Below are 57671 nucleotides of genomic sequence, written 5' to 3' on the forward strand. Positions count from 1 at the left end.
TGAGCTTAGTGACTTTCCATACTTATGCTAATTCGTGATTTGCTAATACTTGGTTCTCCGAAACTCATTTATGTCCAAAAGTGTGTTCTCTGAGTGTATTAGGTTGGTCATCCCACAGTGTAATTAGTTTCTATATTCCCTAAGAAATTTGAATTTTTTTGGTTCGATAAACAATGTTTCCCTAGCGGTGAGCTAGGTGATCTATTGAAACTCTGTCTCGCATTAAAATTCGAAGGCTAGACAGCTTCGTCAAGCCGCTTAAACGAATGAAGGTAGTCGTCTAAGCCAACCCCTTCTTTTCAAAAACGTAATTTGAGCTGAATCTAGAGCGCAGAAGACAGATTCTGTTATCTGCGAGGTTCACAGTAGGATTTGTTTACATTTTAGCGGACAGTTTTATCGTTTTGATTGAGTTCAATCTTGCTATGATGCGGCCAGTTTAAATTTATGCGGATTATATTTGTTGCGTAAGCGTGTCTATCAATTATTTGTGATGTTTGCTTTATCGCTATGTTCAAGCATAGTGACGGCGGGCGTTCACGCGCAGTTTGATAGTTTTGATGCAATAAGCCACTTGAGCCAAACTCAGGTAATTTCGCACCATGATGATAACTCTGGCGACAAAATCGACGATAACACAGTCGTTGACGTTGAAGGACTTGATGAGGACGGCAACACACTCTTTAATGGTGACGCTCCCCCTGCTTTCTCGTCCATACGTCGTATTGCCAGCGAGGGTAAGTTCGAGGGACGCAATTTTGAGCCCAACTACTTTCTCCTTGTCGCTTTCTTAGCCCCACCTCTCCTTGAGAGGGCCATGACAAGCACCGAGATTCCCAATGCTTCTATCCACTGGACAAGTCATATCGCGTCCAGCACACGCCTATCGGGCTGGAAAGAAAGCAATCTTATCTATTCTCAGCTCCATTCTCGCCATTCATAAACTCGATTCTCATTTCTAGGCGAAGGCACACATTTCAATAATGTTGTGTTACCTGCCTCTTCGAATGCTTGAGTTGTGTCTTTTCCGGTCTACGAGTATCTAAGTCTGCTCTCTAGACGGCCTGTACACCTCAAAAGCGTTATCAATGAATCTATTGATAGATAGAGTTGTTTATGAAAAAACCAAAGAATTCCCAGATCATTAATCGCTATTCTGGTTGGAAATACATCGTCCTGATTACCAGCATAATTATTATGACTCTCAGTGCCTTACCGTCTTGGTATGGCGAAAATGCCGCACTGCATGTGAGCAGCCGTAACCATCAAGGTTTTGATGCCACAGCCATTACAGATAACCTGAATCAGGTGGGTATCGATGTCCTGAGTGTCGACCAGCAAGGTGATCGCACTGTTGTTGTGTTGAAAGATCAAGAACAACAAAGCCAAGCAAGAGATCAGCTTAATCGCTTGGTTGGCGATGAGGCGACGGTCGCTTTAGCCATGGAGCCAGCGGCACCACTTTGGATGACCGATTTAGGCTTCGCTCCGATTCAATTAGGGCTCGACCTACGTGGCGGTGTCCAGTTCCTTTTAGAAGTGGATATGGAGCCTGTTTACCAAGCGCATCGACAAACATTGATTGATGATGTTCGCAGTGAAGTGCGTTCTAGCCGAGGCCGTCAGCTTAACGATCAAGTGGTGCTGATACTCCGAAACGACCAAGACGTACAAACGGTTAGGCAGTTGATTAACCGCAACTATCCGTCGTGGAGCATCAACCGTTCAGATCGCGTTTTAACCGTGACTCAGTCGAACGACGAAAGATCGACGCTACGTAATCTCACTGTTCAGCAAAACCTCCAAATAATGCGCAGTCGTATAGAGCAGCTCGGCATTACTGAAGCGCTTGTTCAGCGCCAAGGGGAAAACCGAATTCGAATCGAGCTACCCGGCGTGCAAGATCCCGCAGCGGCAAAAGATGTGATTGGTGCTACTGCGTCGTTGGCTTTTCATTCCGTTCCTAATTCCGCCAGTGTGAATTCACTTCGTTTATTAGACAACGAGGGTAATCAAGTCGTTGTCGGGCGACGTGCCATTTTAGGTGGTGAACACATTATTGATGCGCGCGCGAGTGTGGGTGAGATGGGTGCGGCTGAAGTAAATATCTCGCTGGATTCTGCAGGCGGAAGGAAAATGTCCCAGTTCTCGCGTGCCAATATTGGTAATCCAATGGCGACCGTGTATAGCGAATACAGCCGAGATGCGAGCGGACAAAGCCAACAAATGAGCAATGTGATCAGTGTTGCGACCATTCAATCTCAGCTTGGAAACCGATTTAGAATTACTGGGGCAGGGAGTATGCAAGATGCGCAAGAGCTGGCTCTATTGCTACGCGCAGGCTCATTGACAGCGCCAGTAACTATCATTGAGGAGCGCACCATTGGACCAACTCTGGGGGCAGAGAATGTTAAAAATGGCTTCTCGGCGTTGGCATTGGGGCTAGGTCTTACCCTGACCTTTATAGCGTTTTGGTATCGAAGACTGGGGTGGGTCGCCAATAGTGCGTTGGTGACGAACCTAGTGATACTCGTCGGTTTGATTGCGTTATTGCCTGGCGCAGTGCTGACCCTTCCTGGGATCGCTGGGCTTGTGTTAACGGTTGGTATGGCGGTCGATACCAATGTTCTTATCTTTGAACGTATTAAAGACAAAATGAAAGAAGGACGCACATTCGCTCAATCCATTGACCGAGGGTTTGACTCTGCCTTTGCTTCAATCCTAGACGCCAACTTAACCACCGTGATTGTCGCTATCGCGCTTTATTCCATTGGTAATGGGCCAATTCAAGGGTTTGCACTTACGTTAGGGCTAGGGCTACTGACCAGTATGTTTACGGGAATCTTTGCCTCTCGAGCCATCATTAATCTAATTTGGGGACGCGATAAGCGTCGTGATGTGAGGGTATAACCATGATCAAATCTCATACATTGTTTACACGTATTCGCACCTATATGTCTTGGATATCGGTATTGCTCTTTAGCTTCTCAGTATTGATGATCGGAATAAAAGGATTCAATTGGGGACTCGACTTCACTGGTGGCGTTGTTGCTGAGGTGGTTGTCGACAGTGGTCTATCGGCCCCAACAATAAATCAGCATCTTAATGAAGCACTGCAGCAAGAGGTTCAGTTAGTCAGCTCAGGTGAGGAGGGGCGCTGGACGGTTCGTTATACCCAAATCGATAACGTTACCGCGCCAATTCAAAACGTTTTAGGCGCCATCAGTGATTCAGTGCAAGTGCTTAACAGCAGCGTTGTTGGCCCTCAGGTTGGCCAAGATATGGTTGAACAAGGTGGGCTTGCCATCATTGCTTGCTTTGTTTTAACCATGCTGTATCTGAGTTACCGATTTGAATGGCGATTGGCCCTTGGTGCGCTTGCTGCTTTAGTTTACGACGTAGTCGTCGTGCTGGGTCTGTTTGCGCTGCTTCAATTGGAGTTCAACCTCACTGTCTTAGCCGCGGTACTTGCCGTGCTGGGCTATTCACTCAATGACTCGATCATTATTGCAGACAGAGCGAGAGAATTATTAAGAGGTAACCCAAATGGCAAGACGAGCCATCTAATTAATGACGCGGTGAAAGCGACATTGTCACGCACATTAGTGACATCAGGGACAACGTTCGTCACTGTCTCTTGCTTGTGGCTCTTAGGCGGCGCTTCGCTGGAAGGGTTTGCTATTGCGCTTTGTGTGGGGATCGTCAGTGGTACGTGGTCTTCCATTTCCATTGGTGTCACCTTACCGCAAATGCTCAAACTTAGCCCGTTACACTACCAACCCAAAGAGATCACCGAGGAGGACGCACGGCCATGATCTCGTTTATAAAAAATGAAGCCGTCCTATTTTTAGGCATGATCACGGTGGTCGTTTTCAAACTAGGCGCAAACGATGTGCTGGCGTCTGACATTGGCTCGCTGCTTGGCATCATGGCCAGTATCGCGATCTTTGTTGTGGTGATGGCGGCGATCTTTGCGGTTGTCAGACACTCCGATGCCCTGGCCATAAAACTAGGCGACCCCTATGGCACGCTGATCTTAACCCTTGCGGTTATCTCATTAGAGGTTGTGATGATCTCTTCGGTGATGATCACGGGCGAATCGAATCCGGTGTTAGCCAGAGACACCATGTTTGCTGTAGTGATGACGGTAATGAATGGCTTAGTGGGCATCACACTGTTAATTGGTGGGGTGAAATACCACACGCAGAAATACAATGTGGATGGCTTGCAGTCTTACTTGGTTGCGATCATTCCGCTCTCCTTGCTCTGCTTAGTTTTGCCAAGCTTCACTAGTTCGAATGATGTTGGTGCGATGTCTGCGTCACTGACTTGGACACTGGTGCTCGCATCGATTGGACTGTATTCGGTATTTCTGTTTATACAAACCAAAAGTCATACCAAGTACTTTATGGATGAAGATCATCAAGACGAGCATGAATTCCACGGACCATTAGGCAGCAATCTTTATCACTCGTTGCTGCTTGTTGGTTATTTACTAGTGGTGATATTGCTGGCGAAAAGTTTGGCGATTCCAATCAATGGAACGGTCGACATGTGGGGTGCTCCGCCTGCGTTGGGTGGTTTAATCGTCGCCTTTCTGATTCTTGCCCCTGAAGCGGTCGGTGCGGCAAAAGCGGCGCTGAATAATCAGTTGCAACGTGCAATGAATCTCTTCTTTGGTTCAGTTCTTGCGACAATAGCGCTGACTGTGCCAGCGGTGCTGATGATCTCGCATGTGATCAACGACCCCGTGCACCTTGGTTTAGAGCCACCTGAGATGATACTTCTTTGCATGACGCTATTAATGGCGGGAGTGAGTTTCAATCGGGGTCGAACCAACTCGTTAAATGGGGCCACGCATCTCATCTTATTTATAGCGTATGTGATCTTGATGTTCGATTAAACGCACACCTTACATGCTGCGCAGGAGCCTCTCTGCGCAGCGAGTCAACTTATATGGAATCAATTCTAATGCAAGAAATGTTAGCGGCTGTTTGGCACCAAGACTTCGACTCTCTTCAACAGATAAGTTCATTGAAGTGGTTTCTACTCGTATTGGCTTTAATCCTGTTCCTTGAATCAGGGTTTGTCTTTTTACCGTTTCCAGGAGACAGCTTAGTGCTGTTTGTGGGCGGAATGATCGGCTTAAGCGTGTTTGGGTTTTATCCTGCCCTGTTGCTGCTGAGCCTTGCAGCCTCATTGGGAAGTCTATGCGCTTATTTCCAAGGGCGATTTTTACATAAAACCAGGTTCGTTGATTTCCTAGAACGAATATTACCGGATGACTCTTTGCCAAAGGCGAAAGCGCTACTCGATGAATATGGGTTTCTATCGCTGTTTATTTCTCGATTCATTCCGTTTGTACGCGTACTCACCCCAATGCTGATGGGGGTATCAAAGTTGAGTGTGTGGCGAACCATGATCATCAGTATTTCCAGCTCGGTTATTTGGTGTTTAGTGCTGTTGTTGATCGGCAAAATGGTGATGACGAACCCATTGATGGCGGAATATCAGGAGCTGCTGACAAGAAGTACGTTGATGGTCAGCTTCACACTGATGGTGTTTGCCGTGATTGGTATTGTTTATCGGGTCATAAAATCACGCCAAGAGGTGATAAGTGACTGAACAAGCTTAAAACCGTTTACAGGGCATGCTGGGTTCTCTTTGGGATTACGCGCTCGAAAACGGTAGTGATCAAGCAGAAAGGCGCGTCTTATTTTATAAAAAGGTCTGTGAGTCATGCTAGGCTGATACTCTATTGCCAGAAGCTAAGAAGATTCAAATTATCATTGGGATAGCTAAAGCAAAATGACCAAAGAGAATGTTTGTATTGTTTTGCCTTCGCTTCTTCATCACGTCCAGTTTAAATTCAACGCAAAAAGCCTCTGATGGAATGTCAGAGGCTTGATGGTGTTCATTGTGTAGGGAAGGCTAGGGAGCCTTATTACTTACCCTATTAGAAACGGAATTCAGCGCTTAGTGCGTAGCTGTTGTCTACGATTTTTGCTTCGTACATTGTGTATTCCAGTGCAACACGAACTGGACCTAGAGTAACACCCGTACCCACACCGTAGTAAATGTCGTCTGTATCACCTAGGTTACTTTGGAAGTGACCGATACCTAGACGACCGTATACGTCAAAAATCGTAATAGGTAGTGTTAGTTTTGTACTTGCTAACCATGCATCTGAATAAATGTGTTCGAAGTCTTTGTGTGTATCAACAAAATCCGCGTATCCAGCTTCAACCGATAGTAAGTCATTAATCTGGTAGCCTAAGTAAAGGCTGTAGCCGCTATTCTCATCACTGAAATCTGTATTGTCGCTTTCAGCTTGGTACTCAGAATATAGGTAGCTAGCACCAATATATGGGTCAGCGCTTGCTTGAGTTACGAAGAAGATAGCAGCGATAGGAAGAATAAATTTGTTCAGTTTCATGGTTTAAAGCTCTTAATATAAAGGTTAACTAATGTTCCCTAATCCTTCAGCGGGTGATGTGTCTACATCAATTCTTATGTCCTTATTGCAAGTGACTACAGGGAACGTTATGCCTTTCTCTCGTTTGCATGTCGCCCCTCACTTGCGGTGTGGAGCTATCATGCAGATTTTGTGATTCGCTGACATAACGTAAAGCTCACCAGTTCATAAAGTTTCATAACTTCAATATCAAGAAAATATAAAGTTAATTATTACAGTTAGTTAGGATCTATTTTTGTTGAGAGAATTTTAGGGTCGCTCGTACTAATTTTTGCTTGCTCTGAGTTTTGACAATAACCGCCGTGAATTTTATGGAAATGCCTGTGAATGATCTCGGCTGAAACGAAAATTGTGAAAAATCACACACAACAGGTCGAAATTATCAGCAAAATCATTGGATTGGAGCTATGTTTAGACGATAAGGAGAGTCATAAAGAGTGAGTGAACGTGAATGCTTGAGAAAAACATCAGTTTTATCGTAGATGAGTGGCAGTTTATGCCTAACGAAGGGCAGATTCAGTTTGCAGATTCGTGTATTACGATTGATAACCGCCTCACTAAGTTGCTTGAGTTCTTATGTTTGAACCCGGGTTTGACTCATACGCGTGATGAGTTAATTGAAGAGGTTTGGAGTGGTAGTGTATTAACCGATCAAGTGGTCACCCAAGCGGTATTTGAACTACGAAAAGTTCTGAAAACACACAGTAAAAGGACAAGCAGTTATATTGTTACGGTTCCAAAGCGTGGTTACCGATTTGATGGTGAAGTGAGAGTTGAGAAAGTAGAGCTCCAAAAACCTGATCTCCAGAAAACAGCTCCCCAAAAACCCGCTCTCAAAAAAACAGAGCAACTTGATGTTAATGAACGCCAATCAACACCTGAAAGCCAAGAGCTTGTCGAAAGAGAAGGCCGGGAAGAGGGCTATGCAAAGCCATCAGAAAATTCTCCAAGAAGTAGAAAGCTGCATTACATACTTGCATTTTTGGCGGTTGTCATTGTTTTACAATCATCATATATGTGGTTCTCTCAGAACAAACAAAGCCCTTCGCAAGCAAGCTCGGCTCACTCATTAAGTCATTTTGAATTTCGTTATGTTGTATTGAATGTAACGGAAGAGGTCAAGGCGCAACCAGAGCTCTATGGAATCGTAATTAAGCTGATTGAACATATTGGTTTTTATAGCAATATCAGAGTGGTTAAGTCTGATGAGCATAAGAAGTTGGCCGCGATTGAGTTTAATATCTCAACGGCAAAAAGCAGTGACGGCAAGAAAACACGTTTATTGGTGAAGTATGTTAACCGAGCGTCGGGAGGTGTGCATTTAAACCGCCGTTATTCCACCAACTTTGCTCGTTTCCATGAGACGTTTCCAGCGATGATCGATGATCTATTGCGTGCTATGTATATCGATGTGCCTGAAGAAGAGTTACAGCGCAATATTTCTGTGTTCCCACAGGATAAAGAATCGGTCAAGGCGTTGATGTCTGCGACCGGGGTTTCTTACAGCACCGTGGATTTTGATATGGCGCTTAAGCATTTCCGAGAGGCCAGAGCGCTGGCTCCAGATAACGCTTATGCTATTTCGGTGAGTTACATAAGTGAAGTACTGGCGGTTTTCTCTAAAGATGAGGAAAATATTCAACCTAGAATTAAGTCGTTGAACGAGCAATATTCCTCATCTTTGTCTGCCATTCTTAAGCGAGGAAACAATCCTCGTGTTTGTGAAGCGAACGCAATATTAGCGCTGTCTCAAAGTGATCCTGATAAGGCGTTACAGATTTTGTTGTCGATTCCTTATAATCAACATACGCCACTGACTTACCTGTTAATGGCTAAAGCAGAAGAGGCGCGTGGCCACATCACGGGCGCCAAAGAGTTGTATCTGCAAGCGACACAAAATACTTCTTCACCGATTGCATTGACGCTAGCCGGTCCGTTGTTCTTTGACAGTAATCTAGACAAACTGATTGAACAACTTAAGGGCGTCAAACTCGATGTCGACGGTAAATAGTGAAAATTAAAAGCAGATAAAAGCGCTAGCAGTAGAATTAGCAGCCGCAATAGAAATAGCAATCGCACTAGAAACAGCAAGCGAAACTTAACTAACGCGTTTTATTTCTCTATTACATGACAAGGCCTCGGTTACCGAGGCCTTTCTGTACGTGGAGAGTTCTTCTTTAACACCTTAGTTACGCTTTTCTGCAACAGCAGAGAATTTGGGTAAGTAATTAAGTTGCCGCTTGGGTGTTTGATTAGGGTATGAAACATCTTAATCTCAAGGATCTTTCCTTCGATATCATCGCCATCTGCAACAATTATTGAATCGCCAATTCGGTAAGGGAATACGAAAAAGATCAAAAAGCTCGCGGTGATATTACTCAGAATTGACCATTGGGCGATGAAGGCGACACCAAAAACCGTCACCAAGGACGAGATGAAAATGGTGAAGTTTCCATAGCCAATCCCACTGACGATGATATAGGTCGCAAACAGCAGTATGAACGAGAAAATGTTGAAGCAGCGAATGATGAACATTGTGCGTGTCGTCGCGACAGACTTTACTTGTGCAAGGTTGATAACGGTCGTCGAAATAAAGCGCTTGAGAAGCCAATAGGCAAGAATAAATACAAGGGCAAGCAGCAAATCATATTGCTTTAGTGTATTAAAAATGTGGACTAGAAAGTTCGGCATAACGACCTCAATTGTGATGAGCCGTTATTGTGCATAGTTGCTTGAATGTGCGCATCATCAAACGATTATCGTTTTATAATACGAGAAATGAATAGAAGCCATTTTTGATTTCAATAAACCTTGTCGATATGGATTTTAGTAACAAGTTATTGATAAGTAGTGCTTTATTTTTTGTTTATATTTTTATAACTGATATGTAAGCCTTCTGTGATGTCTGATGTAATTCAATTTGTAGAATAAGCGCTCCTTTGTTCATCATCGAGTTAGTCATGACAATCATAGTTATAAAGTTAGTGTTTATTTATATCCATAAAAGGCGAAAAACCAAGCAGTCAAAGCCGTTAGAAATGAGGTTCTTTTAAGATGCTGACCTTACTCATTACTCAATTCATAATTTTCTGGACAGTAGTTGGTCGTATTCGCGCAACGTCTGTTTCTACACGCTTGAAATCGAGAATCGGCACTGCTTCTAAAGGCTTTAAAGGAAATAGATAAGAATTGCTTTATAACAGGCGAACTTGATTGAAGAACGATCTTAACTCACCAATCAAGCTCTGTTGTGACAATACGGCTCAGCACGGAACTGAGCTTCGTATTCATGTTCTTAACGCTTAACTGGTGAGTGTCGGTAGTAGAGTTCTTGTTACTGTTATTGTTACTATTATTGCTATTCAGCGAAGTTAGATGGGAATAACGCTCTAAGCGCCTCTTCATCACGTTCGGTTTTAAACTCAATGCCTTTGCCGATTTCGCGAGCACGCAGTGCAGCAGGGCGGGCGTTGATTGCATCGAACCAACGCTTCAAGTTCGGGTAAGGTTCTAGGCCTTCTTCACCAAGCACGAAAGGTGCTTTATCAATCCAACCCCATGCCGCGACATCGACGATGGTGTACTCATTTCCGACGAAAAACTCACGACCTTCCATGTGCTTTTCTAACACTTCGTAGTGACGTTGTGCTTCGCGTAGATAACGATTTACTGCGTAATCTAAGCCTGCTGGCGCAGCATGACGGAAGTGGACCGATTGGCCAGAGTATGGACCAAGTCCGCTGGCGATAAACATCATCCAAGATAATAGTTCAGCTCTGTCTTCTGGCTGACCAGCTAGCTTGCCTGTTTTCTCAGATAGGTAGAGCAAGATAGCGTTAGAGTCGAATACACGTTGTCCTTCATCTTCAATCGCAGGCGTTTTGCCATTTGGATTGATTAAACGATATTCCGGTGAATGCTGCTCACCCTTTAAGGTATCGACAGGAACAAGTTCAAAATCTAGGCCTGTCTCTTCCAAAAACAGAGCGATCTTCATTGGGTTTGGTGTTTGGTGAAAATAGAACTTAAGCATGGGGGTAACTCCTTGTATTGGTCATTCATTAAAGCACCACTTGAACGATCGTTCAATGGTTGATTTTTGAATTTTCTGTGAATTGACTATTTGATATCACACTCTGTGCTTTTTGAACTTGGTTGAGCAAACGTGAATGAGCGTGGGCTGATAGGGAGATAGTGTTTTAAGCTGCTGAAATAATGAACATAAAATGCACATTTAGGTTTGATGTTGAGCTTCGAAACTTACGGGTTTAGATGGAATAGGGGTGTGGGATTCGAAGTTAAATATTCCAAAGTCATTAAGGGATCTACTCATAACTCGAAGCAATCTGGATATTTGAGCTTACTCTGGCGCATAAAATCGTGATCTGCAGCCACATCTTATGCAACAAATGAATATCAACCTTGGAGAGTAAGGTTTGGTTCACGGTTTTTTAATCTTAGGGACTTACATTGGTGAGCAAATCTGATGTGAACACTTAACGACACAGGATCTTTCTATGAAAAAGAACATTATCGCCCTCGCTCTTGGTGGCATGCTCGCTTTTGGCGCAACACCTTATTCTTTTGCTGCTAACGATGGCGCTGTACAGGCTTCTGCGGACTACGCGCAGTTGGTGACTAAGCGACAAGTTGTCGACCAACTACTTCTTGATGCGTTGCAGGCGTTTAAGTCTCCGGCAAGAATTTCTCACGCGGGCTTCACGGCTAAAATGCCAAGCAACATGGAAATTGTGACTAACCGATTGTTAGAAGCGTACCAGCTAGAACCTTACCGTACTGACTTGTTGATCTCGGCAGCGAACGCTCAGATTTACAACAAGAACGCAGAGCGTGCGATTGAGTTGTTTGAACAAGCATTGACGGTTGCGCCAGACGATGTCGACTTACATGCTTATCTTGCTGTTTGGCAGAGATTTGAAGGTAATGAAAATGAATCCAACAAGCATATGGAGAAACTGGAAAGCCTGAACAAAGGTAAAGCAGAAGACATCAAACGTATTTTTGCTACGGTTGATCGCGTGCTAGAAACACCACTGAAAGAGTCGGCGGACAAAGGTTTATTGGATGAACATGGTGCCATTGTTACTTTGGGCTACGCGCTTAACCCTGATGGTTCTATGCATCAAATCTTGATTGAACGCCTTGAAACCACATTAGCAATGTCGAAAGCGAACCCAGATGCGATGATCGTGTTAACGGGTGGCGTGCCGAAGAACCACAAGACAGAAGGTAAGTTGATGGCAGATTGGCTTATCGAAAAAGGGGTAAGCAAAGATCGCATCATTGAAGAGAACTACGCGACCAGCACGGTAGGTAATGCCTTGTTCAGTAGCTACGCGCTTGCTCGTCATGATATTAAACACGCGACCATTATTAGTTCGGCGAGCCATGTTCGTCGTGGTCAAACTCTGTTTGAAATTGCGAGCTGGCAAACTGGCCCTCAGGGCATTACCTTCGATACGGTTTCTTACCCAGACAAGCCGTTAGAAGATCTTAAGAAAGCGAGCAGTGGTGAGCTATTAGGTATCTACCGTGATGCTTTAAGAACTTATGGCATGTGGAGCTACCGTTCTTACCCACTGGAATCTCGTTAAGCCCAAGCATTCTTTGCGTTTGGGAAAAGTGCGGTTCGCGTTAAACCAAAGCGTCACTTGTTAGTACAATCGAGCACAGCTAGATGATATGCTGTGCTCCTATTTAATTTAGTGTTTCAAAGGCAAAAAAATGAACCCGATTTTAGCAATGTTGAAAGAGAACAATATTAGCGACGAGCAGATCAGTGAGCTATTTAAAACGCTGACAGAGAACCCTCTTGCAGCAATGGCGACGATCAGCCAACTTGGTTTACCTCAAGACAAACTTCAAATGCTGATGGGTCAGGTAATGCAAAACCCTGCACTAATCAAAGAAGCAGTTGAAGAGCTTGGCCTAGATTTTTCTAAGGTTGAAGCGGCCAAAGAGCAACTTCAAAAATAAGTGAATTTGAATGAACTAATATCGAATTAGCTTTATCCACATTCAATAAAAAGGTCGTTTAAGTTCAGCAATAGGCTGTCTTAACGGCCTTTTTTGATCTTGGGGGCGATTTTTGACTTTGATTTGATTGCATCCAATCATCCTCTCCGACCCTATACATACCGACCATTCCAACACAATTGACAGCAACCTTGCCAAATATGTGCGACTACTGACAATTTACTTACTAGACTTAATTAACCTATGTGCGACCTGAGATGTGCACCTTGATGAACAGAGTTTTTGGATGAAGACAGCCCTAAATAATAGGGCTAGCCGATTTGGGCCATAAGCGCGGTTTGTCTATGAGTCACATTAAGGAAAAGAATAAGAGGGCAACAAATTAAGCCCTTTATTGAGCAGTGATTTATAGGAAATGAGTTATGAAGTATTTAAAGGAAACCGCTTTAGCGAGCCTTGTGCTGGCTGGGCTTGTTGGTTGTGGCGGTGATTCAGGTTCATCAAGCAGCACGACACCAATTACTTTGAGCGTGAGTGATGCGCCCATTGATGATGTTAAAGACGTAACTGTGACATTCAGTAAGGTCGCTTTACTTCCTCAAGGGGGAGGTTCGCCACTGATTTATGATGTGTATAAAACGGACGAAAACGGCGATTACGTTGATGAAAATGGCGATCCATTGCCAGATGGTGAGGATCCGATTCCATTAAGTGTGAATTTGCTGGATTACCAAGGCAGCGATGCGCTTCCTTTGATTGAAAATGAGGTCATTCCGGTAGGCAGCTATAAGTTGTGTGTGTTTGCCAATGATGGCGATCATCCAACAGATCCATCATATGTCGTAGATGATAATAATGTGGAACAAAAGTTAACGGTGAAAGGTAATGGCGCGTGCCCGCAAGGTGTGGGTAAAGAAGATAACGCTGGCGTGCTTTACTTTAATGATTCATTTAATGTGAACCAACAGAGTAACGATTTTGTTGTCGAGTTCGATCTTCGACGCGGCCTAAAGAACAGTTCAAGTCTCCCTGATTACACCATTCAAAGAACGTCTGTGAGCCTAATAAATACGGCCAAAACAGGTAATATAGAAGGAAGCGTTGCACTTCAAACTTATAAAAACTGTCTGACAGATAATGGTGGGACAGTACAAGCTATCTATCTATATGAAGGTGATGTTGATAAAGCTGACATGGCTCCGATTGGTGGTAGTGAGGAAGTAAAACCCGTTACTTCAGCTTCCGTTGCGCTTGGTGAAGACCAAACTAATTTTGAATTCTCATTGGGCTTCATTGATCCAGGTACTTACTCATTGGGGTATACCTGTACTGCGCAGTTCGACAGTGATGAAGACAATGCTGATCCAGTTGCTGATGGTTTTGAAATCTATGATGTTCAAAATAGTGTTCAGGTAGTGGTTGGTCAGGATAGCCAAGTATCATTCTAAACTTTATGTGAATGACACTTTTTAATCAAAACGGCCTCTTATTTGGAGGCCGTTTTTGATCATGTCACCTAGTTAGCATGAATTTGATGCGCATTGAGTGTGACTCTAGGGAAGTGATGATGTAACTTTGTATCTCTTACTTTAACCTAGCGAAATGTACTCCGGCGTTGATTATGAAATCTAGCTTAAGCATTCGATCTTACACCAAGCAATTTAATACCCATGCTCATGATGACCATCACCAATTGGTATTGCCAATCCAAGGTAGTATCAATATCGAGATGGTGGGGTATGTCGGTAAGGTGGCCGTGGGCGAATGTGTGGTGATTCCAGTAACCACAGCGCATGCGTTTAAGGCGGATGAAGCAGCGCGGTTTATTGTCGCAGATATGGCGGAGTTGCCGCAGCATTTGTTGGAGCATGAGCTCTCGGTTTTCACGATAACGCCACCTTTAATGAGCTTCTTGCTGTTTGTTGAGAAGCAGCTGGAGTATCAGGTCGATAGTGGTATTGAGTCATCAATCTTGGATGTGTTTTCACTGCTGTTAGAGCAACAACAAGTGAGTAAGAGCATCGACCCAAGAATCCGTGCCGTACAAAGGCTGATCGCGGATAACTATACCCAGCCGTTATCCATTTCACAACTTGCTGAAACTGCCTGCTTGAGTCCCACTCAATTCAAAAAACGCTTCAAAGAGTGCCTGGGCATCAGTGCGCTTAAATACATCACTCGATATCGTATGGAGAAAGCCCAAGCCTTGTTAACCCACACCGATTTACCGGTTCAGTTGATTGCCGAAAATGTGGGGTATAGTGATGTTTCTGCTTTCAGTCGTCGCTTCTCTCAGCACTTTGGGATGTCTCCAAGGGCGTTTCTAGGCTCAATGAAAGAGAGTCTTTAGAAACAACAATAGCGTCCTTTTGGCAAACTAAATTTTATCAATCTTCACTATTATCCATTTCAGAACTGAAAATTGGGTAATAGAAATGAATCTGGCCATCAATCGCGTTAATGAATTCCAAACGGGCACTTTAGCCATCTTGTTTGCTTCTATTTTATGGGGCACGACAGGCACCGCCGCAAGTTTTGCTCCCGATCTAAGTCCATTGGCGATTGGCGCTTTCTCTATGGGCGTTGGCGGCCTAATGCAAGCGGGCTTAGCGTATCGAAAAATCCTATTCGCTTTCGACAAACTTTGGCAGAACAAGAGGCTGTTGGCAGTGAGCGCTTTGGCTTTGGCGGTCTATCCTTTAGCTTTCTATTCTTCAATGAAATTATCTGGCGTGGCGATTGGTACCGTGGTTTCGATTGCTACAGCACCTTTCTTTTCTGCATTGTTAGAGTGTCTGATTAGCAAAAAGAATAATATCAACCGACGTTGGCTCACTAGCTTTGCAATTGGTGTGGTGGGTATTGGGATGTTGGTGTTTTCAGAATCTTCATCGGTGAGCGAATCCGGTGATGATCTCAAGCTATTGGGTATTGCTTTAGGTCTGCTCGCGGGGTTGTGTTACGCCATTTATTCTTGGGCGACAAAAGCACTGATCGATAAAGGGATTAAGTCACAAGCGGCGATGGGCAGTATTTTTGGCCTCGGCGCGATACTGTTGCTGCCAACACTCTGGTTTACGGGTGATAACCTGTTTTCCTCGCAGACCAACGTATTAGTGATCAGTTATCTGACCTTAATCCCACAATGCTTGGGCTATGTCGCCTTCAGTTTTGGTTTACGCCATGTCACCGCGAGCAGTGCCAATCTGCTGACTCTGTTTGAACCAGTAGTTGCAGCGGTGCTTGCCGTCTGCGTTGTCGGTGAGCTGATTCCTTTTACAGGCTGGCTAGGTATGTCTCTGATTGTGCTGTGCTTGTTTATACAGTCGAAGCCAGCTAAAGGAACGTTATAAGTGTTTGTTTTGTAGTGCCTAATTGAAATTTATTCATGCGTAATTCTTATATTTGAATAAAATCAGTATCTCAGTTGTGAGAGTGCTGTTACTATCGCTATCAATAGTCGGGGGGCATATACCTTATTTGGTGTTTGCTGAGATCGTTAGTCGAGACCCGTTGAACCTGATTCAGTTAACACTGGCGTAGGGAACTATAAGCACTCGATCTACGTCTGCACTCATGAAGACTGTTCATGAATCCAATGCGACTTCTCCTTCGATCGGTGTTCGTTCTCCTACGTCTTGTAAGATAGTAGGAGCGACAATGACACACAGTTCTATTTCAAAAGATCTAACGCCAAAAGCCTCAGCTTCACAGCACTCTGCTGATGATTCGATTCGAACGAACACTCCGATTGTATTGACGATCGCTGGCTCAGACAGTGGCGGCGGTGCCGGTATTCAAGCTGATATTAAAGCCATGTCTGCGACAGGTAGTTTCGCTTGTTCGGTAATTACCGCGATCACTTCTCAGAACACGCAAGGCGTTTCCGCCATTTGTCCTATTCCACTCGACCATGTTGCTAGCCAGTTAGATGCGGTTTTCACTGATCTCAATATCGTGGCTGTGAAAGTCGGCATGTTGGCCGATTCGCAAATCATCAAAGTCGTTGCTGACAAAATTAAGCAGTACCAACCTAAGCACTTAGTGATTGACCCTGTGATGGTCGCGACAAGTGGTGACCTTCTTCTAGAAAACTCAGCTATCACGACGCTAAAACAAGAGTTGATTCCGCTGGCAGATATCATTACTCCTAATTTACCTGAAGGCGCAGCATTAACAGGCAAGCCAGTACCTGAAAGCGAAGCTGAAATGCAGGGCATGATTGAAGACCTGCGCGCACTAGGTGCTAAAGCCGTTCTCTTGAAAGGTGGCCACCTAGAGAAGGATGAGAACAGTAACGATCTACTGATTCTGCCGACTACCTCTGCCTTGATTAGCGCGAAGCGTTTCCCTACTAAAAACACGCACGGTACGGGTTGTACGCTTTCTTCAGCTATTGCTTCTTTCTTAGCGCAAGGCAACACGCTGTCAGACGCTGTCGACCTAGGTAAACAATACATTTCTCGCGCGATTGCTCACGCTGATGAGTTACAAGTCGGCCAAGGTCATGGGCCTGTAAATCACTTCTTCGTTGGACACGGTAATGTCCGTTAATACCGTTGGTGTTCAACTCAGCAATGCCTCCTTACGTTATAACGACAGTGAGCACGCGACCTTGTCTGGGTTGTCGCTTAGCTTAAACGCAGGTAAGTGGACGGTATTGCTGGGTCGAAGTGGCTGCGGGAAAACCACGGTATTGCGTTATCTGGCAGGCTTGCTGGACGACAAGGTGGAGTGGCAGGGCACATTGGCAACGTCCGATGAATTGCCTTTAACGGATCGAATCGCTTACATGGCGCAGCAGGATTTGTTATTGCCGTGGCTATCGGTCATCGACAATGTTTGCCTGAGTCATCGTTTTCAAAATCCAGCTTCTGATAAAGCAGTGCAAACTAATCAAGCACTCGAGTTGTTAGCTGCGGTTGGTTTGGCTGATTATGCGAATGCGATGCCGGATCAGTTGTCTGGAGGTATGCGTCAACGTGTCGCTTTGGCTCGAACTTTAATGCAAGACAAGCCAGTTGTGCTGATGGATGAACCCTTCTCTGCGCTGGATGCGGTAACAAGACACAAGCTGCAAAGTTTAGCGTGTGAATTGTTAAGAGATAAAACCGTTGTGTTGATTACTCATGATCCACAAGAAGCGGTGCGTTTGGCGGACAATTTGTATGTGTTGCAAGGCACACCTGCGAATGCTCAATCTTTATCCGTGCCTCTCACGTCAACACCACGAGTGTTGGATGGAAAATGCGCTGAGTTACAACAAGCGATCTTAGATCAGTTGGAGCGTGATTATGAATGATCTAACGCGAAGCGAAGCTGTGGCTCGTTCAACTAACGCACAGGCTACCACTACACGCCCTCGTCAGATGAATCCAGTTGTTCGTTTGCTTATCAGCAGTGCTGTGATTCTCGGTTTATGGCAGTTAGTTGTGGTTGTCTTCGAGATGCCGAGCTTCATTCTGCCAGCGCCAGCAGAAGTCTTTTTAAAGCTGATTGAACGTTACGATGTGTTACTCAAACACACTTGGGTGACTGCGCAAGAGATCCTACTTGGCTTGCTGCTTGGTTTATCGATGGGGTTGTTTTTCGCCCTGCAGATGTTGATGTTTGATCCGTTGAAACGTTGGCTATTGCCTATCTTAATTGCCAGCCAAGCGATACCTGTATTTGCTATCGCGCCAGTATTGATGTTGTGGCTTGGTTATGGCATCGCGTCAAAAGTGGTGATGGCGGCGATCATTATCTTCTTCCCTGTGACCACTTGTTGTTATGACGGCTTGCGAAATACACCGACAGGCTATCTTGATCTTGCCAAGACGATGGGTGCATCGAAATGGCAATTGCTTCGCCATATCCAACTTCCTGCTGCACTGCCAACCTTAGCGTCTGGCATTCGTGTGGCAGTGGTGATTGCGCCAATTGGAGCGGTCGTCGGCGAGTGGGTGGGTTCGAGTGAGGGGCTGGGTTACCTAATGCTACAGGCTAACGCACGCATGATCATTGATGAGATGTTTGCGGCCTTGTTCATCTTGGCGGTGCTGTCTATCTCGCTCTACTTCGTTACAGATAAATTACTCAAAAAAGCTATCCCTTGGGAAAACCAATGATGGCTTCGCTCAACATAAGAATAATATTCAAAAGGAAAGGTTAACCGTGAAAAATACAAAATTGATAGGTGCAGTGGCACTGCTTGCTTCGCTAGTTTCAGGTCATGCTCTAGCGGACTCTGAACAAAAGAAACTGACGCTGATGTTGGATTGGTTTGTGAACCCGAACCATGGTCCAATTGTGATCGCTCAAGAGCGTGGCTACTTTGCTGACCAAGGCTTAGACATTGAAATTCAAGAGCCAGCAGACCCAAGCACGCCAGCAAAATTGGTCGCGGCAGGTAAGATCGATTTAGCGGTAACTTACCAACCAAGTTTAACCATGGATGTAGCGGCAGGTTTACCTCTCGTTCGTGCATCTACTCTTATCGCAACGCCACTGAATACGTTGATGGTTTTGGATAATGGCAAGAACGATTCGTTAGCGGATCTGAAAGGCAAAAAGATCGGTATTGCGATCGCAGGAAACGAAGAAGCGACTATCGGCACCATGCTAGCGCAAGAAAATGTTGCGTTTACCGATGTGCAAACCATCAATGTTGGTTGGGCACTTTCATCTTCATTGGCATCAGGCAAGGTAGATGCAATCTGGGGTGGTCTACGTAACTTCGAAACCAACCAGTTAGCCCTTGAAGGCTTTAAAGCAAAAGCGTTCTTCCCAGAAGAGCACGGTGTGCCAGCTTACGATGAGCTTATCTTTGTTGCGAACGCAAAGCAGCACGATGATGAAGCGATCAAAGCGTTCAACAAAGCATTAGAGCAAGCAACAACTTACATCGTGAACCACCCACAAGAATCATGGAGCGAGTTTGTTGCGTACTCTCCAGATACGTTGAACAACGAACTTAACCAACGCGCATGGAACGACACATTGACTCGTTTTGCACTTCGCCCTTCAGCGGTTGATCTAAAACGTTACGACGATTACGCACAGTTCATGTTCGACAAAGGCATTATCAAATCACTACCAAAAGCCGCTGACTACGTACCGACTTTTGACTAAGGAATCTCATGAAATACCAAGACTTAATCCAAGCCTGTCAACAAGATTGGCAAGACTACACCGAGCATGATTTTGTTAAAACGCTGGCAAACGGCACGCTCGCTCAGCCGTGTTTTCTGCATTATCTGAAGCAAGACTTTCTGTTCCTGAAGCAATATGCCCGCGCTTATGCGTTGGCGATTTACAAGGCAAAAACACTGGCTGATATGCGCCGTGCATTGCCAAGTGTTCATGCTCTGCTAGATTCTGAAATTTCTCACCACGTGACTTACTGTGGTCAGTGGGGTTTAACCGAATCTGACTTGGAAAATGAACCGGAAGATTTTGGTACAGTTGCTTACACACGTTATGTTCTGGATGCCGGCATGACGGGTGATCTTGTCGATCTTTATGCGGCACTGGCTCCGTGTTCCATTGGTTACGCTGTGATCGGTAAAGCGTTGTTAGAAAGCAGCGATACTGTTTTAGAAGGCAACCCATACGCGAGCTGGCTTCAGCTTTACGGCGGAGAAGAGTTCCAATCTGGTGTGGCAACGGGCGCAGAATACTTCAATCAGCTGCTTGCTGAAATTGATATCAACAGCGAGCGCGGTCAGAACATCGTTCATATCTTCAAAACCGCAACGCGTATGGAAGTGGCTTTTTGGCAGCAAGGACTGAACGCTCTTAATGATTCAACAGCGGCCTAAAAGCGACTTTAACGAATAAGGATTTACCCATGCTTACTGAACAAATTATTCAATCGTTACGCGCAGTACGAGAGCAAAAACCACTGGTTGTGAACATCACCAACTACGTCGTGATGAACAACACGGCCAATGCATTATTGGCGATTGGCGCTTCGCCTATTATGGCGCACTCACAACAAGAACTGGCTGAGATGATGTCTTTCTCTGGCGCGCTTGTGATCAACATTGGCACGCTCGACAGTGTTTGGACGCCAAGAATGTGTTTTGCTGTTGAGCAAGCGAACGCGAACAACAAGGTGGTGGTTCTTGACCCTGTGGGTTGTGGCGCAAGTACGCTGCGTACCGAGACTTCTCGTGAAATCGCACGCTTAGCGGATAAGCTAATCATTCGTGGTAATGCGTCTGAGATTATCGCGCTAGCGGGTGAGCAAGCACAGAGCAAAGGCGTTGATGCGTTGGATAGCAGTGATGCTGCATTAGGCGCTGCGCAATGCTTAGTGGCTGAATACGATGCGAATGTGGTTATTTCTGGTGAGACGGATTACGTTGTCACGAAAGACAGTGTTGTGACGTTAAACAATGGTCATCCAATGATGCCGTATGTGACAGGCATGGGCTGTACTTTAACAGCATTGACCGGAGCATTTGCGGCTGTCGGTGATGACAGTGGTTTGGCTGCTGCGGCGGTATTGGGTGTGGTTGGCGAAATCGCGGCTGAGAACTCTCGTGGCCCAGGTAGCTTGCAAATGAACTTGCTTGATGAGCTGTATCAACTCGATGAAGAGACACTGATTCAGCGTCTGAAGATTCAGTAGGCTTAATCTAGTTCTAAGCTCAAAACTGATCGTTCGAAGTTAATAGCTCTTAATTTAAAGCTTTTAACTAAAAGAAAGCCCCCGACACTTATGTGTTGGGGGCTTTTTATATTATTGGTTCGGAACCGTGTCAGCCGCGTTAAAGGCTAGTTGCGTTAGGTTCTAAATCGATTTACTTGGCTCTCTAGATGATGAGCAACCTCAGTTAAGTCGCTTGCCGCGCCAGAAATGCTGCTGACTGAGTCTTGGTTACTTTGAGCAATCGTGTTTGCACCTTGCGCGTTCTCACCCAGTGATTTAGTTAAGCAATCCTGCTCATCGACGGATATCGCGATTTGGCTGTTGGCCTGATTCAAATCTTGGATGTGTTGGTTAATCACGTGCAAGTTCTGAGAAGCTTGTTGCGCTTGAGTTGAAGCATCGGAAACCGTGCTGTGACTCTCTTTGATTGACTCTAGTGCGTCTTTGGCACCACGTTGTAGCGAGGTGATGAGCTCATCAATCTGGCTTGCAGAATCTTGGGTACGCTTAGCGAGAGTCCTTACTTCATCGGCTACGACGGCAAATCCTCGGCCTTGTTCACCTGCGCGCGCTGCCTCAATAGCGGCATTCAATGCCAACAGGTTGGTTTGCTCAGAAACGCCTTTGATTACTTCAAGAATGGCACCAATGTTCATCGACTCTTTATGTAGGTCAGTCACTTTTTGGCTGCTGACCTGCATGCTTTCATCGGCGCTGCCAATTTCGTGCAGTGTCTTGTCTACTTCTTTCAGCCCCATTGCCACATTCTCGGTTGCTTGGTTCGCCACTTGAGAAGCGTGGTTAGCACTTGAAGCAATTTCTGATGTGCTTGAAGCTAGTTGGTCAACCGCGGATGAGATGTTCATCATTTCACTGTTTAGCTGTGTTGCGTTAGTCGAGCTGTTATTGGTCACTTGATTGAGTGATTTGGACATCTCGCCAATACGCACACTAGAGCGGTTAACTTGACCAACAATATCGCGTAGAGATTCAATGGTGATCTCCATGTTGGTCAGCAGTTCGCCAATCTCGTTCTTGCTCTCGATGTTCACTTCAACATTCAGGTTGCCCTGAGAAAGTTCGTTGGTGATCTGTTTAACCTGCTCGATGCCTTTGGTAATAGAGCGAGTCACTAGCACGGCGCTCGTCATACCAATAACTAAGGCAACACCCGTCAGCAATATGATGATTTGAATTGATCGCTTCTCACTGGCTTGTAGCACTGGCGTGAGCGCTTGCTTCTGCTGCTCGAGAATACTTTGAGCATCCGCGACCGCAATCGCTAAGCTGTCACCAATAGAGGCAAGGGTAGCGGTTCTTTGCGTGTTCTCAATCATCTGTTGATGAACTTGCTCAAAGCCTTTTGCATACGCTTCACGTTGGTTCGAGAAGTCTTCAATCAGCTCACTTTGATAAGGTGATGATTTGAGAGATTCAATATCGCCTTCAATACCTGGTAGCGCGTATTCAAAGATGTCTTTACCCGCTTCATAGGTTTTAAGATCGTTGTTGTTTGAGTAACTGAGTACGGTGATCTTGGCTGCGAGGAAATTCTCCATCAACATGCCCGCGTATAAGCTCGCGTTTGGATCGTTGTTATTGTAAGACTCATACAACAAGCTCTGAGCTGCTTTCAGTGCGTTGGTTTCTCGTTGTACCATCTCAACGTTTACCAGTTGGTCAATAAGGAGCTCACTCTGTTTCATTGATCCATAAGCCACATCAAACGCCGCAACGCTGTCTTGCACGAGTTGCAGGCTAGCTAGGCTATCGGTTTTGGTGGTGGATTGGATTAAGTTGTTGAGAAGATCGTCAATCGCGAGTTTGCTTGCTTGATAATTAGTTTCGTACTGCTCATCCAATGACTCTAAGTAACGTTCAGAGGCTAAACGCATCTGAAGAAAGTGCACTTGAATGTTGCCTGAGAGTGTCGCTTTATGGCTGAGTTCACTGTATTGGCTGAAGCCGTTCGACAAGGTTTGGATACCTTTGTAACTCACAAAGCCTGAAATGACGAAAAAGAGCAAGCAGATGGCATAACCCAGCTTGATCTTAAGCGCTATAGAAAGGTGGCGCATAACTATCCCTATATTTACCTGATTCCTTCACAGCGGAGTATTTCATAAAACAGCATTCTGGGCATGCTTGAAGTGAATACTTTGTGTAATAAGTAACGCTTTAGTTAAAAAGTTCAGGTTTTTCGATATGCTTTCAACGAGTTGCGTATTTGATGACACATGTGTAAGTGAGCTAATTTAGTATTAACTTCCATGCACATGATGCGATTTGTCGGTAAAATGGTGCAACGCCAATTTTAGACATCGACTCCGAAGGTACGAAATGAACCCTTATAAGCTCTACTTAGTAACGGATGACCAACAAGATTTAGAAACACTTAAGTTCGTGGTTGAACAAGCGGTTGTGGGTGGCGTCACCATGGTCCAAGTGAGAGAGAAACATGGGGATGTAAGAGCCTTCATTGAACGAGCACAAGCTGTTAAGTCCATTTTGGCTGGTTCAGGTGTACCGTTGATCATCAATGACCGAGTGGACGTTGCATTGGCTGTCGACGCCGATGGCTTGCATCTGGGGCAATCGGATATGCCTGCAGAGTTAGCACGTCAGTTGATTGGCCCGGATAAGATTCTTGGGTTATCAATTGAAACTGAACAGCAGCTACAACAAGCCGATAGTTTGCCGATCGATTATATTGGACTCAGTGCGCTTTTTGCCACTCCGACCAAGACGAATCTAAAGAAACATTGGGGTTATGAAGGTATTCAAATGGCTTTGGAAACAACGAAGTTGCCGATTGTGGGTATCGGTGGAATTAACGAGTCGAACATTCCGCAGTTGGTTAAGACAGGCATTCATGGATTGGCCTTGGTATCAGCGATATGTCACGCTGAAAGCCCAAAACAAGCGACACAGGATTTGCTATTTTTAATGGAAGAGTGAAGGGGTTCTAGACTAGAAAACAAATGAGGTTAGTCATCTGTTTTCTAGTGAAAACACAGAGCTGTGCTAGATGTGCTTATCGATTGAGCATTTAAGGTGCTCTATCTAACATAGGGTTTGGTTTACTGAATGCACAGAGCAACGGTGCCGATGATCATAAGAACGATCGCAGCGTACCAACCGTATTGTGCGGTTTTATCAGCAACAAACACCTTAATGTAGTTGATCTCTTCATGCGCCATTGCGATGAAGTCCGTGTAGTTAATCGACAACTCACGGCTAGCTTCTTTCAGGTCTTGCTGAAGCTTGTTGAAAGACTCATCGATGAAGCCCTTTGTTTCCGAAGCTGACGGAGTAGCAGTTAACGCTAGGCTATTCCAAACAGCCATACGCGATTCATATTCGCTTTCACTGACACAATTAAGTACGCGTAAATCATACTCTCGTTTGTTACGCTCTTTACCCATTTTCTCAGGGCAAATATTTCTTAAAACGTTCACGACAAATTTTCCAAAAGGTTCATTTAGATATAGAAAAGCACTCGAAGAGCGCTCATAAACTGGGTGCGAATTAATATTCAAAAAGTGATCTATTTGAAACCGGCATAAGCGACTGCAAGGCAGAACGTTTATCTGGGAGATTTGAAGTTGGGTCAGTGGTGTTAAAGAGCGATTTGGGTCTGTCTAAATTCGTTTGAAAAGACAAACCCGTTGGGATCGCAGTGTAGTTAGGTCACTTTGGGACATCAACTAGGGTGTTTTATCCACACGACAAAGATATTTGTCGGCAAGATAAGTAGAAATGAGGTAGCGCTGGTGAGTTGCACGCCGATATTGAATCTCTGAATTGACGATGTTTTGAAAATAGAGGAGTTTTGAAAAATACAAGAGGCTAGTTGGCTTGCCATTGATTGTATTGCAGTGAGTGTCCCTTAAGCTTTTCAATAAGGCTAGTGAGAACTGGGCCATTGATGTGGCTACGAGACACCAAACAACCCACAGGAGTAATCCAACCACCATGCTCGTGCGAGACAGGTAACGCCACAAGATCACCTTTTTGAATGCTTTCCATCACCATCATTTCAGGTACATTTGCCCACCCAATATTTTGTTCAACGAGATCAATAATGGTTTTGTGATTGTTGGCATACCAAAGCATGGAGCTAATTCCGTAGGTGAACCACAGTTCGCGTTGCTTTGAACTGCGATGCACGCACTGGCGGTAACGTTTTAGATCGGAATCTTGCACAACGGGCATTTGGCTTAGTTCGTGCGTGGCAGAACTGACAGTGAGAAAGCGTGCTTGGCCAAGTAAGAAAAAGTCCATATCTACCTTAAGTTCACCATCCGCATAGATGATGCCAATCTGCGCTTTTCCACGCCTCACCATGTCCTCAACATCGAAGGTAGAAGCGGTAATGATATCGAAGTGAGTAATTGGAAATTGATCAGCTAGTGAGCTGATTATCTTTATGAAGTTCTTATCAATGATGCTCTCATCAACCGCAATGATCAGTTCATGCTCATCTTCTTGTGTTAGCGACTCTACTTTTTGATCGAAATACTTTTGCTGGTCAAGAATCGACTTAGCCACAGGCAATAATGCTTTGCCTGTGTTGGTTAAAACGGGGATGTTTTTCTCTCTATTAAACAGCTCTTGATCGATGGCGATTTCTAGGTTGGCGATCGACTGGCTGACTCCAGACTGAGCACGTTTCAGCTTGCGTGCCGCGGCAGAGAAAGAGCCACTTTCACATACAGTGACGAATACTTTTAATTGCTCAAAACTATACATGTTATCTCTTGCTCAATACAAAATTGGATATTTCACTCAGGCTATCACTAATCGTGATGGCTGTTAACTTTCTCTTATTATTTCCGATGACATAATCCTAGCTAATCCAACACATACTAGATTATTTAGAGGAATGTATGAGTACGTTAGAAAGAGTGTTCCACTCAGTGTTATTCGAAGTTTTGGCCGTAACGCTTTCAATTATAGGTTTAGCGATATTTACTGAGCACGATGTAAATGCCTTATCAGGAACCATGATAGTTGTTGCGACCATCGCGATGATTTGGAACTACTGTTTTAACCGTATTTTCGATCGTTATTTCACGGGTGAAAAATCCAAGCGTTCACTCAAGTTACGTGTTTTTCATGTCGTGCTATTTGAGGCTGGCTTGTTGATAGCGACGATCCCTGTGATGGCATACTTGCTTAATGTGGGGTTATGGCAGGCATTTTTGATGGATATCGGCGTGACCATTTTTATTACCATTTACGCGTTTGTGTTTAATCTGATTTACGATCATGTCCGAGCATTCTGGGTACGCCGAGCGGATCTAGCCGTTCAGTAATCTACCAAGTCAGTAAACACGTGTTTGACTACTAACCGTTTGTTTATTCGTTATTTTGACAGAGACATTCGGTTAGTAGGCCTAGGTAACTCGTCGTTTGTTCTGCTATCTTAAAGAAGGTGATAATTAGAGTTCTTGAAAGAACAGATTAAGAGGAAAGGATGCCAAATACCTCTCAGATAATGACAGTGGTTGATAAGAAGGAAGTAGAGCTGTTTGCGGAACTGTTCAAACATATCGATGGTGAAATCTACACCTTGTTACGCAGTGCCAAAATCCCCAATGACATTCTCACCAGCAATGACCATTACGATTACCTCCCGGAGACCACCATAAAAAATGTGGTCAAGATTATGGGGGAGTCGGCGTCGAGAGAGGAGTTCTCGTTGTTTATGTGGAGCTTTTGCAAGCAAACTTATGTACCAAGGTTTGTGGTTAAGCTAAGCCAGCAGGATTCATTGAAAAGTGCGTTAGACCAATTTGGTGAACAGTTAAAGTTGGTATCCAATGGGGCTCATGTCTATACCAAATACGCAGGTGGTAAGTGGTGGTTTGTTCGCGAGAAGCCATTTACGAACGCGCCTTGGTTTAAGTTCGCTGAATTGTTCTCTGTCATTTTCATAAACGAGCTACTTTCAGTATTAACGCAAGGACGTTGGAAGCCGTCTGAGGTTGGCATTCAAAGTGGCGATCTCGAATGTTTTCAATCTCTTCCACAAATGGGCACTGCTCAGTTTTATACGCATAGACCGGTCACTGCCTTTGAGATCCCTGAAGACATCATGCTTTCGCCGATTGTTTTACCCAAAATTGCTCAAGTACCAGATCCCACTAAGCCTTTACCTAGCTCATTTCTGAGCGCTTTTAAGCTTGTTATTAAACCTTATCTCACGATGGGGAAACTGCCAATTAGCTTGGCATCTGAGATTCTGAATATCCATGTCCGAACGATCCAGCGTCGGTTGGAAAGTGAAGGGGTGGTCTACAAAACCTTGATTGAAGAGATGGTTCTTGAGCAGGTCTTGGAGTTGCTAGAGCAGTCCGATCTATCGATCACGCAAGTGGGCGCGAAGATGGGGTATTCCGATTCTTCCCACTTTACCCGTGCCTTCAAACGACAGATGAACATGACGCCAAGACAGTACCGAAAAGAGCACAGCTAACGCCGGTAAGCAGCAGTACCAAGCTACCAGTAAGAGCTTCGGCAATAACCGCTCCGCAGCGAAACTCTAGCCAGTAAGTAAAAATTCCAGCCAGTAAGCAGAAACCGTAGCCTGAACGCATAATTATTTATTGTCACCAAATGGCCATTTATCAACCTTGAACACTGGCAGTATCACTACTAAGTTATTGAATGTTGATGAGTTGTTTTTGCCTCGATTTTTTCCCGGAATTTTGATTAGATTTTTGTGATTATCGCGGCCAATAAAAACACCTTTGAAACCTCATAACACTCATTAGTAGTTACGGAATCGTTATGGGAAGTGGACGCCACTAACAAACGGAATCAAGGTGTAAAAATGAAAAATGCAGGTTTAAAGCTCTCTGTTGTTGCTCTTTCGTGTTCATTTGCTCTTTCTGCAAATGCAGCATCAACGCTATTTACTAACGTCGATATTTTCAATGGTACAGAAAACAAACTCTACGAAGATCATCACGTACTGGTTGAAGACAACCTAATCAAACAAATCTCGGCAAACCCTATTGAAGCCGGTGAAGCTACCGTCATTGAAGGTGAGGGCAAAACGTTAATGCCTGGCTTAATCGATGGCCATGCCCACGTTATGATTAACTATAATTTTGGTGATATCGAAACCAATAAAGATCTCACCGACATCTCTATTCATGCAACGCAAGTGGCTAAGCGCTACTTAGATGATGGTTTTACAACCGTTCGTGATATGGGCGGACCTGCTTTCGGTTTGGCTCGCGAAATTGAGAGTGGCAATGTCGTTGGTCCTCGAATTTATCCGTCTGGCGCATTTATCTCTCAAACATCAGGTCACGGTGATTTCCGAGATAGAAGTGATCCCGGTTTCACGCCTAATTCGGTTGGAGATATTTCTAACTTTGAAAGAATGGGCATTGGCGCTGTAGCCGATGGTGTGCCTGAAGTACTCAAAGCGACAAGACTGAACTTACGTAATGGTGCGACTCAGATAAAGATCATGGCCGGTGGTGGTGGTTCATCTCGATTTGACCCGATTGATACAACTCAATACTCGGTAGACGAAACCTGTGCCATCGTTGAAGCAGCAAAAGATTGGAACACTTATGTTGCTGCGCATACATTCAATGATCGCTCGGTAAATCGTCTGCTTGATTGTGGCGTAAAAACCTTTGAGCACGGATTCTTTATTAACGACGATACGATGAAAAGAATTGCAAAAGAGGGCGGATACGTTGTTCCACAGATGTGGGGCCTATCGCCAGATCTAGCAAAGAACCCGCTTATGCCTGCAGAAAAACTGCCGATGGTTGCTCAGCTTCAAGAGCAGTATGGTGACTACGGTAAACGCCTACTTGAAAATAACGTGAAAGTTGTTTTTGCATCAGACTATGTAGGTGCAGATTCGGATGCCGAGAGAGCTCGTCGTTACGAAATTTACTGGAGAACACAAGCGTTTGGTAGCAACTTCGAAGTGCTGAAACAAATGACTTCTACAGCTGGTGAAATGTTAGCGATGTCAGGTCCTAGAGGCACAACCCAAGGTAAGTTAGGTGTCATCGAAAAGGATGCCGTTGCAGATATTCTACTGGTAGATGGTAATCCACTGGAAGACATGACGGTATTAGGTGCGACCACCGAGTGGTTCGACGCTGACCCTGAATACAAGACTATCGATACGATTAAATTGGTAATGAAAGATGGCGTTGTATACCGCAACGAAATGTAATCTTTGGTTTGATGTTTAATAGTTAGGTAGGGGGAATTTCTCCTCTACCTAACGTAGTTTTACGATGTTTGTGTGAGGTAAAGTGTCATGGTTATTTTGAAGCCAATTTGTTCTCTGTTTGTATTGTGTTGTTTGTCGTTTTCATTATTGGCTAGCGAAGTGAAAGTTACATACTGGGACGAGTTAGTTCCAAGCATGGAGTTGATAGAAGACCCATTTCAAAAGCTTGATCGAAATCAGATGTTTGATATGGCGACCATTGCTCGCTTTAAAGACGCGCAAACTGAAGACAGTTTTGTCGCAAGTGACGAAGCAACGCAAGAAATAATTGAAGTGACAGAGAGATTGAGAAAGCAGGACGTCGATGTTGAAGCGCTGTTTATTGCTCGTGAGCAAATTATGAAGCAACGAGAAGCGTTAGGTTCTAAACCAAATAATGAGGTTGTCGGTAGTAAGCATCGAATCCCTGGCTATATCACTCCGATTGAAATGGACGGAACTAAAGTTACTAAGTTCTTCTTAGTGCCTTCTGCAGGAGCTTGTATCCACACACCACCACCTCCAGCGAATCAATTAGTGCTGATAGATTACCCTCAAGGTATTGAATTGGTGAGCTTAATGACGCCAGTTTGGGTTGAAGGTGAGTTAACAGGGCATCAATCGAAAGAAAATGTGAATTACTCTGACGGCACAGCCAACGTGCAGTCGGTCTATGCTATGAAAGCGGACGGTATAGAACAGTATCAACCTTAGCTAATGCATCTAGTTGAATCCGATCTCTTGTTGGAAGTATCTAAATCACCCAGTGTCATCAAATGACAATTTTCAATGTGAGTAATAACTAAAATAAAACTAACTTAAAAAGCACTGGTGACATGATGAACTCAAGATTTTCTAAAATAAGTATGGCTATTGTGATGGCGGCAAGCCCAATGAGCGGCGTTGTTTACGGCGCTAACTTTGAAGGCCCAGATTCTGTTGAAAATACAATTGCAGAGCAGAAAGTACAAAAGAAATCTTGGAGGGAGTCATTAGCTGAAGATGGTTTTACTTTTGGTGCGGATTACTTTGCTTTGGGGCTGACCTCAGTGGATGGGGTCAACGGCGATAGCGTTGATGCATCGTCGGGTGTGGCACGATTATACGGCTCATGGCATCTATTCGGAAAGGACACACAGAACTCAGGTAGCTTAGTTTGGAAGGTGGAACATAGGCATGCCTATGGTGATACTGCGGCAAAAGACTATTCATTCGGCCCACTTGGCTATGTCGGTTCCATTGGCCCTGCATACAGTGACCAAGGGTTTCGTGTTACGGACTTAAATTGGAAGCAAAAAATCAACGATGGCAAAGGCACTATTGTTGTCGGTTGGCAGGATGTAACGAACTACGCCGATGTTTACGCTCTAGCAAGCCCATGGTCTGGTTTTACTAACTTGGCATTCTCGACAGGCTCTGGTGCGATGGGCTTACCTGATGATGGTGTACTTGCGCTTTCTGCTGGTCATATGTTGGGCGAGAATTTTTATATCGTCGGTGGTATCGCCGATGCAAATGGTCAGTCAGATGATATTTTTGATGGCTTTGATACCGTTTTTGGCAGCGATGCCTCTTACTTCACCACACTGGAGTTAGGCTGGACGGCTTCGCAAGAGCAGATCTACACCGATAACTTCCATGTGACGTTATGGGATTTTGGTGACGATACGCGCCACAGTAATAGCCTTGCTGCGGAAGGTGGCTCGGGCGTTAACTTCTCATGGAGCCAGTTCATGACTGATCAGGTGATGCCGTTTGTTCGTGGTGGTTTCTCTGAAGGGGATGTTGCCCTTTACGATAAGTCGATTTCTGTTGGTATGGGGTACTTTGGATTAGGAAAACCGACCAACAACCTTGGTGTAGCGCTAAACTGGGCGGAAGTGAATGGTGATTCTTTTGCAGCTGATGCGAAAGCAATAAGCGGTAGCACAGAGCAATGGACAGCGGAGATCTACTACAACATGCAGTTTGGTGACCATTTCCAAGTAACGCCTGACATCCAGTACATAAAGGATCCTGCATTCTCCAATGAAAGCAGCGCTTGGGTGTTTGGTATTAGAGCGAGAGTATTTATCTAACAGCTCTGCTTGTTAATCGCTGAAACGTAAAGAACAGATGTAAAAAGTGAGCCTTGATAGGCTCACTTTTTTGTCTTAGGTCTGAATCAAAAGCGGCTATGCTTTCTCGGCTTTGGGCGTATCATCAAGTGCGAAGTAGATCTTTGAAACAATAATCTCTGCGACCAAAATAGTGAATACCACAGCGAAGAACGCCACCACACCATTCCAAGGGCCTGTGAAGTCTACCTTGTCTCCAAATAAGATATTGATGGCTTCCAACATCACAAACTTAGAGCCCACCAAAATCACGTAACTGGATAATCCGCGATAAATCTTAGGCGCAGTCCCCGGTTTAGATTTGAAGTAATCCGCCAGCTTATGTTCTAAGCCAATAGACAGTTTGAGCAGGAGTTGTAGCAGAATCGCAGCTGCAAATGAGATGGTGAAAGACTCGATATTGACGAAGTCCCAGTATTCATCAAAAAAATTAAGAACGGTTAAATCGACGAGTACCGCAAGCGTGTATCCGACAAAGAGTCGTTGGGGCGTATTAAATCCATATACTTTTTCTATATTGCTCATCTACTTCTTCCTGAGTAAAGGGTTATAAAAAACTTAGGAGTTAATCCTATAATTTTCAACCGCTTATTGTTTTATATGCGAAACAGGTCTTAAAGTCAGTTTGGCGCATTATGGTAAGTAAGGGTTTTAAGAATGATCCAAGATAAGACTCCAATTTAGACAGAGGCGCATATGATTATTCATTTTAGAATCCAAGACGTAGAAGAACTTTGGGGAGCCATCGATTTAGCAACGCTCTTGCAGTTGGAACTGAGAGCAGTATCAACCACACCGTTAACTCTCTGATTGAATTAGTTAAGTTACCAATTACACTTAAAGCATAAGTTTGAATGGAGTCAACTTAATGCTTTCACCCCTATCGCACTATCCCCGTTATATTATTCTGCTCTTAATGGGCCTCAGTTCTTCCTCGGCCTATGCATCCAATGAATTGATTCAGAACCGCTTAGAGAAGATATTTTCTGTGTCAATTGCGCTGACTGACAGCGATGCCATTTCAATTGGCTTTGTGGATTTTGATCCTAATTCGTTTATCAACTTAAACGACAGTGGTTTTGGATCCGATAAAACCATCGATACTCGAAGCCAAGTGAGTGTGGGCTCCATCCCTTACTCTTCCGTGATTAAAACGGATGACCCTGACTTTGAGCTTATTTGGTCTGTGCGAGGGTCTTATGCGCTTTCTGAACAGGATATTGAGATCTCATCAGATGTGACTCCTGACCGTCGTGTTAACCCAAATGAAGACTCGGTATTGGGCCTGTATGGCTTTTTTGGAGGGCAAAACCATTTAAACCAACATTGGTCTATCGCCTATGGCTTAGGCACTCACTTGCTCTATTACCGCAATAAATACGAATACAACAACAGCTACTCTCAAGCATTTCAATCTCAGCTAGACGGCTACGCGTTGAATACATCAGCATGGGCGCTTGTTGCAGAACCTTCAGTCAAACTTCAATACTTGCAACCAAAGGAGTGGGGCAGTTGGAATGTGTCTTCAAGAGTTCGTTACTTTTATGGAACAGGCTGGGGAGAAGCGAACGATGGCGATATCGGTAACCCAGAAGGGATGCGATTCATTAATGAACTAGAGTTTAGGCAAAATGTAGCGCTCGATGCTTGGTCGCTGAATAACCCTCAAATCCACTATAACTTAACAAGAATCGATGTCGCGGGTGATTTGACGGCTCCTTTAGATACGCACTATTACTATGAATTTGGGGCAGGATTAGTATTTGATGTGCCTTATGACTCTTACTTTTTTGACAACTTCGGGATTGGAATTAACTTCAATTATGGCAGCTCACTCAGTGGCGGTAGCTTGCTATTCTTACTCAACAATTAGCATAAGTTGTTGATCTTCAAAGTACTCATATAATTTGAATTTGTATGTGTCGTAAAATGGTAAATATCTTAATCAAAACTTAGCCATCATAGTCATTCGCCCATCACCAGAGCAAACTATGAACAAGTTAAGTTATGACCGAAAAATGCCGCTATACGTGGTGTCTGCACTTGTCCTCAATATGGCATTTAGCTTGTGGTTGCTGAGTATTGCTTCTACGCCAGCCATGGTTTTTTCGGTGTGCGCCTTGTTTTTACTTAGCACTCTGATTACCGCACGCCTTTATCGACATGAAATGGCTCAAAGTAAGAATAACTTGTCGGAAGCGATTATTGATGGTGTCGCAGGTTTTATTGTCCTCGATAGTCAATTGAGGGTTATACAAGTCAATCAACAGTTCTCTCGGGTTTCAGGTTATGCCTTTGACCAAGTTGAATCTCGTCCGATTTCTGATCTCTGTTTTATGAATAACAGCAGTCTCATTGCGACCATTACTCGCTCACTGAAGGAAAACCAGAGATGGAAAGGTGAGTTGAGTGGCGTCAGTCGACTTGGTGAGCAGTTTACCGTAAACGTTGTGGTGGAAAAGCTAACTGAAATTCTGCCGCACAATAACAAGTACGTGGTGACCTTTACGGATATTAGCCGACGCAAGATATTGGAGCGTCGATTAAGAATGCTGGTGGAAACGGATTCACTGACAGGGTGCTGGAATCGACGCCGTTTTGATAACGACTTAAAACATTATTCAAACCTGGCAGAGCGTTATGGTTACACGCATTCCTGTTTGGCGTTGATCGATTTAGATCACTTCAAGGCTATCAATGATAATCATGGTCATGACCAAGGTGATTCAGCGCTGAAAGAGGTCGCTGAACTGTTGAGAGATAACAGTCGAGACACCGACATCGTCGCGCGAGTCGGCGGCGAGGAGTTCGCTATCTTAATGCCCGAAACCAATTTGGCAGAAGCGTTTGAGGCGATGTATCGATTGAAAGAAGTGATTACCAAAGGAACAACATTGAACCTGACTGTGAGCAGTGGTGTGTCTGAAATACAGGCGCAAGCCGAAGCGACCTATCGCAGTGCAGATAAGGCACTTTACCGCGCTAAAGGTAACGGGCGAAATAGAGTGTGTAGCTCTAGCCCAGACTGTGCTACTCCAATTGCCCTTGGTTAGATGCAGGCCGTGCTTGGTTGATCAATCGAGCGGAGCCTATGCCGAGATTGAGCGTTGGTAAATCTTCGGCGTAAGGCCAGACACACGTTTAAACGCACGAGAAAAATGCGAGATGTTGGTGTAACCGAGTTGGCTAGAAATGTAAGTCAGCGTGTGGCCTTCTTCCATCAGTTCGCAAGCTACAGAAAACATCAGGTTCTCTTTGATCTTTCGATAAGTGGTGTTTTCGTTCTTGAGTTTGCGTTGGAACGTTCGCACTGAAAAGTTGAGGAGCTCTGCCGCCTCTTCAAGAGAGAGGTCTTGTTCTTTCATGTACGGCTTTAGAAGCTCATAAATACTATCGGTAAAGCTGGTATGCCACTCAATAAGTGTCGGTTTTGTACTGAGGTCTTTAGACGTAAGACGGATTGGGAGTTGTAAGATCTCATCAGGAATCTGCACAGCAGTCGACGAATGATCAACAAACAGTTGGCAGTTACTTGATACCAGTGTTTTGACGACATCGATGTCATGCCCTTGCAAGCGAACCTTAGTCGGTAACCATGGTGATTGCGACAAAATGGTTATTAACTCGATGATATAAATAACAGCGAAAGCTTCGCCCCATTGAAACATAGGCGAGTTGTCTTCCGGTGCTGTGCGGCAAAACCAGCTCTGACCGTGTTCTTGGATAAACTCGACTTTGCTGCCTGGTGAATCATAGGCAAAGATTGAATTGATCTGTTTTAGTGCATCACCAATGGTTTCGAATTCGGTAAATTGATGCAAGACATTTGGGATTATTCGACGTCGAAATGCGAGTCCTAGAATATCGGTGAACCGAGAAACACCAAGTTGTGCGGATGTCAGATAAATCAAACGTTTAATCGATTCTGATGGCACGAAATCGCTTTCTGATTCGATGAGATCGGGCGGCAAACCAGAATCTTTGAGCAAAAGGTGAAGGTCGAGACCATAGTCAGAAAAAACCTGAACCAGAATTTTGGCGTAGTTCGTTTGAATTACCGGGACTTGGTAGTGACTAGAGCTCATTAGAATACAATCCTGTATATATTGTCGCATTATTAGACGTGCATATCATTTGCAACGTTTTGTTTACTAAATCTAACCCTATTTACTTGAGTTTTCCATTACCGGGTTTATTTTTAAAGTATTAATTTTGTTGATGTTAGTTATCTAGAAGGGAGTCCCATGTCAGAAGTCAACGGGAATACGCAAGAAGCCAAGGAAGAAGTTGGCCAGCAAGAAAATGGAAAAGACAAAGTAAGAAAGGTCACCAACTACTTACTGTTGTTCGTGGCGTTCATGTTGATCTTCAGTATTATTTCAGACCGCATCATTCCTATTACTGATAATGCTCGTGTAAAAGGTTATATCGTTCCAATCAAGCCTGAGGTGTCGGGTAAAGTACTCGATATTCTTGTTCAACCTAACCAACTCGTTAATCAGGGCGACAAGTTAGCCATTTTAGACGAGTCTGATTACCAAATAGCCGTACAACAAGCTGAGCAAAATTTAGAGATTGCAGGCCAAAATGTCGGCGCGCAAACCGCGAGCATTGCTTCAGCACAAGCGAAACTCACCTCAGCCATTGTTGAAAGACAAAACACCAAACTGCAAGCTAAGCGTGTTTTAGAGATGGCCGATAAAGGTGTCGTTTCTAAATCAGATGCAGATAAAGCGCGAGCAGCATTAGCAACGTCTCGTGCAGCGGTTGTGAATGCAGAAGCTGACCTTGACCGTGCTAAGAAACAAATGGGTAAAGAAGGCGAAGAAAATAGCCAAGTGAAAGCGGCGTTGCTGGCACTTGAACAAGCTCAATTGAACCTAGAGCGCACCGTGATTACCGCGCCGACACAAGGTGGTGTTTCTAACTTTAGCCTGTCTGAAGGGTTTTATGCATCGGCAGGGCAAGCAATCATGACCTTTGTTTCAACCGAAGATATTTGGATTGAAGCTTATTATCGAGAGAACAGCCTAGGTAATGTAACGGTCGGTGATGAAGTTGAAGTGGCGTTAGATTTCGCACCGGGCAAAGTGGTAAAAGGGCGCGTAAGTAGTATCGATTGGGGTGTTGATTGGGGGCAAAATGACCAAGCAGGTAAGCTTGCTCAAGCTAGCCAACAAACGGGTTGGTTGCGCCAAACACAGATGCTTCCTATCACCATTGAATTTGATAATGAAGAAGTGACAGGCATGCTCCGAGTGGGTGGCCAAGCGGATGTGATTGTTTATAGCGGTGATAACTTTGTGTTCAACGCGATAGGCAAGGTATGGATTCGTTTGATTAGCGTATTGTCTTATGTCCGATAAGCCGATTCCTGACCAACAAACACAGCAACGGATCCTGCGATTTACGGTCGGGGTCACGTTAGCTGTTTTCTTGGCGGCGTGGATAAACTGGCCACTTGCGTTTGTGGCGCCGGTGTTCACAGCTAAGTTCTTAATTGATAAACCAAATCTCCATAAGGAAACGGTCTACGAATTGCTCTTGGCCGTTGTGGTGACAATGGGGTTAGGTTTATTGCTGTCGCGAGGAATTACCCATTACCCAATCCCATTGCTGATTTTAGTGGGGCTAATGATGCTTTGGGGCTACTACTTGTTTGTCGACCCAAAATGGAACCTGTTCGCCACCATACTGTTGATTGCGGTCTTGATGTTGCCATTCATGGCGATTGATAACCCTGGCGTTTCAGTCATGCTGGCCTCTGGCTTAGCGACCTCTGGTGTGGTTTCAGTCATGCTTTTTGCGTTAGTGCATGTGTTTTTCCCTGAGCCTAAATCGGCGTTCTCTGGCTTCGCTGCTGCGCCACTCGAAAAGAAACAGCGTTGGTATGCGGCCTTTAGGGCGATGATTATCTCCTATCCAGTGGTGTGTTTTTTCTTTATTTTTCAAATATCTGAAGCTTTACTGACAATGATGTTCATTGCGTTGTTATCGTTGATGATTACGTCAGAGAAGTCGATAAAGTTGAGCGCTTTTCTGGTGATAAGTAACGGTATCGGAGGATTGCTGGCGATTGCTGCTTTTTCAATTCTTTCCATAGTACCCAACATTGTCTTCTATTCTTTGTTTATAGGACTTATTGCCATTCTTATGGCTACCAAGATCTACACGGTTCCCGAAAAAGCACCTATTTTCGCCACTGCATTTAGTACGTTGCTCGTACTTGTTGGTAGCACATTGATGAGCTCCGGTGACATCGATAGCAACACCCTTATACGCATATTCCAATTAGTGTTAATTGGCATATATATGATTTTGGCTTCTCTATTCCTAGAAACACGGAATTGGAAGTTCCTACAAAATCAGCCTTAATTTTGTTTAACAAGGACGTCTCATGAAGTTAACCGATGATTTTTCAAAACAGGCGATAGACGCTGCCATCAAGATCGCAGCGATTGCCATGCTCGTGTATTGGTGTTTTTCGATTTTGCGCCCATTCATTCTTTTGGTGATATGGGGGGCGATCATTGCGACTGCGTTGTATCCAGTGGCGGTCGCAATTTCAAATAAAACCGGGATGTCGAAAGGTAAAGCCAGTGCATTGCTGAGCTTTATTGGTGTGATTCTTCTATTTATTCCTTTGGCGGCGCTTTCTTCTGGTATCTACACCAGCGCGACTGACCTGATGACAGGGCTTCAAGATGGCACATTGTCATTGCCTAAACCGAAGGAGTCTTTACAAGATATTCCATTAATAGGGGAAAAGGTTTATTCAACCTTGGTTGCCGCCTCAAACAATATTGAAGGCACTTTCATAAAGTATGCAGATGAAGTTAAACAGTTCGCGACGAAAGCCGCTTCTGTTCTTGGCTCTCTAGGTGGCGGCTTTATTCAGTTCATTATCTCCACCATCATTGCTGGTGCATTCATGAGTAATGCCGATAAATGCAAAACCGGCGTGACTCACTTAGTGGCGCGTTTGACGGGCGGTAAAGGTGAAGAATTGGTAGAGCTCTCTAAATCGACCGTGCGAAGTGTTGTGCAAGGTGTGATTGGTGTGGCTGTGATTCAATCCATGATGTCGGCAATCGGTTTGGTGATTGCAGGCGTTCCAGCAGCTGCGTTTTGGGCGCTAGCTGTGCTGCTCATTGCGATAATCCAACTTCCACCGATTCTCGCTCTATTACCGGCGATCATCTACATGTTCAGCGTTGAATCGACATTGGCGGCGAGCTTGTTCTTAGTGTGGTGTATTTTGGTGAGCGGCAGTGACGCTATCTTAAAGCCAGTATTGCTGAGCCGTGGCTCTCACATTCCAATGTTGGTTATTCTATTGGGCGCGCTGGGCGGCATGGCGATGTCAGGCATCGTCGGTCTGTTTGTCGGTGCTGTGATACTGAGTTTAAGCTATGAGCTTATGATGGCGTGGCTTGGACTTGAAGAGAAAAACCAAGAAGAAACTGAGGAAAAACCTGCAGAGGTCGAGGAAAAATAGATGAAGCCAGTCTCTAAAGACGACAACTTCTACTTCTTATTCTATGCACTGTTGGTGTTGTTTTTTGGTTGCGCGGTGATGCAGCAGTTTTATCCGCAAGGCCAAAAAACAATCCTATTTCTTATCATTATTACGTTGGCGAGTTCAATTGCAGGTATTCATAAAGAGCGAGCCTTGTATCGCTCTTGGTACGGACTGTTATTGATTACGGCGCTCGTGTCTGGTGTGTTTTCGTTTTTGGAAGGTTATAACCTGTCGATAGTGACGCTATCGGCGCTGGCTGTGTTTTTGTTTTCACACATTTACTCAGCGTTGAAGCAGGTGATGAAAGCAAAAACGGTGACGCCTAATCACATCATCGGCTCAATCTGTATCTACTTGTTGTTAGGGTTTGCTTGGTCGACCATCTACTTGTTAATTTTAGAGATCTTTCCGAATGCCTTTAACGGGTTAGAAGAGCAAGTCTGGCTGACAAACTTGTTCAATGCGATGTACTTTAGCTTTATCACCTTGACCACGGTTGGTTACGGCGACATTTCACCAGCACTGCCTATTGCTCAGTTTTTCGTGTTTATGGAATCCATTATCGGCAGCTTTTACTTAGCTATCATGGTGGCGAGTTTGGTGAGCATTCGCCTCGCACAATCTCAGTCCCAATAGAGCATTTACAAATAATAGAGCACATACAAACAAGCCCGGCAATCACCGGGCTTGTTCTATTTTATGTGCTTCAAAGTCTGTTTAATTTTGAACTCTGTGTGGCGATGAACCTTAAGCTTCAGTGCCTTGAATCTTCTCTAATTCAGCGATAGTCGTTTGCGATACAAGCTGACCATCCATGTAATAGGTAACGTTTTGACCGTCTTTGATGCCCGTTAAAGTCGCCGTTTCACCAGACGTATAGACGATGTCCATTTGAATCGTGTTTTCGTCGATCTTAATCATCTCACCCGTTTCAATGGTGCGATTGTTTGAAATTGGGCCGACAGGGGCTTCTTTCAGGCTTGGGTCCAGCTCATCGTTCACTTTGAAGTGAGTGTCTGTTTTTGTATCAAATACGTGTGGTGAACCGCTGATAGGGTTTTTACCTGTCCAGAATTCAAGTGAGTTGAATACCACATAGTCTGCTGCGGTTGTAATACCGTATACAGGCGCTAATAAGAAGTTTACACCTGCACGAGCATAGCGGTTATCGACAACTTCAACGTTAAATTTCATCACTTTCCCTGTTACGGCGTTACTACCGATACAACCAGTTAGCGCAGAAGCCAAAACCGTTAGTCCTACAATTTTAAGTGCAATCTTTTTCATTTTAGTACCTGTATAAGTTAGAAGTCTGTTTCGTTGGAACAGGTGTAGTATGGTTTTTATTCGATGGTCAGTTTTACCATTTAGCGCCACTGACGATATAAAATGCACTCGGACTTTTGGTATAAAGCTAGGTATAAAACTGGGCACAAAAAAAAGCGCGACCTAATAGGGCGCGCTTTGGGGTATTTAGATAAGTCGTAATGAAAACAACCACTCCAATATAGAATTACTTCATCACGTAGGTATAAGCCGATACGACAAGCCAGCGGAAAAATCGAAATAAAAGGGTAGTGGCTTTAAAGGCAAACTTGGCAATGGATACCATTGCTTCTGCACCAATGCTTACGCACTTATGCAAATCGGATTCTTTGTATTCTGAATAGGTCATCTGTTCTCTCATTTCTCGCGGTTGTCTTTCATATGTAAGTAACGACTCCTGTCTGGCGATATACCCTGAGCGCGTAATGTACGAACTTTCACCGATAGAGATTTACCATTTCATGCCATATGGATTAATAACTAGGCAAAAGGTAAAGAGTTGGGAGAATTTAACGGCATAGCGAGGTGTAACCTATCAAGTTACCGAAAAAACGAGGGTAATAGTGGTATGATCGCGGGCTCAGCACCATAAGTGATAAAGAATAGGAAACAGAATGACTCACCTTACCGAGCAGCAAGAAGCTGCAATGGCGACGTTTAAGGGAAACTTACACCTTCCAAACGGTGGTTTTCATAAACTGATTATCGAGCTAAGTAAGGAGTATCAGCTGCCTTTCCAAAAGGTGCGAGCGGTTTTAAAGAAAGCTCAAAAAGACGTTGAACGCCAAATACGAGAGGACTTTACCAGCGTTGATGACACAGTACTTAGCCAAGCGAATTGGGTAAACATCATTAAGTCGAAGCTTGTTGAGTTAGCGGAAGAAAACCAAACGGTTATGGATAAGCTGCAACAAAACCTGAAGTATCAAAAAGTGTTGTCGGCAACCGAGGGTTCAATCGCAAGTGAAGACGAACGTGACGAGTTGATTGAAGAGTTGATTCAAGCTTATGAGAAAGAGGTGTTCAAACCGTTACTGGCGATGCTGCATACAACAAAGCTGTATTGGAAGTTAATGCTGGTGGATGAGACATGTAAGATGAATGAGGAGAATCGTGAGAAATTCAGTGATTACCCTCAACACATGCAAGCTGCAGAACACTTATATACTCTTGATCAGAAGTTAAGGTCGATGCCGTTAACTGATTAGTCCATGAATGCACTGATAATGACTCATTGGTGATTCAGAGTTCGATATAAGTTGGTCTCGATAGAAGTACGATAACCTAGCTAGCGTTAGCCGCGTGTGAAATGCAAAAAGGGCTAGGTTTCTGATCTGTTTTACTTCTACTCTATTTTGTTCTGCTAGAGCGAATTGAGGGTGACATCTTTTACATCTTTGGGACTAGATGGTGTTTCTTTTGTAGCCTTTGGGAAATGCTATAGGAGTGTGAAATGTCCTAGGGTGTTTCCGTTGCCTGAAACGATAGTTCCGATGCTTTCTCGTTCATTAAATTCAAAGTCGATGAGATAACTGTGATGTTGTAGCTTGGGCAATATGTGGCGGTGGAGTATATCGCTATTGAGCTGTCGAATCTCGGTGACCCATGAAATCTCTTCTTTATGTAAGTCTATTTTAATCTTGAGCATTTATTACCTTTTAGTTTATTGACTGTTTTTTCGCGTGATAGTTGGTACCAATGGGTTTGTCGTGTTGTTCTGCGTGACATAACTGTGCCTTGTGTTTATTACATTTGTATTTAAGTGATCGATCTATTCTGACTTCGCTGATAAAAGAGCGAATGACGAGAGATCGGTGGTAGGATCGAATTTAAAAGCTATTGAATGACTATCTGGGTGAAAGCTGACGCAGAGATGGTGTAACGAGGGAATCGAGAACTGTCTATGTGGAACTTGGACTTACTTTAGCATTAACAGCTCTATAGATTAGAGCCAGGTGGCGAACTATACGCCTAGTTTTTAAAATTACAACCCTAATTTCAATTAAATTCAAAAATATTTTTGGGTGATTTGTCATCGCTTACTGAAGGTTAAATGAGCGAAGGTCAGGGGATTGACCATGATATCTGACTGAGGCTTGGCTTTTTAGCTGTCCGTCTTAAGTATAATTAGTGATTTAAATTAAAACGGCAAATTTACTGAAAGTTAAGTGGCTGTTATATATCACCTTTACATTGTAAATTACAAATCGTAACTTTTGGGTCAAGTGTTGTGATTGCAGGGCTTGAGGGCTTTGTTTACACTTCATGCTTATGGATATATGAGTCGTATTTACCCTTTATCTGATCTACGGTTTGGCTTTCTTCGCCATCGGTTTTTCTGTTGTCTTTAGAAACTATAAAAACAGCCAGATCAGTATCTCCAAACTTCTCCCGATCCTTGCCATCTTTGGCTTTGTTCATGGTGTTCATGAATGGTCTGAGCTTTATTTGATTCTCTATCAAGACCAATTTCAGCGTTCTCAGTCGGTCGAACTCTTCAAGGTTTTCAAGTTACTCTTTTCTTACCTCGCCTTAGGCGCTTTTGGGTGGAAAATGCTGGATCTGTTTGACTCGCGTTGGGTGAAGTGGGGCAAGGTCTTCATTGGGCTGTTGCTGGTCGCGTTTACTTTGAGCTTAGTTGATCGCTTTGATGAGCAAGCATTTACCGACTACATTAACATCAGTAATAGCCACATCCGAGTGTTGTTCGGCTTAGGCTCCGGCCTGTTGGCTGGCGTAACCATGATCATTTACGGCAAACAGTTTTATGATGTTGAGCACCAAGCTGCGTCTCCTTTTGTTTATACCGGTGCTGCGTTGATCTTTTATGGTATTACTTCGGGCATTTTGAGCTCTGAATACGGCATCTGGGTTATCTTCTTAAGAACAATGTGTGCTTTGGCAACGCTTCATTTCTTGTGGAAAGCGCTGCGAGTATTCGATAGAGAAAGAGAACTGCAAATTGAAGCCATGGTGCATCGCTCCTTTCAAGACGAAAAGCTTAAGGAATTAGGCGAGCTGACTTCAGCTGTTGCTCATGAAGTGAAAACACCGCTGAGCAGCGCAATGATGAGTTGCGATTTACTCGAGAAAAGACTGCCTGATGATGAGAATGTGGCTAGGCAATTGGTGAGGATCCGCAGTGGTATCGAGCGCGCCGCCCATATCAGTCAAGAAGTACTGAATTATGCCCACCATCGAAAGGTGTCATTCAAAGGCGTTGGTGTGCGAGGTTTATGTCAGTCGTCGCTTTCGCTGGTGGAATATCGACTGTCAGACTTTGATATCGAATTGGATGTTGGTAAGAAGCTGCAAGTGCATGGCGACGCGATTCATCTAGAAGAAGTGCTCGTCAATATATTGGTTAATGCCGTTGATGCGAGCGAGCATACCAAGAGTATTTCTATCTCAGCGTATCCATTGGGTTCTAACGTGATTATAGAGCTCACCAATCGTGGTCCTGCTATTCCTGAAGATGCGATTGATAAAGTGATGCAACCTTTCTTTACCACTAAGCCGGTTGGAAAAGGGACTGGAATGGGGCTGGCTATCTGCCGACAAATTATGACGCAACATCATGGTGAACTTACCTTGCATAATATTGAGAACGGTCTCATGGTGCGACTACAACTACCTAAGGCAACCCAATGAAATTAAAGCTATTGCTTGCAGAAGATGATGAGCAATTAAGAGAAGTGTTGGTCGAAGCGCTGGCACTCGAAGAGTTTGACGTTGTTGCGTTTGATAATGCAGAAGATGCGTTGGATGCAGCAGGGGAGGAGACGTTTGATCTTGCCTTGTTTGATGTGGTGATGGGGGGCATGACAGGTGTTGAAGCCTTATCTAACTTGCGCCGATTGCAACCTAAAATCGGGATTGTGATCACCACGGCGTTCGCGACTGTGGATGTTGCCGTTGATGCAATGAAAAAAGGGGCGGACGAGTTCTTAACCAAACCCTTTAATTTGGCGGCACTGTCGGTAACGCTTAGAAGGGTTTATGCGGAACGATCTCTGCAGACTCCTGTGGAAGAGCGCAGTAACGACCAGGTGTTTAGTGCATTAGCTAACCCAATTCGACGTGCGGTGTTGAATCACTTGAGTATTCATCAGAAGTTAAAATTTATGGATTTATGCCGCGTTGTGGGAATTGAAGACCATACCAAGTTCAATTTCCATTTAAGGCAGTTGGTGAATAGTGGATTGGTGAAAAAAGGAGAAAGCCGTATTTACTCCCTCACTCGTCGCGGAAAAGAAGTGCATTCGAGCATGCTCAAGTAAACGCTGAGGTTTTTATTATCTTTTTGATAAATAAGGATTAAAATCTAAATTTCTTACCAACCGTTTTTATGGTTCACGCAAAGAATATCGTGGGCCATTGGTGTGTTCTGTTCTTGGCTTCTCCATTCCATATCCTCGTTATATCGCCGTTTTTGTACATTCATACCTGCCATTGTTAGCAGCCTAACAAAATATGAATACTCACTTTTACGTTTCTGAATAATAAAGTTGTTGTGTCGCCAATTTAGTGCAAATATAATTGATAATAGTTCTCACTTGCGTTACAAGTTTGTTGTCAATCCAATGACAGACTTTAAATTATCGTTATTTAGCAGTTGTGTACGCCCCATGCTCGTTTATGAGTAATGTGACTTTCATTGTCATGAGTGGTGGTTTGTCTCAATGGCAAAGGAAGAAACATGAAGAAAACAATCAATTCAGTTCGCCAGTTATTGAGCGGGCTTGCCATCGTTCTAGCATCATCATTCATGATGACCGCGCATGCGGAAACCATCACCATTGAGCATGTAAAAGGCACTGCGCAGTTTACTGAAGTACCACAGCGAGTGGTGGTTCTAGGCCACGGTAGCTTAGACGTGCTTGATAAAATTGGTGTGCAGCCAGTTGGCGCGCCTCATAGCTTGCTGCCTGATTACCTAGCTTCTTACAAAGATACTACGGCAAATACAGGTTCATTAAGCGAACCTGATTTTGAAGCTATCTACATGTTGAAGCCTGACATCATCATCGCGGAAAACCGCATGCTTAAGGTTTACGACAAACTGGCACAAATTGCTCCGACCATCATGTTCTCTATTGAAGGCGACAAGTACTGGGCTGATGCTCAGCAAAACTGGCGTGCGCTAGGCGACATCTTTGGTAAGCAAGCTGAAGTTGAAGCGATCATTAAAGAGACTCAAGCTTCTATCACAGCGGTAAACGACAAAGTAGCGTCTGACGAAACTTCAGCAATGATGCTAATGAACAACGGCAACAACATTGCGATGTTCAACAAAGGCAGCCGTTTCTCAATCATCTTTGATGACTTTGGTTTCGTGGAATCAAAGAGTGCAACCGTGGCTCCGATCAAGGGAACACACGGCAACCTAATCTCTTTTGAATACATTGCTGATGCAAAACCTGAAGTGCTTTACGTGCTTGACCGTGAAAAAGCGATTGGCAAATCAGAAGGTCGCGCTCAACAACTGTTTGATAATCCACTGGTTGCGGCAACACCTGCAGCGCAGCATGGCAACATCGTTTACCTTGATTCAAGTGCTTGGTATCTGGCTGGTGGCGGTGTGACAGCGATTCACAGAATGCTTGGTGACATTGAACGTACGATTCAATAGTTACTAACTATCAGATTTTCGGGCTTATAAGAGTGTTCTTATAAGCCCTTTTTCACTTTTTTATACGGGCTACCCGAGACCTACCTTTAGTATTATTTCTATGTTGAAACCCATTGCAGCTGCTGTATTTCTTGTTGTGTTATGCGTTGCGTCATTGATGATTGGAGTCGCTGAAATCAGTTTTAGTGACTTCTTCAATGGCAACCAACACGCCAACTCTATTTATATTGTTAGTCGGATCCCTCGACTACTCGCGATCGTGCTTGCCGGAGCGGGATTGAGTGTTTCTGGTTTGATCATGCAACAAATCGTACAGAACAAGTTTGCCGCGCCTTCGACGATGGGCACCATTGACTGTGCGATGTTGGGCTACATAGTCGGCATTCTAGTGCTAGGCAATGCTGCGCAATGGAGCTACTTAGGCTTTATCTTCGCGTTTGCAGTGTTTGGCACCATGCTATTGGTTCGCTTCCTACAACACCTTAAGTTTAAGAACGCGGTATTAGTGCCTTTGATTGGCATCATGTACGGCAACGTGGTTTCAGCGTTGACCACATTTATCGCCTACAAACACGACTTAGTACAAACCATGTCTGCATGGACGATGGCGAACTTTGCGAGCGTGTTGCAGGGCAGCTATGAAATCCTTTATCTCGCAGTGCCTGCTTGTGTGCTGGCTTACTACTTTGCGAGCCAGTTCAGTGCGGCGAGCATCGGTGAGAGCTTCGCGAAAAACATCGGCTTGAATTATCAGAAGATTGTCTTCATTGGTGTTGCATTGGTCGCTATCTGCGCCTCTTCTGTGGTGATGATCGTTGGTGTTATCCCATTCCTTGGCCTTATCGTGCCGAATATCGTGTCGCTGATGATGGGCGATAACATGAAGAAGATTCTGCCTTGGACGGCCTATTGGGGCGTGATCTTGGTGTTAGCTTGTGATCTGCTAGCTCGAATCGTCATCTTCCCTTATGAGATTCCAATCTCGATGGTAATCAGCATCTTTGGTGGCTTGATTTTTATCTACCTAATCATGAGAGACAAGTCGAATGCGTGATTCAGTAAAAATTGCGATTCTGGCTATCGCGTCTTTGGGTATGACAGCGTTATTCATCGGGCAGGGGCTTACTTGGGATAACTATGAGTTCTTCTTGTCTCTGCGACTACCAAAACTGCTGTCGATTGTGTTGGCGGCAGTAGCGATCTCTGCGTCGTCATTGGTTTTCCAAACCATCACTAATAACCGAATTCTAACCCCATCCATCTTGGGCTTTGACAGCTTGTATATGCTGGTACAAACGGTACTTTTGTTTGTGTTTGGCAGTGCGAGCTTCTGGGTGATTGACTCAATCGCAAACTTTTCGATGTCTGTGACTGTGATGATCTTGTTCTCGTTTGCTCTGTTCCATTTCTACTTTAAGAGCAAGCGAAACAACGTATTCACACTGCTTTTGATTGGCATCGTGTGTGGCAGCGTATTCTCGAGTTTAGCGAATTTCCTTGCGATGTTGATTGATCCCAATGAATTCGCGGTGCTGCAGAATGTGATGTTCGCAAGCTTCAATAACGTGAAAGGCGAACTGGTTTACCTCAGCCTTATTCCATTGGGTTTGAGCTTACTTGGCCTGTGGCTGTTGGCGCCTAAGCTCGATGTACTTTGGCTTGGTGTTGATAACGCGACAAGCTTGGGCGTGAACACCAAGCGACTGACTCAGATTACTTTGGTGATTGTGTCAGTGATGGTTGCGGTGTCGACAGCTCTGGTTGGCCCTGTGCTGTTCTTTGGCTTGATCACCGTGAGCTTAGCTCGCCAGATATTCCGATCTTATCAGCATCGTGTGCTTATCATCGCAAGCAGCTTACTAGCGATCGTGCTATTGGTTTCTGGCCAATGGTTTATCGAAAAAGTGATGGCGTTTGAAACCACAGTGAGTGTGATCATTAACTTGGTCGGCGGTTTGTATTTTATGTTCTTGTTGTTACGCACCAGAATTCAGTAAAGGTAGTAAGTAGTGATTAAATTAACAGGTTTAAGTAAGAAGTATGGCAAGTCACTCGTGGTGGATGATGCCAGTGCTATGTTCCCGAAAGGCGAAGTGACTTCTATCATTGGCCCAAATGGTGCGGGTAAAAGTACACTGCTTTCAATGGCGAGCCGCTTAACAGACAGCGACGCGGGTGAAGTGGTCATTGGTGATAAGTTACTGGCTGAATGGGATACCAAAGAGCTAGCCAAGCACCTTGCCGTGTTAAGACAATCAAATAACATCAATATGCGATTTACGATTCGTGAATTGGTCTGTTTTGGTCGTTTCCCACACTCTCAAGGTCGCTTGAAAGACGAAGATCATAAGGTCGTCGATACAGCACTAGAACACCTTGGCATTACTGACATCCAAAACAAATACCTTGATGAGTTGAGTGGTGGTCAGCGTCAAATGGCGTTTATCGCGATGGTTGTGGCACAAGATACGGATTATGTGTTCTTAGATGAGCCTCTGAATAACCTTGATATTAAACACTCTGTTGAAATCATGCAGACGCTTCGTCGTTTGGCGCATGAGTTCAATAAAGCGGTGGTTATCGTGATTCACGACATCAACTTCGCTTCTTGCTACTCAGATAACATTGTCGCGATGAAGAAAGGTAAAGTGGTCAAGTCGGGTAAGGTTTCGGAAGTGGTTGAAAAATCAGTTATGGAATCGATCTACGAGATCCCATTTGAGATTCGCGAGTTTGATGATGTGCGAATCTGTATGTATTACTCTGGTCGTTAGAATACTGAATAACTCGGTTGTTTTATTTTCTAGCCGTTGAATGAAAAGAGCTCCCACATATGGGAGCTCTTTTTGTTTTTCGCTATTGGTTCTTTTGCGAGTGCATTTTAGTTGCTGAAGACTCAGTTAACCGAAATCACCAGAAATATAGCGTTGAGTACGGTCATACTTTGGCGCTTTGAATATCTGCTCGGTTTCACCAAACTCGATTAATTCGCCAAGATACATAAAGCCGGTGTGATCAGAAATACGCATCGCTTGCTGCATGTTGTGAGTCACGATAACGATGGTGTACTTCTCACGAAGCTCGGTAATCAGCTCCTCAATCGCGGCAGTCGCAATTGGGTCGAGTGCAGACGTCGGCTCATCCATTAGGATTACCTCAGGTTGCAAAGCGATAGTACGAGCAATACACAAGCGTTGCTGTTGTCCACCCGACAAGCCCATAGCATCCGCATTCATCTTGTCTTTCACTTCTTCCCATAGATGTGCTCGCTTAAGTGCTTTCTCGATTTGAGTATCGATTTCATCCTTGCTAAAGCCACCTTTAAGCTTCAGACCAAAGGCCATGTTCTCGTAGATAGACATTGGGAACGGGGTAGGCTTTTGGAAAACCATGCCGACTTTTGAGCGAAGTTCATTGAGGTCAATCGAACCTAGAATGCTTTCGTCATCAAGCAGGATATCGCCTTCAGCATATTGAGTACGGTACAAATCGTAGATGCGATTCATGGTTCTCAATAGCGTTGATTTACCACAACCCGAAGGGCCGATCAGTGCCGTCACCTTGTTGTTGTAAATCGGCATGGTGATGTTCTTTAACGACGCTGGCAGGTTCTTATTGTAGAAGAAGCTCAGGTCTTCAATTTGCATGCGACAAGTCATTGCTTGGTCATTGGTTGCCTCATTAGACAGGGTATCAAGACCTTTTGAGAAAGAATTGTCGTTTACTAATGAGTTAGTCATTGCAGTCATTATGCTTTTCTCGCTTTCAGGTATTTAGGCAAGCTTGTCGCTAGGATGTTGATAAATAGAATGAATGAAGTAATTAGTAAGGCACCTGCCCACGCTAATTCTTGCCACGATGAATAAGGACTCATCGCAAATTGATAAATGGTCACTGGTAGGTTCGCCATTGGCGCACCAATGTCTGTAGTCATGAAGCTGCTGTTTAATGCTGTGAATAGCAGGGGAGCCGTCTCACCTGAGATTCGAGCAACCGACAACAAGATAGCCGTTACAATGCCTGGGCCTGCAGCGCGGTAGCTAAGCTTAGTAATCACACGCCATTTTGGAGCGCCCAAACCACTACCAGCCTCTTTTAGCGTTGGTGGCACCAGTCTTAACATTTCTTCTGTTGAAGAGATGATCACAGGCAAAGCCAGAATAGCTAACGCGATTGCTCCTGCCCATGCTGAGTAAGAACCCATTGGAACCACAATCACCGCGTAGATGAACAAGCCAACCAAAATAGAAGGTGCGCTCACTAACATACCGTTAAGAAAGCGTAGTGTTTCAGCTGTTTTGTTCTCTTTAGGTGCTTCAGATAGCCAAGTACCAGCCAACACACCAAGCGGAGCTGCAATCGCGATGCCCATACCAGTTAGAATCAAGCTGCCGTAAATCGCATTTTTCAAGCCGCCTTCGCTGCCCGGCGCTGGAGTAAGTTCAGTAAACAGGCTCCATTTCAGCCCCTTGATGCCTTTTCCGATTAGGGTGTAAAGAATGCTCGAGAGTACGATAAGACCCGATGCGGTTGCAGCAATGCAGAACGCATCGAATAGGCCATTTTTTAACTTTCTTAGATTCATGCTCTACCTCTTTTCAAAAGGAAACGGGCAGCGCCCATAACAATGAAAGTGATCGCAAATAACACAAGACCTAGCGCGATCAGCGAAGAGATGTGAACTTCATTTGTCGCTTCATTAAATTGCTGAGCAATCGTCGATGAAATAGAACTTGCAGGCATAAACAGTGAAGTTTCAATACGGTTTGCACCACCAATAACAAATGCCACCGCCATGGTTTCACCCAATGCACGTCCTAAACCTAAGATACCTGCGCTTGCTACTGCGCTTTTTACTTTAGGAAGCAACACTTTAGTGATGACTTCGAATGGCGTAGCACCGACACCGTATGCGGCTTCACGTAAAACATCTGGTATTGAGCGAAGTGCATCACGGGTTAGCGCCGTCATGATAGGTAAGATCATAAACGACAAGATGATGCCTGCACTCAGTAGGCCGATACCGATTGGCGGGCCGCTAAACCAAGTACCAAGAATCGGGATGCCAGATAAGTTCGTTAGAGCCCACATCTGGAAGCCTTCAGAGAACCAAGGTGCGAAGACAAACAAGCCCCACATGCCGTAAATGATGCTCGGAATTGCTGCGAGTAGTTCAATAGCCTTGCTCACAGGGCTGCTGATCCACTTGGGTGCTAATTCTGCTAAAAAGATTGCAGTGCCTAAGGCAACTGGAACCGCTATACATATTGCGATGAAGGAAGTAACCAGTGTGCCGTAAATAGCAGAGGCTGCACCGAAGTTACTATTAATTGGATCCCAGACATTGTTGAAAACAAAGCCAGGGCCAAATTCAGAAAATGCTTTCCAACCGCCATCAATTAAAGAAATGATAATGCCAGTTAGTGCAATAAAAATAAGAATAGAAGAAGTAAAACTCAATTTTTCAAAAATTGAATCACCATCTAATCTTTTAATAGTCATTGTTTTATTCATAGGTAAGATAAATACCGCTAGTAGGTATTCAAAAGAAGCTATTCCAAAGGAGATATATTCAATAAAAATCACAATTAGCGGTATTGGGTCTCAATTAAAAGTTGATATTAGTTTCAATGAACGAATTCATCGATTAATTAAGAATGGCTTTGCCATCGGTAGTTAGCTCTTGTGACCAAGTGTCATTTACCATCTTAGTGACCGCTTTAGGCATTGGAATGTAATCCAACTCTTCAGCGGCATCAGCGCCATTCTCATAACTCCAATTGAAGAAGTTAATGATCTCTTGAGCTTTGGCTGCGTCTTTTTGATCTTTATGCATCAAGATAAAAGTTGCCGCCGTCATTGGCCAAGAGTCAGCACCTGGTTGGTTGTTCAGTAGAAGGTGGTAGCCAGGAGCGCTTGCCCAGTCACCATTTGCTGCTGCCGATTGGAACGTCTCCATCGATGGCTGCAAGAATTTACCTTCTGCACTGTCCATTTGCGTATGAGTTAGGTCATTTTGCTTCGCGAATGCGTACTCTACGTAGCCGATCGCGCCACGAGTACGGCTCACGAAGTTAGCTACACCAGCATTACCATTACCGCCGATGGTTGTTGCCTGACGTGGCCAAGTGATGTCTTTACCAACACCAACTTGGTTTTTCCAATCATCGTTTACTTGAGCAAGGTACTCAGTAAAGTTGAAAGTTGTGCCAGAACCATCTGAACGGTGGACAACGTAAATCGGTTGAGAAGGAATAGTAAGGTCGCTGTTTAATGCAACGATTTGCTCATTATTCCAATTGTCAATTTTGCCTAGGTAGATATCTGCAAGCAGCTCACCTGTTAGCTTCATTTCACCTGCTTCAATGCCAGGGATGTTTACAACCGGTACGATTGCGCCCATCACCATTGGGAACTGAATCATCTCTTCCTTGTTGAGTTCATCAATTGTTAGTGGTGCATCTGTTGCACCGAAATCAACGGTTTTAGCTGTGATTTGACGAATGCCGCCGCCCGAACCAATCGCTTGGTAGTTGATTTGAATACCGGTTGCTTGTTGGTATTGCTCTGCCCACTTTGCGTAGATTGGATGAGGGAAGGTGGCACCTGCACCATTGATCGTCGTGTTCGCAGAAACGTTAAAAGTTGCCGCAACCAATAAAGACGACAATAGTGTAGATTTAATCAATTTCACGGTATATCTCCAGTTAATCTATTATTCATTCGAATAATGTCGGTGTTTGAATAATGGGTTTTAGTGTTCAAGTAAAACATTGTGATTATTCAAGCTCAGTAAAATATGACTAGACTTATTAAGTTGTCGAAGGGGAGGTTATGAACTGAATATTTCACTTTTATTAAAGTGATTTTTAAATCGATATAAATAGAAAAGGTTTATCTGAATGGATTTATTCTGATAAGAAAACTTCACAGAATCGGGGCTAATTCCGTTGTTCTTTACGAAGTGAAACAGATTGAACTTGATGTGAACCAGGCCACTGGATAGTCATTTTTGCATCTGTTCATGCGATCCAGTTCGGCGAGCTGTCATCATGTTCAACGATTGATTATTCACTTCAGGTCTTGCTGGTGAAAGAGCGACTAACAGTAGGCCGCAATAGTTATTTTCTTCGGGGGTGTTTAGGTGATGTGATAATAGATGCGTATGTAGTTCATTGTTTTATAAGCTAATTCCCGTCGAGTTTTTGACATCTTACCCATTCAAGGTGTTAATTTGATGTCACTCGAAGATCTATCCTTCATTTTTAACAAACATTTGTCATTTTGATATTGAGAGGTGCGAAAACCCATCTACACTATGGTTATAACTGTTTGATTTGTATACGAGGTATCAATGAGTCGGAAACCCATAGTGTTAGTCGTGGATGACACCCCAAGTAACTTGGATGTGTTAACGGCAATACTCAAAGATACTTATCAAGTGAAAGTAGCGATTAACGGCACAATTGGTATCAAGATTGCGAAGATGGTGCCGCAGCCTGACCTTATCCTCCTTGATATCATGATGCCTGATATTGATGGTTACGAGGTATGCCGCCAACTTAAAGCTCAACCGAATACGGCTCACATTCCTATCATTTTCGTGACCGCCAAAATTGGTCCAGAAGCCGAAGTGAAAGGATTATCTTTAGGTGCTGTCGATTACCTAACGAAACCGATCACGCCTGAAATCGCGCTCCAGCGTGTCAAAACCCACATCGCGTTGTATGACCAACAACGAGCACTGTTCCATCAAGTGAAAGACAAAACCGTCGAGATCAATCTAGGCAAACTTGAGACCCTCAATATCTTAGGTCGAGCAGCGGAATTTAAAGACAACGAAACGGGTATGCACGTTAAGCGCATGAGCCACTACTGTGAGGTGTTGGGCAAGGCGTTGGGCATGACTGACGAAGATGCCGAAACGCTCCGAGACGCGGCGCCAATGCACGATATTGGTAAAATAGGTATCCCTGACAACGTGTTACTTAAGCCCGGAAAACTCGATGCGGAAGAGTGGGCGATCATGCAGAAACACGTCGAGTATGGTGTGGAGATTTTAGGGCAGCAAAGTGATTCAAAACTGATGCGCATGGCGATTCAAGTGGCGCAGTATCACCACGAGAAATGGGATGGTTCCGGTTACCCAAGTCAAGTGGCAGGGGAAGACATCCCATTGGTTGGCAGAATCGCTGCTGTGGCTGATGTGTTTGATGCACTGACTGCAGAACGCCCTTATAAAAAAGCTTGGAGTGTCGAAGATGCTTTGGCCTTAATCACTGAGCAGAAAGGTAAGCATTTTGACCCAACTATCGTTGATCTGTTTTTCATTAAATTGCCTGAGATTCTAGAGATAAAAGAGAAGTTCAAAGATGAGTGACCTCTGGCAGATGTGGGGTAAGTGGGGTAAGCGTTATGTCATCGCCATAATTTTGTTTGTTGTATTCGTTGTTCGTGCCGCTAGCGTCAACGCAGAGGCGGCTCCAGAGCAACAACCAAACCTATGGCACGACCCTGATCGTGAAATCACGTTTGTTGCGCTATCCAGTCATTATCCTTACTCATTTATTGGTGATGACGGAAAAGTCGACGGGATTATTCGAGATTGGGCGTACGATCTTGAAGAGCGTTTCAACGTAACAACCAACTTCATCAGCGTAGATTCTCACGCTGAAGCAAAGCAAGCTTTGTTAGACGGGAAAGGCGATGTGTTTCCTTTTCAACAGTTTGATCCCAGCGAAGGAGGTCGTTTCCTTCAAACCGATCCTTATATCTCGTACCAAATTGCCGTCATTCTTCCTACCGATGACCACCTCAACAATAAAATTGAGCAAGAGGCCAAGAGACGAATTGCCATGGTTCGTGAAAGCATCGACCTTGAGCGATCTGGCGTGCAGCTTAGTTCGATTGAGAGAGTTGAGTTCGATACGGCCATTGATGCTATTCGTGCATTAGAAGATGGGTCGGTTGATGGCTTACTGGCTGAACCTGTAACCACCATGGATCTTGCTCATAAAAGCGGAGTAGAGAATTTAGCGGTCAACCATGTACTTGATCGCTGGAAGAGTATCAAAGCAGCCATGGTTATTCGTTCAAACGACAATGAGTTGCTTAACTTGTTGAATCAACAGATTGCAACGTTTGATATCGGTAAAAAGAACCGTATTTTATCTAAATGGTTAGATGACTCACCTTATCGCTCTCCCATTAAAGGTGTATTTGGATTCGGCAACCCACCTTACATGTATCCAGACAGTACTTCTGTTGGCTTAGAGCATGACATTATGCAAAGGGCTTTGAACGATATGGGGTATCGACTGGGTGACGTTGTCACCTTGCCTCGTAGTGCGGCTCGTCAAGCCATCGATAGCAATAGCTCAATATCGTTTGTTTCTGGCGTTCAACTGGATGATTCTTCATTGCACTTTGTCAGTGACAAGGTGATGGATGTTGATTTTGTGCCAGTGTCATTAAAGAGGCGTAAGCTGGATTTGAAGTCGGCAAAAAATTTGTCATTGGGTGCTTTGCTGTTCGATGAAACATCGCCGATTAAAAACTCCGTAGAAGTCTTGGAAAGCCAATTGAGCATTGATCGGATAGATGATCTCGACAGCTTAGAGTCGGCATTTTCCCAGCTGAGAGCTCAAAATGTTGATCTCCTGATGGTAGAAAGGCGCGTATTAACCTGGTTTGTTACCAATACCCGGTTTATTGAAATGCGCGAGATTCAACTCCATGAGGATTATAAAGTCAGCTATCCCATCTACGTGGATTTCAGGGGGGCTGAACTAAGAGACCGCTTCAACGCCGCATTGGCAAACCTGAAAAGGGAAGACGGTGAGTTTGAGCCAATCCTTAGAAGACAAATTAAGAACGACCTGACTCCGGTTTTGAAGAAGGCCGATATTATTGCTCAAATCTCAGCGTACTTTATCGTCAATGATCGCTTTGACGAATTGCCTAAGATTTTTGACATATTTGACGCAGATAATACCTTCACAGTGATTTCTGCACTGGCTGATAATAATAAGCGACCGCTTGAATCTTGGTTCCTAGGAGATGTATCAACGTCATCATTGGACAAGAAAAACACCTCTAAATTGTCATCCGTGACGAAAGGGGCTGGCTATAAAACGCAGACGGGCAGCACCAATGCTGGGTTTATGACGTTTTATTTCGATGTAGATTCCGTGGAAGGGAGTTATGTTTATTTCCCTGCCATTGAGCAATTTAACTCATTTGGAGAAGGCGCAAAACGCTATATTTCAGATATTTATCAATCAAACAGTTTAGCCGGTGAACTTCTTAATCTTAGTCAAAATGAACGTCAGTGGATAAAGTCTCATCCAGTATTAAAAATCGGTATTGATCCTAACTCTTTGCCTTATGAGGCCGTTTCGAGCAAAGGGGAATACATCGGCATGATCGATGATTACCTAAAGCTGATCGAACAGAAAACAGGTTTACGCTTGGAACATGTTGATGTCGGCAGCTGGCAGGAGACTCGACGTCTCGTTGACCATAGAAAAGTGCACCTTGTCTCGGCCGCTGTGGAGAATCGTTCACTTAGCGAGAGTGTGAAGGCGGGTAAACCGTTATTTTCTAGTCGCTTGGCCATTGCCTCAAGACGAGATGTGAATAGCCTTGTCTTAGAAGAAGCTGCTGGATGGAAAATAGGTATTTTAGAGGGCGGAGCCAACACAGGAGCTATCATGGATAGTTACCCTGAGATCAACTGGGCGATGGTGTCCTCGACTAATGACGGCTTAGAGCTCGTTGAGTCGGGTGAGTTTGATGCGATGATTGATACCGTTGACGTCCTAACTTACTTAATCGACTCATTTGGCTATCGAGGGATTGGCATTATCGGCCGATTAGATTTCTTCCTGTCGCCAACTCTGCATGTCATCAAGTCTGAACCTTTGTTGTTGTCTATTGTGAACAAAGCGATAGGCAGTATCTCGGCTGAAGAACACCAGAAGATCTCAGCAAAGTGGGCGGCACCCAAAGCGATAGAAAGAGTTGATTATCAATTGGTTTACACCATTTCGGTTTTTTCTTTGGTGATCCTTCTTCTTATTATTTTCTGGAATCGTAAATTAGCGAAGCAGATCAGCATTGCTAAGGAAGCGACCGAAGCCCTGCAAAAAGCCCAAAATCAGCTTTATAACATTCTGAACACTTCACCTATAGCTGCGAGTGTGGTTGTCGGGGATCAGGTTCGTTATGCGAATGATACTGCGAAACGTCTGTTTGGAGTCCAACGTAGAGAGTTGCACTCTATCGATATAAAAACTATTTATGACTCTCTGTCTGATCGTGATTCGCTATACAAAGAGCTCAACCTCAAAGGTAAAGTAGTAAACCGAGAGTTAGTGCTTAGGAAGTTTGATGGAAGTCGTTTTGTCGCTCTTGTTAGTTACTACCTGCTTGAACTTGATGGTGAAGTCGCCACACTATTTTGGGCATTCGATATCTCTGAAATGAAGCGCCTTAACGAACAATTGGAAGAAGAGAAACAGAGAGCCGATTTGGCGAGCCAAGCTAAATCGGAATTCTTAGCCAATATGAGCCATGAGATAAGAACACCAATGAACGCCATTATTGGTTTGTCTTATCTGGCGATTGGCGAAATATCGAATCCTGTCGCTCGAAATTATATCGAGAAAGTGCACCGTTCTGGCCATTCGTTACTCAGCATCATCAATGA

At 44.3% G+C, this 57671-nt stretch carries 54 protein-coding genes, 1 pseudogene and 1 riboswitch (1 of these 56 running past the window's edge); of the genes and pseudogenes, 39 read left to right on the forward strand and 16 right to left on the reverse strand.

From position 1 onward, the window contains the following. Positions 1-138: 138 nt before the first annotated feature. From MSG38_RS00005 to MSG38_RS00030, 6 genes and pseudogenes are all read left to right on the forward strand, one after another. A pseudogene (locus MSG38_RS00005) lies at positions 139-284 on the forward strand (DUF3820 family protein); the annotation flags it as partial. 179 nt (positions 285-463) lie between these two features. Next, complete coding sequence (locus tag MSG38_RS00010; RefSeq protein WP_248400641.1) at positions 464-943, forward strand: hypothetical protein; 480 nt, start codon at positions 464-466, stop codon at positions 941-943. 173 nt (positions 944-1116) lie between these two features. Further along, positions 1117-2910 (forward strand): protein translocase subunit SecD, encoded by a 1794-nt coding sequence (secD, locus tag MSG38_RS00015; RefSeq protein ID WP_248400643.1) that lies wholly within the window; start codon positions 1117-1119, stop codon positions 2908-2910. Positions 2911-2912: 2 nt separating this feature from the next. Next, positions 2913-3815 (forward strand): protein translocase subunit SecF, encoded by a 903-nt coding sequence (gene secF, locus MSG38_RS00020; protein ID WP_248400645.1) that lies wholly within the window; start codon positions 2913-2915, stop codon positions 3813-3815. After that, positions 3812-4903, forward strand: coding sequence for a calcium:proton antiporter (locus MSG38_RS00025; RefSeq protein ID WP_248400647.1), 1092 nt, complete (start codon positions 3812-3814; stop codon positions 4901-4903). Before secF ends, MSG38_RS00025 begins: the two co-directional genes overlap by 4 nt. A 68-nt stretch (positions 4904-4971) precedes the next feature. Continuing rightward, positions 4972-5625, forward strand: coding sequence for a VTT domain-containing protein (locus tag MSG38_RS00030; protein WP_248400649.1), 654 nt, complete (start codon positions 4972-4974; stop codon positions 5623-5625). Between the two features lie 331 nt (positions 5626-5956). Here MSG38_RS00030 and MSG38_RS00035 read toward each other — a convergent pair whose 3' ends face one another. Next, positions 5957-6436, reverse strand: coding sequence for a porin (locus MSG38_RS00035; protein WP_017094086.1), 480 nt, complete (start codon positions 6434-6436; stop codon positions 5957-5959). A 490-nt stretch (positions 6437-6926) separates the two neighbouring features. Between MSG38_RS00035 and MSG38_RS00040 the strand changes: the two genes are divergently transcribed. Next, positions 6927-8486 (forward strand): winged helix-turn-helix domain-containing protein, encoded by a 1560-nt coding sequence (locus MSG38_RS00040; protein WP_248400651.1) that lies wholly within the window; start codon positions 6927-6929, stop codon positions 8484-8486. 131 nt (positions 8487-8617) lie between these two features. Here the strand turns inward: MSG38_RS00040 and MSG38_RS00045 are convergent, their stop codons facing one another. After that, entirely contained in the window at positions 8618-9166 is a 549-nt protein-coding gene (locus MSG38_RS00045; protein WP_210450585.1) for a mechanosensitive ion channel family protein, read from the reverse strand. Positions 9167-9833: 667 nt separating this feature from the next. Continuing rightward, positions 9834-10508: a glutathione binding-like protein gene (locus tag MSG38_RS00050; RefSeq protein ID WP_248400653.1), complete on the reverse strand. Its 675-nt coding sequence runs from the start codon at positions 10506-10508 to the stop codon at positions 9834-9836. 484 nt (positions 10509-10992) lie between these two features. On the opposite strand from MSG38_RS00050, the gene MSG38_RS00055 reads away from it, so the two are divergent. The 11 genes from MSG38_RS00055 (at position 10993) to thiM (ending at position 21089) form a co-directional block, all read left to right on the forward strand. Then, positions 10993-12090 (forward strand): YdcF family protein, encoded by a 1098-nt coding sequence (locus tag MSG38_RS00055; protein ID WP_248382531.1) that lies wholly within the window; start codon positions 10993-10995, stop codon positions 12088-12090. A 130-nt stretch (positions 12091-12220) separates the two neighbouring features. Continuing rightward, positions 12221-12472, forward strand: coding sequence for a DUF2999 family protein (locus MSG38_RS00060; protein ID WP_004731647.1), 252 nt, complete (start codon positions 12221-12223; stop codon positions 12470-12472). Between the two features lie 422 nt (positions 12473-12894). Then, on the forward strand, positions 12895-13920 hold the full coding sequence (locus tag MSG38_RS00065; protein ID WP_248400655.1) for a DUF4382 domain-containing protein: 1026 nt from the start codon (positions 12895-12897) through the stop codon (positions 13918-13920). A gap of 173 nt (positions 13921-14093) precedes the next feature. Beyond that, a complete protein-coding gene (locus MSG38_RS00070; protein WP_029224262.1) occupies positions 14094-14822 on the forward strand; it encodes an AraC family transcriptional regulator in 729 nt (242 codons plus the stop codon). An 85-nt stretch (positions 14823-14907) separates the two neighbouring features. Then, a complete protein-coding gene (locus tag MSG38_RS00075) occupies positions 14908-15825 on the forward strand; it encodes an EamA family transporter (RefSeq protein ID WP_248400656.1) in 918 nt (305 codons plus the stop codon). Between the two features lie 98 nt (positions 15826-15923). Further along, positions 15924-16035: riboswitch (TPP riboswitch) on the forward strand. Positions 16036-16132: 97 nt separating this feature from the next. Further along, positions 16133-17026, forward strand: a complete 894-nt coding sequence (thiD, locus tag MSG38_RS00080) for a bifunctional hydroxymethylpyrimidine kinase/phosphomethylpyrimidine kinase (RefSeq protein ID WP_248400657.1) — start codon at positions 16133-16135, stop codon at positions 17024-17026. Then, the gene (locus MSG38_RS00085; RefSeq protein WP_248400658.1) at positions 17016-17774 is read left to right on the forward strand and encodes an ABC transporter ATP-binding protein; all 759 of its coding nucleotides are present in this window, start codon (positions 17016-17018) and stop codon (positions 17772-17774) included. Before thiD ends, MSG38_RS00085 begins: the two co-directional genes overlap by 11 nt. Further along, the gene (locus MSG38_RS00090; RefSeq protein ID WP_248382527.1) at positions 17767-18582 is read left to right on the forward strand and encodes an ABC transporter permease; all 816 of its coding nucleotides are present in this window, start codon (positions 17767-17769) and stop codon (positions 18580-18582) included. The genes MSG38_RS00085 and MSG38_RS00090 overlap by 8 nt, the downstream gene beginning before the upstream one ends. A gap of 46 nt (positions 18583-18628) precedes the next feature. Beyond that, positions 18629-19585: an ABC transporter substrate-binding protein gene (locus MSG38_RS00095; protein ID WP_248400659.1), complete on the forward strand. Its 957-nt coding sequence runs from the start codon at positions 18629-18631 to the stop codon at positions 19583-19585. 8 nt (positions 19586-19593) lie between these two features. Beyond that, positions 19594-20274 carry a thiaminase II gene (gene tenA / locus MSG38_RS00100; RefSeq protein ID WP_017109110.1) on the forward strand — a complete coding sequence of 227 codons (681 nt, stop codon included), beginning with the start codon at positions 19594-19596 and terminating at the stop codon, positions 20272-20274. A gap of 29 nt (positions 20275-20303) precedes the next feature. Beyond that, complete coding sequence (gene thiM / locus MSG38_RS00105; protein WP_248400660.1) at positions 20304-21089, forward strand: hydroxyethylthiazole kinase; 786 nt, start codon at positions 20304-20306, stop codon at positions 21087-21089. A gap of 155 nt (positions 21090-21244) precedes the next feature. Here thiM and MSG38_RS00110 read toward each other — a convergent pair whose 3' ends face one another. Continuing rightward, positions 21245-23188, reverse strand: coding sequence for a methyl-accepting chemotaxis protein (locus tag MSG38_RS00110; protein WP_248400661.1), 1944 nt, complete (start codon positions 23186-23188; stop codon positions 21245-21247). A 262-nt stretch (positions 23189-23450) separates the two neighbouring features. Here MSG38_RS00110 and thiE point away from each other — a divergent pair, with 262 nt between their 5' ends. Further along, positions 23451-24068, forward strand: a complete 618-nt coding sequence (gene thiE, locus MSG38_RS00115; RefSeq protein WP_248400662.1) for a thiamine phosphate synthase — start codon at positions 23451-23453, stop codon at positions 24066-24068. A gap of 122 nt (positions 24069-24190) precedes the next feature. Here the strand turns inward: thiE and MSG38_RS00120 are convergent, their stop codons facing one another. Together MSG38_RS00120 and MSG38_RS00125 are read right to left on the reverse strand one after the other, a co-directional pair. Then, positions 24191-24535, reverse strand: a complete 345-nt coding sequence (locus MSG38_RS00120) for a hypothetical protein (protein WP_048659932.1) — start codon at positions 24533-24535, stop codon at positions 24191-24193. A gap of 424 nt (positions 24536-24959) precedes the next feature. Continuing rightward, entirely contained in the window at positions 24960-25862 is a 903-nt protein-coding gene (locus MSG38_RS00125; RefSeq protein ID WP_248400664.1) for a LysR family transcriptional regulator, read from the reverse strand. A 137-nt stretch (positions 25863-25999) separates the two neighbouring features. Here MSG38_RS00125 and MSG38_RS00130 point away from each other — a divergent pair, with 137 nt between their 5' ends. The 5 genes from MSG38_RS00130 to MSG38_RS00150 all read left to right on the forward strand — a co-directional run bounded on the left by MSG38_RS00130 (position 26000) and on the right by MSG38_RS00150 (position 31442). Next, positions 26000-26428 carry a PACE efflux transporter gene (locus MSG38_RS00130; protein WP_213865367.1) on the forward strand — a complete coding sequence of 143 codons (429 nt, stop codon included), beginning with the start codon at positions 26000-26002 and terminating at the stop codon, positions 26426-26428. A gap of 182 nt (positions 26429-26610) precedes the next feature. Continuing rightward, positions 26611-27591, forward strand: a complete 981-nt coding sequence (locus MSG38_RS00135) for a helix-turn-helix transcriptional regulator (RefSeq protein WP_348983497.1) — start codon at positions 26611-26613, stop codon at positions 27589-27591. Between the two features lie 357 nt (positions 27592-27948). Next, positions 27949-29325 (forward strand): amidohydrolase family protein, encoded by a 1377-nt coding sequence (locus MSG38_RS00140; RefSeq protein WP_248382519.1) that lies wholly within the window; start codon positions 27949-27951, stop codon positions 29323-29325. Positions 29326-29412: 87 nt separating this feature from the next. Next, entirely contained in the window at positions 29413-30078 is a 666-nt protein-coding gene (locus MSG38_RS00145) for a DUF3299 domain-containing protein (RefSeq protein ID WP_248400668.1), read from the forward strand. Positions 30079-30242: 164 nt separating this feature from the next. Further along, positions 30243-31442 carry a carbohydrate porin gene (locus MSG38_RS00150; RefSeq protein WP_248401070.1) on the forward strand — a complete coding sequence of 400 codons (1200 nt, stop codon included), beginning with the start codon at positions 30243-30245 and terminating at the stop codon, positions 31440-31442. Positions 31443-31538: 96 nt separating this feature from the next. Here the strand turns inward: MSG38_RS00150 and MSG38_RS00155 are convergent, their stop codons facing one another. After that, positions 31539-32006, reverse strand: coding sequence for a hypothetical protein (locus MSG38_RS00155; RefSeq protein WP_004731619.1), 468 nt, complete (start codon positions 32004-32006; stop codon positions 31539-31541). 343 nt (positions 32007-32349) lie between these two features. On the opposite strand from MSG38_RS00155, the gene MSG38_RS00160 reads away from it, so the two are divergent. Both MSG38_RS00160 and MSG38_RS00165 read left to right on the forward strand, forming a co-directional pair. Then, positions 32350-33354, forward strand: coding sequence for a Solitary outer membrane autotransporter beta-barrel domain (locus MSG38_RS00160; protein ID WP_059020730.1), 1005 nt, complete (start codon positions 32350-32352; stop codon positions 33352-33354). 118 nt (positions 33355-33472) lie between these two features. Further along, positions 33473-34534 (forward strand): GGDEF domain-containing protein, encoded by a 1062-nt coding sequence (locus tag MSG38_RS00165; protein ID WP_248400670.1) that lies wholly within the window; start codon positions 33473-33475, stop codon positions 34532-34534. 36 nt (positions 34535-34570) lie between these two features. Here the strand turns inward: MSG38_RS00165 and MSG38_RS00170 are convergent, their stop codons facing one another. Further along, a complete protein-coding gene (locus tag MSG38_RS00170; protein WP_050644271.1) occupies positions 34571-35566 on the reverse strand; it encodes a helix-turn-helix domain-containing protein in 996 nt (331 codons plus the stop codon). A 159-nt stretch (positions 35567-35725) separates the two neighbouring features. On the opposite strand from MSG38_RS00170, the gene MSG38_RS00175 reads away from it, so the two are divergent. The 4 genes from MSG38_RS00175 to MSG38_RS00190 are packed head-to-tail and all read left to right on the forward strand — an operon-like array spanning position 35726 to position 39639. Further along, a complete protein-coding gene (locus tag MSG38_RS00175; RefSeq protein WP_009844846.1) occupies positions 35726-36847 on the forward strand; it encodes an HlyD family secretion protein in 1122 nt (373 codons plus the stop codon). Further along, positions 36837-37856 carry a DUF2955 domain-containing protein gene (locus MSG38_RS00180; protein ID WP_048606138.1) on the forward strand — a complete coding sequence of 340 codons (1020 nt, stop codon included), beginning with the start codon at positions 36837-36839 and terminating at the stop codon, positions 37854-37856. The genes MSG38_RS00175 and MSG38_RS00180 overlap by 11 nt, the downstream gene beginning before the upstream one ends. Positions 37857-37878: 22 nt before the next feature. Continuing rightward, on the forward strand, positions 37879-38979 hold the full coding sequence (locus tag MSG38_RS00185; protein WP_048606140.1) for an AI-2E family transporter: 1101 nt from the start codon (positions 37879-37881) through the stop codon (positions 38977-38979). Further along, the gene (locus MSG38_RS00190) at positions 38980-39639 is read left to right on the forward strand and encodes a potassium channel family protein (protein ID WP_017064414.1); all 660 of its coding nucleotides are present in this window, start codon (positions 38980-38982) and stop codon (positions 39637-39639) included. 111 nt (positions 39640-39750) lie between these two features. Here the strand turns inward: MSG38_RS00190 and MSG38_RS00195 are convergent, their stop codons facing one another. Beyond that, positions 39751-40290: a DUF3332 domain-containing protein gene (locus MSG38_RS00195; RefSeq protein ID WP_017061899.1), complete on the reverse strand. Its 540-nt coding sequence runs from the start codon at positions 40288-40290 to the stop codon at positions 39751-39753. 226 nt (positions 40291-40516) lie between these two features. Continuing rightward, positions 40517-40678, reverse strand: coding sequence for a hypothetical protein (locus MSG38_RS00200; RefSeq protein WP_019820087.1), 162 nt, complete (start codon positions 40676-40678; stop codon positions 40517-40519). Positions 40679-40943: 265 nt separating this feature from the next. Between MSG38_RS00200 and MSG38_RS00205 the strand changes: the two genes are divergently transcribed. Next, a complete protein-coding gene (locus MSG38_RS00205; RefSeq protein ID WP_050632976.1) occupies positions 40944-41537 on the forward strand; it encodes a hypothetical protein in 594 nt (197 codons plus the stop codon). A gap of 230 nt (positions 41538-41767) precedes the next feature. Here the strand turns inward: MSG38_RS00205 and MSG38_RS00210 are convergent, their stop codons facing one another. Further along, positions 41768-41977: a hypothetical protein gene (locus MSG38_RS00210; RefSeq protein WP_004731601.1), complete on the reverse strand. Its 210-nt coding sequence runs from the start codon at positions 41975-41977 to the stop codon at positions 41768-41770. 608 nt (positions 41978-42585) lie between these two features. Beyond that, complete coding sequence (locus tag MSG38_RS00215; RefSeq protein ID WP_248400672.1) at positions 42586-42759, reverse strand: hypothetical protein; 174 nt, start codon at positions 42757-42759, stop codon at positions 42586-42588. Between the two features lie 123 nt (positions 42760-42882). Here MSG38_RS00215 and MSG38_RS00220 point away from each other — a divergent pair, with 123 nt between their 5' ends. From MSG38_RS00220 to MSG38_RS00245, 6 genes are all read left to right on the forward strand, one after another. Continuing rightward, positions 42883-43980 carry a HAMP domain-containing sensor histidine kinase gene (locus MSG38_RS00220; RefSeq protein ID WP_248400674.1) on the forward strand — a complete coding sequence of 366 codons (1098 nt, stop codon included), beginning with the start codon at positions 42883-42885 and terminating at the stop codon, positions 43978-43980. Next, positions 43977-44609, forward strand: a complete 633-nt coding sequence (locus tag MSG38_RS00225; RefSeq protein WP_248400676.1) for a response regulator — start codon at positions 43977-43979, stop codon at positions 44607-44609. The genes MSG38_RS00220 and MSG38_RS00225 overlap by 4 nt, the downstream gene beginning before the upstream one ends. A 419-nt stretch (positions 44610-45028) precedes the next feature. After that, entirely contained in the window at positions 45029-45961 is a 933-nt protein-coding gene (locus MSG38_RS00230; protein WP_122081111.1) for an ABC transporter substrate-binding protein, read from the forward strand. 100 nt (positions 45962-46061) lie between these two features. After that, positions 46062-47015, forward strand: coding sequence for an iron chelate uptake ABC transporter family permease subunit (locus tag MSG38_RS00235; RefSeq protein WP_048606150.1), 954 nt, complete (start codon positions 46062-46064; stop codon positions 47013-47015). Then, complete coding sequence (locus MSG38_RS00240; protein WP_050619685.1) at positions 47008-47958, forward strand: iron chelate uptake ABC transporter family permease subunit; 951 nt, start codon at positions 47008-47010, stop codon at positions 47956-47958. The genes MSG38_RS00235 and MSG38_RS00240 overlap by 8 nt, the downstream gene beginning before the upstream one ends. A 12-nt stretch (positions 47959-47970) precedes the next feature. Continuing rightward, positions 47971-48735, forward strand: coding sequence for an ATP-binding cassette domain-containing protein (locus MSG38_RS00245; RefSeq protein ID WP_050644268.1), 765 nt, complete (start codon positions 47971-47973; stop codon positions 48733-48735). A gap of 126 nt (positions 48736-48861) precedes the next feature. Here MSG38_RS00245 and pstB read toward each other — a convergent pair whose 3' ends face one another. From pstB to pstS, 4 genes are all read right to left on the reverse strand, one after another. Beyond that, the gene (gene pstB, locus MSG38_RS00250) at positions 48862-49710 is read right to left on the reverse strand and encodes a phosphate ABC transporter ATP-binding protein PstB (protein WP_248400678.1); all 849 of its coding nucleotides are present in this window, start codon (positions 49708-49710) and stop codon (positions 48862-48864) included. Further along, the gene (gene pstA / locus MSG38_RS00255; protein WP_248400680.1) at positions 49710-50546 is read right to left on the reverse strand and encodes a phosphate ABC transporter permease PstA; all 837 of its coding nucleotides are present in this window, start codon (positions 50544-50546) and stop codon (positions 49710-49712) included. Before pstA ends, pstB begins: the two co-directional genes overlap by 1 nt. Then, the gene (gene pstC / locus MSG38_RS00260) at positions 50543-51463 is read right to left on the reverse strand and encodes a phosphate ABC transporter permease subunit PstC (protein WP_197090247.1); all 921 of its coding nucleotides are present in this window, start codon (positions 51461-51463) and stop codon (positions 50543-50545) included. Before pstC ends, pstA begins: the two co-directional genes overlap by 4 nt. Before the next feature lie 145 nt (positions 51464-51608). Continuing rightward, on the reverse strand, positions 51609-52655 hold the full coding sequence (gene pstS, locus MSG38_RS00265; RefSeq protein WP_248400682.1) for a phosphate ABC transporter substrate-binding protein PstS: 1047 nt from the start codon (positions 52653-52655) through the stop codon (positions 51609-51611). A gap of 660 nt (positions 52656-53315) precedes the next feature. Between pstS and MSG38_RS00270 the strand changes: the two genes are divergently transcribed. Next, complete coding sequence (locus MSG38_RS00270; protein ID WP_048610920.1) at positions 53316-54341, forward strand: two-component system response regulator; 1026 nt, start codon at positions 53316-53318, stop codon at positions 54339-54341. 10 nt (positions 54342-54351) lie between these two features. Next, on the forward strand, positions 54352-57671 hold the 5' portion of the coding sequence (locus MSG38_RS00275) for a transporter substrate-binding domain-containing protein (protein WP_348983498.1). The gene runs 1642 nt beyond the window's last position; 3320 of the gene's 4962 nt are visible here — the first part of the coding sequence; it begins with the start codon at positions 54352-54354; its stop codon lies beyond the right edge, outside the window.

It is taken from the genome of Vibrio sp. 1CM24A (genome assembly GCF_023161725.1).
In the GTDB taxonomy this organism is placed as follows: Bacteria; Pseudomonadota; Gammaproteobacteria; order Enterobacterales; family Vibrionaceae; genus Vibrio; species Vibrio coralliirubri.

Coding starts and splice junctions, on each gene's coding strand:
- MSG38_RS00150 (WP_248401070.1), top strand. CDS start 30,243: ATGGCGGCAAGCCCAATGAGCGGCGTTGTTTACGGCGCTAACTTTGAA.
- MSG38_RS00025 (WP_248400647.1), top strand. CDS start 3,812: ATGATCTCGTTTATAAAAAATGAAGCCGTCCTATTTTTAGGCATGATC.
- pstC (WP_197090247.1), bottom strand. CDS start 51,463: ATGACTATTAAAAGATTAGATGGTGATTCAATTTTTGAAAAATTGAGT.
- MSG38_RS00050 (WP_248400653.1), bottom strand. CDS start 10,508: ATGCTTAAGTTCTATTTTCACCAAACACCAAACCCAATGAAGATCGCT.
- MSG38_RS00040 (WP_248400651.1), top strand. CDS start 6,927: ATGCTTGAGAAAAACATCAGTTTTATCGTAGATGAGTGGCAGTTTATG.
- MSG38_RS00180 (WP_048606138.1), top strand. CDS start 36,837: ATGTCCGATAAGCCGATTCCTGACCAACAAACACAGCAACGGATCCTG.
- MSG38_RS00160 (WP_059020730.1), top strand. CDS start 32,350: ATGCTTTCACCCCTATCGCACTATCCCCGTTATATTATTCTGCTCTTA.
- MSG38_RS00155 (WP_004731619.1), bottom strand. CDS start 32,006: ATGAGCAATATAGAAAAAGTATATGGATTTAATACGCCCCAACGACTC.
- MSG38_RS00065 (WP_248400655.1), top strand. CDS start 12,895: ATGAAGTATTTAAAGGAAACCGCTTTAGCGAGCCTTGTGCTGGCTGGG.
- secF (WP_248400645.1), top strand. CDS start 2,913: ATGATCAAATCTCATACATTGTTTACACGTATTCGCACCTATATGTCT.
- MSG38_RS00035 (WP_017094086.1), bottom strand. CDS start 6,436: ATGAAACTGAACAAATTTATTCTTCCTATCGCTGCTATCTTCTTCGTA.
- MSG38_RS00230 (WP_122081111.1), top strand. CDS start 45,029: ATGAAGAAAACAATCAATTCAGTTCGCCAGTTATTGAGCGGGCTTGCC.
- MSG38_RS00110 (WP_248400661.1), bottom strand. CDS start 23,188: ATGCGCCACCTTTCTATAGCGCTTAAGATCAAGCTGGGTTATGCCATC.
- MSG38_RS00200 (WP_019820087.1), bottom strand. CDS start 40,678: ATGACCTATTCAGAATACAAAGAATCCGATTTGCATAAGTGCGTAAGC.
- MSG38_RS00205 (WP_050632976.1), top strand. CDS start 40,944: ATGACTCACCTTACCGAGCAGCAAGAAGCTGCAATGGCGACGTTTAAG.
- MSG38_RS00045 (WP_210450585.1), bottom strand. CDS start 9,166: ATGCCGAACTTTCTAGTCCACATTTTTAATACACTAAAGCAATATGAT.
- MSG38_RS00175 (WP_009844846.1), top strand. CDS start 35,726: ATGTCAGAAGTCAACGGGAATACGCAAGAAGCCAAGGAAGAAGTTGGC.
- MSG38_RS00240 (WP_050619685.1), top strand. CDS start 47,008: ATGCGTGATTCAGTAAAAATTGCGATTCTGGCTATCGCGTCTTTGGGT.
- MSG38_RS00270 (WP_048610920.1), top strand. CDS start 53,316: ATGAGTCGGAAACCCATAGTGTTAGTCGTGGATGACACCCCAAGTAAC.
- MSG38_RS00125 (WP_248400664.1), bottom strand. CDS start 25,862: ATGTATAGTTTTGAGCAATTAAAAGTATTCGTCACTGTATGTGAAAGT.
- MSG38_RS00030 (WP_248400649.1), top strand. CDS start 4,972: ATGCAAGAAATGTTAGCGGCTGTTTGGCACCAAGACTTCGACTCTCTT.
- MSG38_RS00130 (WP_213865367.1), top strand. CDS start 26,000: ATGAGTACGTTAGAAAGAGTGTTCCACTCAGTGTTATTCGAAGTTTTG.
- MSG38_RS00225 (WP_248400676.1), top strand. CDS start 43,977: ATGAAATTAAAGCTATTGCTTGCAGAAGATGATGAGCAATTAAGAGAA.
- MSG38_RS00190 (WP_017064414.1), top strand. CDS start 38,980: ATGAAGCCAGTCTCTAAAGACGACAACTTCTACTTCTTATTCTATGCA.
- MSG38_RS00085 (WP_248400658.1), top strand. CDS start 17,016: ATGTCCGTTAATACCGTTGGTGTTCAACTCAGCAATGCCTCCTTACGT.
- MSG38_RS00055 (WP_248382531.1), top strand. CDS start 10,993: ATGAAAAAGAACATTATCGCCCTCGCTCTTGGTGGCATGCTCGCTTTT.
- thiE (WP_248400662.1), top strand. CDS start 23,451: ATGAACCCTTATAAGCTCTACTTAGTAACGGATGACCAACAAGATTTA.
- tenA (WP_017109110.1), top strand. CDS start 19,594: ATGAAATACCAAGACTTAATCCAAGCCTGTCAACAAGATTGGCAAGAC.
- MSG38_RS00170 (WP_050644271.1), bottom strand. CDS start 35,566: ATGAGCTCTAGTCACTACCAAGTCCCGGTAATTCAAACGAACTACGCC.
- MSG38_RS00195 (WP_017061899.1), bottom strand. CDS start 40,290: ATGAAAAAGATTGCACTTAAAATTGTAGGACTAACGGTTTTGGCTTCT.
- pstB (WP_248400678.1), bottom strand. CDS start 49,710: ATGACTGCAATGACTAACTCATTAGTAAACGACAATTCTTTCTCAAAA.
- MSG38_RS00215 (WP_248400672.1), bottom strand. CDS start 42,759: ATGAACACCATGAACAAAGCCAAAGATGGCAAGGATCGGGAGAAGTTT.
- MSG38_RS00185 (WP_048606140.1), top strand. CDS start 37,879: ATGAAGTTAACCGATGATTTTTCAAAACAGGCGATAGACGCTGCCATC.
- MSG38_RS00210 (WP_004731601.1), bottom strand. CDS start 41,977: ATGCTCAAGATTAAAATAGACTTACATAAAGAAGAGATTTCATGGGTC.
- MSG38_RS00120 (WP_048659932.1), bottom strand. CDS start 24,535: ATGGGTAAAGAGCGTAACAAACGAGAGTATGATTTACGCGTACTTAAT.
- secD (WP_248400643.1), top strand. CDS start 1,117: ATGAAAAAACCAAAGAATTCCCAGATCATTAATCGCTATTCTGGTTGG.
- MSG38_RS00070 (WP_029224262.1), top strand. CDS start 14,094: ATGAAATCTAGCTTAAGCATTCGATCTTACACCAAGCAATTTAATACC.
- MSG38_RS00140 (WP_248382519.1), top strand. CDS start 27,949: ATGAAAAATGCAGGTTTAAAGCTCTCTGTTGTTGCTCTTTCGTGTTCA.
- MSG38_RS00060 (WP_004731647.1), top strand. CDS start 12,221: ATGAACCCGATTTTAGCAATGTTGAAAGAGAACAATATTAGCGACGAG.
- MSG38_RS00220 (WP_248400674.1), top strand. CDS start 42,883: ATGCTGGATCTGTTTGACTCGCGTTGGGTGAAGTGGGGCAAGGTCTTC.
- MSG38_RS00135 (WP_348983497.1), top strand. CDS start 26,611: ATGACAGTGGTTGATAAGAAGGAAGTAGAGCTGTTTGCGGAACTGTTC.
- thiD (WP_248400657.1), top strand. CDS start 16,133: ATGACACACAGTTCTATTTCAAAAGATCTAACGCCAAAAGCCTCAGCT.
- MSG38_RS00165 (WP_248400670.1), top strand. CDS start 33,473: ATGAACAAGTTAAGTTATGACCGAAAAATGCCGCTATACGTGGTGTCT.
- MSG38_RS00090 (WP_248382527.1), top strand. CDS start 17,767: ATGAATGATCTAACGCGAAGCGAAGCTGTGGCTCGTTCAACTAACGCA.
- MSG38_RS00075 (WP_248400656.1), top strand. CDS start 14,908: ATGAATCTGGCCATCAATCGCGTTAATGAATTCCAAACGGGCACTTTA.
- MSG38_RS00235 (WP_048606150.1), top strand. CDS start 46,062: ATGTTGAAACCCATTGCAGCTGCTGTATTTCTTGTTGTGTTATGCGTT.
- MSG38_RS00145 (WP_248400668.1), top strand. CDS start 29,413: ATGGTTATTTTGAAGCCAATTTGTTCTCTGTTTGTATTGTGTTGTTTG.
- thiM (WP_248400660.1), top strand. CDS start 20,304: ATGCTTACTGAACAAATTATTCAATCGTTACGCGCAGTACGAGAGCAA.
- pstA (WP_248400680.1), bottom strand. CDS start 50,546: ATGAATCTAAGAAAGTTAAAAAATGGCCTATTCGATGCGTTCTGCATT.